The sequence below is a fragment of the Vibrio sp. 779(2023) genome, assembly GCF_033344285.1.
Taxonomy (GTDB): Bacteria; Pseudomonadota; Gammaproteobacteria; order Enterobacterales; family Vibrionaceae; genus Vibrio; species Vibrio alginolyticus.
Map to the genome: position 1 here is coordinate 57672 of NZ_JAWPOM010000014.1, position 55666 is coordinate 113337.

Below are 55666 nucleotides of genomic sequence, written 5' to 3' on the forward strand. Positions count from 1 at the left end.
AGTTCGCTACTTGGCTCAAGAATTAACTGATGCAAAGTCGCATCTTGCTTAATAAGTAGCGTGCCGTTTTCTCCAGTTGGAGTTGCGATAGTCGTTAACCCAGGATTGCGCCCAAAATCTTTTTGCTGATAACCTGGTTTGGTTCCAAATGCGTTTGGTTGAATCCAAATCTGTAGAAACCGCAGCGTATCTTGGTTCGACGCATTGTACTCACTGTGGTAAATCCCTTTCCCTGCCGACATGAGTTGGAATTCACCTGCAGGTAGTGTTTTGACGTTACCTTCACTGTCTTTGTGTGCGATAACACCTTCCAACACATAGCTGATGATCTCCATATCACGGTGGCCATGTGTATCAAAACCCGCGCCAGGCTTGACTACATCGTCATTAATGACTCTCAGCTCAGAAAAGCCCATATGTTGAGGATCGTAGTAGCTACCAAAAGAAAACGTATGTTTGCTATCAAGCCAGCCAAAGTTTGCTCGACCTCGGTCTGCTGCATGTCTTACCGTAATCATAAGGCCTCCTTAAGAGAGCTTTTTGTTTAAGAAGTTATCTAACGCTGCTTTACCTGCGCCAGAGAACGCCAGAGAAACGCTTGCTGCCAGTAATGCTAAGCCAAACTCGTAACCGTTGTTTGCCATGAACAGGCCATTTTCAAAGTGGACAGAGAATATCGCTACCACCATCGTGAACGCCAAAGCAACCGCTGCTGGTCGAGTTAGCAGACCAAGTAAAATGAACAAGCCGCCAAAGAACTCTGCGCTGCCCGCAAGTAACGCCATGAGCAAGCCAGGACCTAAACCGATAGATGCCATCCACTGACCTGTGCCTTCTAGCCCGTAGCCACCAAACCAGCCAAATAGTTTTTGTGCGCCGTGCGCCATAAAGATAATGCCGATTGGAACGCGAAGTGATAGTGCGCTGTAACCTGCGTTTGATGTGGTAATTTTCTGTAATAGTGCTTTCATGATTCTGTCCTCTGACTCTTTTCAATGAGTGGGAAGCGTGTGCTCCCGTGCTGTTGAGAACAGTTTAGGTAGAGGCGAACATAAAAATAACGGGAGGATTTTGATAAACTCATTCTAAAAAATTGAATAAGTGGTTTTTATTATTTTAAATCAATATCTTGTAAAGTTTTTTTTGGGTTTATATTTGCCTATTATGTTCTGTTTAAAATCAAGGTCTGTCATTATTTTCGATAAACATTTTTGCTGTTAAACAAAAAAAGAGCACATGTACTGTGCTCTATTGCTTTCGCTTTTAACAAGGGAGAAAGGTGTGTTAAAGAAAACCGTCAGAGGTTCATTAAGCTCTCTAATGACTCCTCTACATTGTTGTAGTGATAAGTTCGAATATTACGTCCATCCGTCGCATTAATCTGAATTTCTGAGATCTCGTTATCTGAGTCTCGTTCGATAATTCCAATAGAATGATCTACGGATTTACTGGTAATAACCTTTTGGTTTCTTAATACAATTACGCAAGTATGTAAGTCCATGCCAATTCCCTTTAGCCGACGTTGTTGTGATGTTCTGGATCTAACTTTAGTGTACAAAAGCGCTAATGCCAATAAATCTCAATATTGAGTTCCGAAAATGGCTAATTGTGGGCACTTAAGCAAGCTACAATAACACTATATTGAACGATGCCTATGAACAATAAATGACAAAAGGCATGAGCAAGGAAAGCACTATGTTTATTCACCCTCATACCTCACTGACCTTCGAGCAGTGTCACAAGGCGCGAGTCGCGCGAGACAGCCGTTTTGATGGGCGATTTTATGTGGCGGTAAAAACAACGGGAATCTTTTGTCGTCCGATTTGCCCGGCAAATTTGCCTAAAGAAGAAAATGTTGAGTATTTCGCTGATAAGACGCAAGCCCTTCAAGCAGGGTACCGTCCGTGTTTACGTTGTCGACCTGACAGCGCGCCTGGATCTTGGGCATGGAAAGGTGTCGAGACGACCTTTCAACGAGCGATTTCGTTAATTGATAGAGGGGAGTTGCATCACCATTCGGTGTCTGAGTTGGCTGAGCGTGTTGGGATTTCTGACCGTTACTTACGTATGTTGTTTGAGCAGTATCTAGGTATGTCACCCAAGCAGTATGCGCAATATCAGCAACTAATGTTCGCCAAACAGTTGCTTCACTCCAGCTCTATGTCGGTCACCGACGTGGGGTTTGCATCAGGTTTTAACAGTACGCGCCGCTTTAACGATGCTTTTCAAAAGTTTCTCAAACTAACGCCTTCTCAAGTACGCCGTAAAGAGTTTGATGGTGCGGGTTGCAATCGAATTGCCTTACCTTATCGAGGTGAGTTGAATTGGTCGCACATGTTGGGCTTCTATCGTTTGCGAGCGGTTGAGGGGGTTGAGCTAGTGAGTGATGAGAGTTATCAGCGCAACGTTTTTTTGGATGACAGCAAAGCCTGGTTTAAAGCGACAAAAGGTGAAGGATACTTAGAACTGGCGTTTGAAATTGAAGACGTAACGAAGCTGCAAAACTTGGTGTCTGACATTCGTCGTATGTTCGATCTTGACGCTGATATTTGTACTGTTGAGCAGCATTTGGAGTATGTCGCGCCTGGACTCGTGTCGAGTAAAGGTATTCGTATTCCTGGTGTATGGAATGCATGGGAAGCAGGGGTTAGAGCGATTTTAGGCCAGCAAGTGTCGGTTAAAGCGGCGATTGGTCAACTTAACTTATTGGTGGCCACACTTAGTGGAGAGTCAGAAAAACGTTGTTTCCCGACTCCCAGTGATATTGCGAACGCCGACGTGAGCTTTTTGCGCATGCCGCAAAGCCGTAAAGAGACGCTAGTGCGCTTCGCCCAGTTTATGCAGGACAACTCAGAAGCTGACCCCCAGCAGTGGCTAGCTTTGAAAGGCATTGGACCTTGGACCGTCAGTTATGCTCAACTGCGAGGGCAATCTCAACCCGATTGCTTTCTAGATAAAGACTTAGTGGTGAAAAAGGCGATGCAGCGTTACCCATCACTGAATACGCACACTGCGGCCCCTTGGGGAAGCTACGCGACGTTTCACTTATGGAATCAATCATGAAAACATTTTATACCGAAATGCCGAGTCCACTAGGAACGGTGACTATCCAATCGAACGCTGAGGGCTTACTTGGCATTTGGTTTGAAACATGCACCACTAAGCCGATTGAGCTGGGGGTGCGAGACGAGCAGCATCCGGTCTTGCGCCAAGCTGTCACCCAACTGGATGAATACTTTGCTGGTCTGCGCAACGAATTCGACTTGCCCCTTGCAGCGACAGGCACTGATTTTCAAAATCAAGTTTGGCAGGCACTAACGACCATTCCATATGGGGAAACGTGGAGCTATCAAGATCTCGCGAATGCGATAGGTAACCCTAAAGCTGTGCGTGCTGTTGGGTTAGCAAATGGGAAGAATCCGATTTCTATCGTGGTGCCTTGTCATCGCGTTATTGGCAAAAGCGGAAAACTGACTGGGTATGCAGGTGGAGTGGAGCGCAAGCAACGTTTGCTCGCGTTGGAGCAAGGTACACCGCTTTAAGTGAGGCGATTCTCATATTGGGATTAAGCGTGCTACACAGGGGGAACGATAGTGTAGAGTTTCATATTCGTTATACGAACAGAAAAAGGACAATAAGGACATGCCTTTCAAAACGGATTTTGATGCCTTCATGAGTGAGTGTTGGCAGCATCACGAGGAAAATCCCGAACAAATTTATGCTCAGTTAGAAACGGCTCTGAGCGAGGTGGAAGATGTTACCCAAATCGAGCGAATATTCGCATTGATGCTGCATACCGCTATTGGGCATCTCCAGTGCCCAGAACAGTTTCTTACTTGTTTAGAGCACTTTGATGAACGCAAGGTTGCCGAGAGTTTGGCATTTCAACGCAGTATTGCCGTTGCGCGCTATTTCGTAGATGGCACTGACAATATGGAATTATTGGAAGAGCAAGAGCAACGCCGAGTTTACGCTTTGATTTCGAATGAACTTTCTGCACTTGTTCAGCTTGAACTGGCGAGTCAATGGTTGGTGAAGGCAGCGTTAGGAATGACGCCGAACGATGCAGAAGGGCCATTAGCGCGCGCTATCGCGATCACTGCAAACAACTTAGCATGTCAGTACGAAGCGCTGGCTGAGCGCACGTGCATGGAAAAATCGAAGATGTTAGAAGCAGCAACACTCGCGCTAGACTATTGGAAAGTGGCAGGGGGTTGGATGCAAGAAGAGCGCGCAGAGTATCGCTTAGCGATGAGCTTGCTTAAAGCGGATAAACCGCAAGAAGCCAAAGTGCATGCTGAGCGCTGTGAGGCTATTTGTCAGCAAAATGGTAGCGACGCGTTTGAGCTGTTCCACGCACATGACTTGTTGATGCAAGTACACTTCCATCTTAGCCAGAAATATAAAGCTAAATTGGATGAAGAGATGCAGCAGCACTGCAAAACGAGCTCGTTGACGTGATCTTAGCGTTGAATGAAAAAAGCCCCGAGCGACTGGCTGGGGGCTTTAAGGTTGTTGACTATGCAGCGATGATTATGCTGCTTGCGCTTTTGCTTGGTATCGTCCTGGTTTATGGTTCATCGCCAAAATCAAGTTCGTTGCGATGGCACCTAGAACAGATAGAGCGATAAGGTGCACATCTACAATGAACAGTGACATCACCACGATGGCACAATCTAACGCCATTTGAACTTTACCCGCTCGAACTCCAAAACGTTCCTGAAGGTACAACGCTAGAATGTTAAAGCCACCCAAACTCATTTTGTGACGGAAAATTACCAACATGCCGATTCCAATCAGCCCACCACCCAAAAGTGCCGCATAGAAAGGTTCGATTCGTGAAATCTCAATCACATGATGCAGATGATCGACCGCAAAAGAGACAATCGAAACCGCAATAAAGGTATTGATAGTGAAGCGCCAACCCATGCGCATCACAGATAAAATATAAAAAGGGAGGTTAAGAGCGAAAAATATCTGACCAAAACTGAAGTCACTCACTTTGGTTAGGAAGATCGCCAAACCAGCCGTACCGCCAGTGAGCAATCCTACTTTGCTAAAAAATATCACCCCAAGTGACACCAACGCACTGCCGAGCGTCAGAGCCAAGAGGTTCTCTCTTAGGCTATGATCTTTGTCCATAAATTAATTTCCTTGGTTTAAAAACCGCGCCGGAGACAACACGTCTCACGGACGCGATAGACAGTCGCCAAAATAGCAACTAACAAATCGGCCAATAAAATGTCGCGAAAAGTGATGGATGTCGAGTTTTTGGACGAGATTATGATGATATTAACCTGTTTAACATAATGTACACAGATAGAAAAACAACAAGGAAAAGTTATGATTAAGAAAGTTGGCAACACCCAAATCAGCACATTACATCGACTGAGTTGTCACTGTGGAAAAGTTGAGCTGGAACTGGCGTTACCCAATGGTATTGAGAAGCCGAGACGGTGTGACTGTTCTATGTGTCGACGTCGTGGCGCGATTGTCGCGTCTGTACCTTTGAACGGTATTCGTATTGTGCAAGGCGAAGAAGTCTTGAAGCAGTATCAATTTAATACACACACTGCGAAGCACTTTTTCTGTGGCGAGTGCGGTATTTATACGCACCATCAGCGTCGTTCTGACCCGAGTGAGTATGGCTATAATGTCGGCTGCTTAGAGGGCGTCAACCCATATGAGTTGGGAGCGATTGAAGTGATGGATGGCGTTAACCATCCATCTGACCGCTAGGTTATATTGCGATTTAAGTGCCTGATTATCGGTGCTTTTAAGTAAATAAGCCGCTATTCATCCACAAGTGTACCGCAATACTGGCGGCATAACCCAAGGCGATGACGGGAGCCCACTTTAGGTGGCCAAAGAAGGTGTATTGTCCACGCGCGGCTCCCATTAAAGCGACGCCTGCCGCGGAGCCAATGGAAAGCAAACTGCCCCCGACACCTGCGGTTAATGTGACCAGTAGCCAGTTGCCCATCGACATGCTTGGTTCCATGGTCAGTACAGCAAACATAACCGGAATGTTATCGACGATTGCAGATAGCACACCAACCATTACGTTTGCCCAGACTGGGTTACATTGCGTGTACATGACGTTTGAAACCAGTTCGAGGTAGCCAAGTAAACTTAAACCGCCAACACACATTACAACACCGTAGAAGAACAACAAGGTGTCCCATTCGGCTCGAGACACACGATGAAACACATCAAACGGAACCACTGAGCCTAAGCGCTTCAATGCCTGATCATCGCCATTGGCAATTGCCATAGCTGCTTTTTTTGCGAGTGAGTGTTTAAGAGTTTGACGCAAAAAATATCCGAAAAACTGTAAGTACGCCAAGCCCATCATCATGCCCATAACGGGTGGGAAGTGCAGCAAGGCGTGGAAAGAGACCGCAGTGGCAATAGTCAGAATGAATAATGCGACAATACGCCTTGCCCCGCGTTTTAGCTCAACGTGTTGGTGAATCGTATTCGGTTTTGTGTTTGGAACAAACAGTGACATCAAAAACGCGGGAACCAAGTAGTTCACCAATGACGGTACAAACAACGGAATGAACTCAGCAAAGCTGACATGACCGGCTTGCCACACCATCAGGGTTGTAATATCCCCAAATGGGCTGAATGCACCGCCAGCGTTGGCTGCGATAACAATGTTGATACAAGCAAGATTGACGAACTTAGGATTATCACCAGAGACTTTCATCACTACAGCGCACATCAAAAGGGCCGTAGTTAAGTTATCGGCAATCGGTGAAATGACAAAAGCGAGAAACCCCGTCAGCCAGAACAACTTTTTGAATCCAAAACCTTTACCGACCATCCACGCTTGTAAGGCATCGAAGAGTTTGCGTTCTTCCATTGCGTTGATGTAAGTCATCGCCACGAGCAAAAACAGCAGCAACTCGGCATATTCCAACAAGTTGTGTTCTAGTGCGGATTTGGCGATTTCAGGCTGGTTGTGCTGAGCAAAGGTGTAGCCAATCAGAATCCAAATTAACCCTGCAGCGAGCAGCACTGGCTTGGATTTTCTCATTTTCAGATACTCTTCCAACATAACCAGTATGTAAGCGATCGAAAAGATAATCAGAGCCGCGTAACCGACACCAGAATTAACAAGATTCAGTTCATTGGTTGATGCAGCAAAGGTGGCGCTAGAGAACAACAAACAGCAGAAAGCCACAATTGGATAGATTGGCATAGACATTTCTCCTTTGTCTGGTTGGAGAAATATTAGCCACAAATGAATGAGTTAGTTGTGAGAGAGCTCGAATTAACAGTAGGAGTTAGGAAATGATAGTGTGCGCCACTATTTTCTGAGTGACGCAATGCTTGCTGCGCCGAATAAAACCGCAGCGGCATATAAACCGTAAGTTAACCAGTGACTAATCTCTAAAAAAGGAACGAGCCCTTGACCTGCCCACATACAGCCTCCGTTTAATGAGCAATGTTGTAATAGTCGAGCCAATTTAAAGGAAATGAACAATGTTTTTTGTGAGTGAAAGCAAATTCTGAAGGATTAGAAAGTCAAAAATTGGTCAGTGAGAGAGAAATCTCATTTTTAACTGGCTAGCTCTAACCCTTTTGAGTTAAAGCTAGCTATATCTAGAGCTGAATGCATTTAGCGTAGGAGCCATTTTTTCAACGGTGAAGCGTCAATTGCTTTCACAAGCAGTATGGTTGCAACAATCGTTGCAGGATAAATAAACACATCTTTCGCGAGGTGTTGCAGCCCGATAAATCCAGCGACATTCATCATGACAATTATGATAAGCAGATGGCTAACATATATTCCTAACACGCTAGGAGATAGTTTGAAGACCCAAGGCATGTCGCCAAAATGAGGGTGAGCCAAAAGCCACATAAAGACACCTACAGCCCAGATAACGGTACCGAATAGGAAGTCGTGCGAGTTGAAAGCGATGTCATGTTGCATCAGCCAGTAAGCTTCACCAAAATGCAGTGCTATGCCAAGAATAATGCATCGAACCGTATTGTTTCGCGACCACCGCCACTGCGCTTCTCGTGCGAAATAACCCAGAACAACTAGCAACGTGCTGAAAAAAGGCCCGTTACGAGTAAAGAAAGGCGCTGGCAGGTCGGTAATGGTCGCGTAACTGCCAGCAAAGACCCCGTATATGTATAACAATACTGCAGTTGGCAGTATCAGTTGCACCATATTGATATGCACGAGAAAGGCAATTAACGCTACGGCAATGACCAGAGCCGGAATAAACCACAGATGAACGAGTCCGCCTTCGATGAGTGAATTGATCGGGGTTGACATTAAGTACCCCCAATAACCTTGCCTTTCGGCGAGATACCCAGCCTCAGCGACCGTCTGCCATTGGAATGGCATCAGTAAACAGATCATGCTCCAAATGAGCCAAACCTTCATTAACGGTTTGGCGTAGTTCTTAAGAGTATCGATAGGTGAGTGACTCAACTTCGGCTGGATTAGATAACCCGAGATGAGAAAGAACAGCGGAACAGCAAAACGAGCCAGTTGGTTGAGCATATAGCCAACCCATGGTATCCCATTCCACTGCCAGTACGTCAGTGCCATCTGGCAATGCAAACCCACAATCGCAAGCATCGCAATGATACGTGCAAACTCTAAGCTGGCTATTTTTTGTTTCTTTGCCATTACATTGTTTACCTAAATAAAAAACTTAGGTGAAAATAGCAGGTTGTTGTTGAAGTAATACGTGAAAAAGTCAACAGACTTGCGCTTACATTGAAGCTGTTTCGAAAATTAAGACTTACTTCAAACTTCTTAATTATTAACCTATTAACGCAATCAATACCTGATTCGTGAGTCGAAAATAGCACTGAATAATGGTTAGACCAGTTAACTCTAGATTGCAAAAAAGAACGATCGTGCTAAAAATAAGATTATGCAAAAAGGAAAAGTGACAAAAGAGTTTATTCTGCAGCGGGCTTTTGAGATCGCCAGCGAAGACGGATTAGAAAGTCTTACGATTGGAGAGTTAGCCAAGCAATGCGGTATGTCGAAAAGTGGTCTGTTTGCCCACTTTAATTCGAAGTTGAATTTACAGCTATCGGTGCTTGATCACGCCAATAAAGTGTTCGCTGATCGGGTTATTGAGCCTGCTCGAGAACTCGGGGATGGCAATATCGAGCGTAAAATTCGAGGGTTGCTCGACTCTTGGATGACTTGGAATCACGCATTCCAAGGAAGTTGTATGTTTCTTGACGCTTGGAATGATACGGCAGATAAAGATTGCCCGCTTCAGGCCGGACTGCGTAAATCCATAGACACTTGGCTGAGTTATTTGGAGATCCAAATAGCGAAAGGCAAAGAGAAGCAAGAATTTGCAGCAGACTTAGATACACGCCAAGCAACGTTTGATTTGTACGGTCTCTATTTGAGTGCGCATGTTTTTTACTCAATTAAAGGTGAGCAAGAAAGCTTGCGTCTGTTTTGGCAAGGGATCGACAACTTATTTTCTCGCTGGAAAGACTAATATCGGTTAATCGCTTCCCAGATTCGTAGACATAAAATCACAAGAGCGGCTGAGTTCGCTCTTTCTTATCAGCATAAAAAGCACGACCGTTCTATTTTGTGCAAAGCTGATAGTTAAGGACATGATTATGAGTGAAAAAATTTACTTTAATACATCGCAACGTTTCAGTATTAAGCGCAGTTTGGTGAACATTAGTACTCGGTTACACCATACACTGGCCCCGTCACATGCAAAGAAGACCGCGCGCAAGCTTCTTCTGACACCTGCTCGTACGCAACCTAAAAATATTGAACCTCAAGGGCTTATCAAAGGTGAAATTAAAGGGCATGCAGGCATCATCAAAACCTATACTTTGGGCTCTGGACCTATTTGGGTGCTAACTCATGGTTGGTCTGGAACGGCAAGTCAGTTTTATCCACTGATGGAACATATTGCGTCGAAAGGGTTTACTGCTTTGGCGTACGATCATCCGGCACATGGTGAGAGTGAGGGGCAGTATGGGCACATTCCGGGGTTTGTCAGAGGATTAGAAGATGTGTTGGATACGGTCGAGGATATTGTTGGCCTAGTTGGGCACAGCATGGGCACCGCTTCTGCTCTTGAGTGTAGGCACAGTAAATTAGAAAACAAGCCTTTGCTGCTTATTGCTCCGGTATTAAATTACGTAGAGAACTTATTCGGTAGCATTGCACGTTCCGGTTACTCGATGAAGCTTTTTAATGCTGTGGTTTCAGAAGTTGAAGACCAATTTGGTTATCCGTTACAGTCCATTGATCCGATGAAGCGTTTGTCTGAGCGTCCGTCTCACACCATTATTATTCACGATGAGCAAGACAAGTTCACCAAATACAGTGTCTCGGCAAAAGCGGCTGAAGAGATTAAAAACGTTGAGTTAGTGACAACACAAGGTCAGGGGCATGGTCGAGTGATGAAGTGTGGGCAAGTCTTCAGTAGTTTTGACCGTTTGCTCGATAGTGCTTGGTAACCCTTACTTTTACTGATTGATTCGCTCCGTTTTGCGCTAATTCGGTTTGAAAGTAACACCTCAGACTTTTTCGTCTCTGGTGTTGCTCTCCTCGTTAAGAGGTTAAATCCAAAAAGGACAGCCGAAGCTGTCCTTTGTTTATTTAGCAGAACGTCTGCAAGGCTGAAATTAGTTACAGTTAGCTACGCCAACTTCTTTCCAAACGCCCCATTCGCCAGATTGGCTAGGATCGTCACCCTGAGTCCACCATTTCGCTTCCCACGTTTTACCTGCGTGAGTCACTTGGTTACCACCTGTGTACACTGCGCTCGCATCCCATGCGTTGTCACAAGTACCAGGGTTCGGATCGGTTGTGTGCTGTGCAACAACCACTGTCGCGCTTGCCGATGAAGACGCTTTACCGTCGCTCACACTTACAGTGAAGCTTAAGCTTGTGTCTTGCGGGTATTCCGCAGCAGTGAACGTGACTTTAGAGCCTTCAACCGTTGCATTCAGACCTTGAGGTAGAGTCCAGTTGAATGTCAGGGTATCGTTGTCTGCATCGCTAGACGCAGATGCATCTACAACCACAACGTCACCAGCGTTTGCTGTTGCTGGAGCAACAACTTGCGCTACTGGCGCGTTGTTCACTGGGTCAACCACACCTGCTGGCTTCACAGTTACTACAACAAGGTCAGATGCCGTTGCACCTTCATTGTCAGACACCGTCAGCTTGAAAGTTAATTGCTCTTCAACAGTAACTTCTGCTGCATCAAAGCTTGCTTTCGCTGTGTTTGCACCTGTTAGTACCACTGCTGTGCCAGATACTTGTTCCCAAGCGTAGCTTGCGATGGTGCCGTCAGAGTCTTTTGACAGGCTGCCATCTAGAACCACATTTGCAGGACCTGTTACCGATTGATCTGCGCCAGCGGCTGCGGTTGGTTTACGGTTTGGTTGAGGAACCACACCACCAGCCATACCTTCGTGCATCGCGTTTAGAATGTCACCGTTATCCGCGTCAATTTCCCAAGAGAATAGACCAGCAAGACCAAGAGACTTCGCGTAGCTACCTTTTGCTAGCACTGAACGGTGGTCATCAAATGTGATCAACTCGCCCGTAGTACGGTTCCATACCCATGGTGCTTCTGCTTGTGCATCGTAGCCGTACTCGAAGCCGTTAATGCCAGTGTTGTTTGCACCTAACATGAATGACTTAATGCCTTTGTAGTCAATTACGCCATCTTCCCAAACACCTTGTGCTGTGCTGCCCTTCAGTTTACCTGTAGCAGTACCTGTCATTGGGTCGTTTGGATCGGTTAGCGTATCTGGAGTTACGCCTTCCCAGCCACGACCGTACATTGCTGTACCAAGTACTAGCTTGTTCGCAGGAACGCCTTGAGCAAGAAGAAGTTGGATGCCGTTATCTGCTGTGTAAGCAGGACCTTTGTACGGTTCGCCGTTCTCATCAACGCCACTACCGTCACACTGACCAGGACGCATGAATGAACCACAGTAAAGCGCAGTCTGGTGACCAGGAACGTTATTCCAACCGCCGTAGAAGTCGTAAGTCATTGCGAAGATGTAATCCATGTACTGAACTGCATCTGCGTAGTCTACGTCTTCAATCTTGTCGTAACCGACACCGATAGCGGACGTTAGCTCGTAAGTACGGCCTGTCTCAGCTTCTAATTCATCAAGCATTACGCGCAGTTCACGCATCAGTGCGATGTATGCTGGGCCATCGTTTACAGGGTCGCCCTTATCGGCTGCTGCACCGCCGCCGCCAGGGAATTCCCAGTCGATATCAACACCGTCGTAGAATTTCCAAGTTTTCAGGAACTTCTTAACTGATGCGACGAATGTGTCTCGGTTTTTCTTGTCCACGAAATCGAAGAATGGGTCAGACAGTGTCCAACCACCGATCGATGGGATGATTTTTAGATCAGGGTTACGTTGTTTCAATGCCATTAGCATTGCGTAGTTACCCTTGATAGGCGTGCTGTATTCATGACCAGCTTGTGGGAAGCTCTTCTGATAAGCAGCCCAAGGGTCATGGATAACGACTTCATAATCAGGCACACCTGTACAAGCAGTTTGTAGCGCGTTGAAACTGTTGCCGCCAACAGACTTCACAGACTCATTTGGGCCACAAATTGGGATAAAACCGTAAAGGATGTGAGTCAAGTTGTCGACCGGCATATTATCGACGGTGTAGTCACGGCCATAGATGCCCCATTCAACAAAATACGTACCCATCACGACGCTTGGATCGGTATTGTAGGTTTTGTTGTTTGGATCAACATTCATCGTTAGTGGCTTCAGGTGAGAACCATCGGTATCTGCAATCGTGATTTCAGCTGGTGCGCTTTTCGCACAACCTGTCGCATCACATGCTTCGATTTCCATTTGGTATAAGCCACCTTGGCCGTATTCAAACGAAGCTGTCGTTTGGCTACCAGTGATAGGGCCGCTTGCTACTTTTACACCATCAAAATAGACGTTGTAAGTGTCACCAGGTGTGCCACTCCACTGGTTAAATTTAACAGTAATCTTCGCTTGCTCATGGTATTTCACCATGTCGTAGTAGCCTGACGTGGTTTCCATCGCGAGTTCAATTTTAGAAAACTGAAGGTTGTTGGAACCGTACATATCGATACTTGGTGCGGTTGGAGCCGCAACTGCAGCGCCTGATAGCGCTAAAGCAACTCCAGCTGCACATAGGTTAAATCGAATCATAACTTCTCTCTCAATCCTTGGATTCATGTTCTACCTAGAACATAGGCTGCTCTTGCACCAGATAAGATGATTCACGTGCAAAAGCATCACACTCAGCATTTCAGAGAGTTTTTTTTCGTCAAAAAAAATTAAGACGGTTTTCGAGGCACTTGAGAGAACTTAACTAAAACTCGCACTCTGTTACACAGAAAGTGTCAGACTGAGTCAATAATTTATAAAATCTCAGCAGAAACTAAAATTATTGTTTACTCAGTAACGAGTTAGTTAAATGCGATGAAGGCCTTATTTTGTTGTTTATTAAGGTTTTGTTTCATTGATATAGAAAGAGAATTGAAAGGAAAAATAGCCGTGAAGACGTATTAGTCACGGCTGAAGTGTTCACTCAACGCGGCGCGACGTTTAGAGGCTGCGCCGGTTTCTGAGCCCTGAACGGTATGCTCAAATCCTTTACGAATGAATCGCTGATCTGGAATAAGAGGCTCAATACGGCGTATTTGAGGTGAAAGATGAGAGCCTGAGATCTGATACGCGGTCTTTCCTAATCCGGTATTCAACGTGATGACCTTGCCATCGAATTCAAATTCCGTCGTAATAAGTCGATGGTTTCGGTATACCCCATCTTCAGTGAAAACGAGACGTTCTGTTTGGTAGGGTGGCGCGCCAATCTCAATCCATTCGCCGTACACCTTTTTCGGATCAATGTGGTCTTGATAGGATAGGTGGATTTGATAGCCAAAAAACGTCAACAGACCCATCCCGAAGCAGACAAATGTACTCTTGAAGATTTTGGGTTGGTGGCGAGCCAAAAATGAAAGTTTTGGTTCTTGTCGTGCTTTTCGCCTTCGGCGAGTCGAGTCCGTCATAGATCTAATTTTCTCCACTTTTTTAACATGGTGGAAACCTTCCTTTTTAAAAACAAACAATCCCGCCATTGAGACGACGAAACTATGATCTAATGTCCACTTTTACATTCAGATACACATCTTATTGATGATTTTGTTGTTTGCTCACATTCATTACTTCGCAGTTTTTCTTGCTCGGTTTAGGTCGCCTGATTAATCCTCGTGAAAAGAGGTTCTCGCTCAGTAGCAAAGGATGTGCGTTATTACGTTGAGTTTAATGGCTTTCAAAGCTTGAGTAACGGAAAGAAACAAGGTAAAAAAGAGCGGACTTTTGATAAGGAAACCAATAATGAATATTAAGGAAAATAGCTATTTTGCTGGTAGTGTAAAATCACTGGGCTTTAACCAGAAAGATCAGGATGTTAGCGTTGGTGTGATGCTTCCTGGTGAGTACACGTTTGGTACTCAAGCACCAGAGCGTATGACGGTTGTAAAAGGTGCGCTTGTGGTCAAGCGTGTTGGCGAGAGCGATTGGACGACTTATCAAAGTGGTGAGTTTTTTGAAGTGGAAGGTAATTCTTCATTTGAGCTTCAAGTGAAAGAAGCGACTGCGTATTTATGTGAGTACTTCTAGCGTTCATTTGTTGCTCGTCATAAAACCACCTTCGGGTGGTTTTTTCGTCTATGTGCTTCACTTATAACGCATCTTTTTGGTTATTTGGGTATATACTTAATAAAAATGTACCCATCGACCAGGGAGGAAGTGATGGCAGTACAACGCAAGCATTCTGATCTCCCTCCTCGTTACGAGGACAAAGATCTCACCAATGAGCAAAGACAGCGCTTTACCGAAGTTGCCAATGCCGCTCATAAGAGACGTGAATTTTATCGACGTGCTCTAGGAAAGAGCTTAATGGGCAAAATGAAGGGCCGTGCGTTTAAAGATCACCCCACTCGTCAGCAAGACAAGCCGAACAGAACGTTGCAAGTAGTGTGGTTAATCGTATTCCTCGTTGTGGGGCTTTGGGTGATGCATGTGTTCGCTTAGTCATTAGCAAGCTTCTGGTACCGCTGGTGCATCAGATGTTGACTGTTCTTCCGTATTGCAGTGCTCATAAAAGGCGTACTGGTTTTTACCAGTATGTTTAGCTGCGTACATTGCTTTATCTGCACATCGAGTCAATTCAGACAAATCCTTTGCATCTTGCTTATAGATAGCAGCACCTACACTCATCGTTAACTCGTTAATCATATCGTAGCTTCGGTAACCTGTCGGAAACAGATTCACGATCCGTTTTAGGATGCTGTCGAGGTCATCTTTACTTTTTACATCGTAAAGCATGATTACAAACTCGTCGCCCGCAAATCGAGCGATGGAGTAGTCATGTTTATCGGTTTTTCTGTCTTTGTTGCGAATGTTATTTTTTAATCGAGTGGCGAAGGCTTGAAGTACTTGGTCACCAATATCGTGCCCGTAGGTGTCGTTGATGTGCTTGAAGTTATCGATATCGAGAAAGACCAATGCGGTGATGCTGTCATCAGATGAGTGCTTGATTTCATCGAGCTTTGCGCGCGCCCAAGTCTCAAAGCTCCAGCGATTGGCAAGCCCAGTGAGCTGGTCAAAATATGCTAACTCCTCAATCCCTTCACGATACAGTGTTTGAATGTAATTGAGGACTTTCGTGTAGTAATACGAGAACGTGTGACACACAAACGCGGTCGCTATCAGGGTCAGCATCAACCTCCGCTCTATGATTTCTGTGGCTGTTGGCAGTCGATCTAAAAAAGCGACCCCAAAAAAGATCAGTAAAATGTAGGTGCCACTGAACAACAGACCGACCTTAAACTCATTAATTAATACCAGAGTGGCGACAATAGGATATAGCCATAACATTTTGCCTGACGGAGCGTCGTTATACAGAAGTAACAATAACCCTTCGAACATTAAGACAGCACTTAGCCATAAGTCGGCGTATTGATGGTGCCGCTGGACTTTTATTACATAACTGATTGCTAAGCATGCCAAGGCACACAAAGCATGGAAAAAGCTTAAGCCCCAGTTATTCTCAAGTGATTGAGCAATGGAACCATAAGTTAAACAGGCAGCGGCGATACTGGAGCATAAAAAGACAATTTTCTTTTTTCTTGTTGAGCGGATGTCCGCCATTTCTTCTAAGCGCGCCCCAGCCAATGTCGACATTACGTATCCTTGCTTAATTAACGTGTACGCTTATTCTAGGCGGTATTTTCGCGATAAATAGAACAACAAAGTTTCCAAATGTGATATCAGTCATTTTTAGTGCAAAGCCATCAGTGTGATTTGGTGCGAGTGTTCAAAGAGGAATGGTGGCGCATGCAGGTTTTCATGACGGTTCTTCATGGCTCTATATGGTTGGACTGATAATTCAAAGTAATGTATCTAGTTAGACGCATTTCTATTGATTATCCTGATTCTGTTCGGTGCTCGTTGATTGAGAGTATTGTTCACCAATCTCTGCTCTACGTATCGTCAAGGCATATGTCGTTTCGAAAATGCATTAGAAATATTTTTCCGAAACAGGGCGAAATATTGTTGTCGTTATGACCAATATGCGACTAGAATCCGCGCTAAATCACAACCTCATATCGAGCTTCGTTCGAGTCACTATTTTTAAACTGCTTCACAAATATTGTGAGGCAGTTTTTAGTTGTAGGAAAGGTTACAAGCATGCCTAAAAGCCAAAACATCAACCAACGAATGTCCATCGTGGCATTAGCTTGGCCAATTCTTGTCGAAATTTTGCTACGGACGGCTTTAGGAACCAGTGACGTGTTCATGCTGAGTGGCTACTCAGACAAAGCCGTATCCGCTGTTGGTGTGATCACGCAGATTACCTTCTTTTTAATCATCGTTTCGACGTTTGTCAGTAGCGGTACGGGGATTTTGATTGCCCAATACAATGGCGCTGGACGCGAGCAAGAGTCAGTGAGCGTTGGTGTTGCGAGTATTGCGCTGTCTGTGCTCGTCGGTGTGCTATTGAGTGTGATTGCCGTACTTGGTGCGATATACCTACTCCCGTATTACGGCTTGGAAGCGCAAGTTGAGCAGTACGCTCATGAATATCTGCTGATAAGCGGTGCGATGACGTTTAACGTTACGATTGGCGTTGTTTTTACAACTATTCTGCGTAGTCATGGTTATTCACGTTCCCCAATGGTGGTGAATTTGATCTCGGGTGTGTTCAACATCATTGGTAACTATATTGCGCTTTACCAGCCATTCGGTTTACCTGTGTATGGTGTGCAAGGTGTAGCAATAGCAACCGTCGTCAGCCAAGTCATCGGTACGTTAATGTTATGGTTTATTCTCGCTCGCAGCAGCATTGAACTACCGATGTCGACCATGAAACAAGTGCCCGCAGAGATTTACAAAAAGATCTTAAAAATCGGCGGCATGAACGCGGGTGAAGTGCTGTCTTACAACGTGGCGCAAATCTGCATTGTGTATTTTGTGGTGCAAATGGGGACGGCATCGTTGGCGGCTTTCACTTATGCACAAAACATTGCCCGTTTCTCGTTTGCTTTCGCGTTGGCAATTGGTCAGGCAGCGCAAATTCAGACTGGTTACTACATCGGTAAAGGTTGGGTGAGCAGCATTTTAAAACGCGTACAAATCTACTTCTTAGTGGGATTTGTGGCATCAACGGCGGCAACCACACTGATTTACCTGTTTAGAGAAGAGATTCTGCGCGTATTTACCGATCAACCAGAGATACTCGCATTGGCAGGTTCGTTAGTCATGGGCTCAATTTTGCTCGAGGCCGGACGTGTGTTTAACCTGATTTTTATCGCGGGGCTCAAAGGCGCGGGTGACATCAAGTTCCCAGTGCAAATGGGGATTTTGAGTATGTGGGGACTAGGCGTGCTTTTCTCTTACATCTTTGGCATCCACTTGGGTTATGGCGTTTTAGGGGCTTGGATGGCAATCGCACTCGATGAATGGGTACGTGGTATCATCATGGCAAGACGTTGGCGCTCTCAGGTGTGGACCAAGTTTAAGGTGAGCTAACGGTTTTCGGTATTGCGCATCACGCCTATTCTGTTGTTAGAAACCAAAAAAGGCACTGTTAGTCAGTGCCTTTTTGTTATTTAAAATCGGGAAGACGTTAGAATTCGCACTCAGCTTTGAACACCATGCGCTCTTTGCTGTATGGATGATCCAGCTCTAGCATTTCAGCATGCAGGTGTAAGCGGTTGGCTTTTTCGCCGTATAAACCATCACCAACCATCGGCATGTTTAACCCCATGTGATGAGCACTGTGTACACGTAGTTGGTGAGTACGCCCGGTTTTCGGATACATGTATACCTTGCTGCGCCCATCTTTGACTTCAATCAGTTGCCAGTAGGTTTCTGCATGTTTCCCGTGTTCAAAACACACCAGTTGACGTGGGCGGTCGTCAGGGTCACCACGCATTGGCAGTGAGATTTCCCCTTCAGGCTCGTTTAATACGCCTTCGAGCATTGCCATATAACGTTTTTTTACGCCGCGAGCCATAAACTGTTTTTGCAGACTTTTGTTCGCGCGCTTGGTTAAGGCAAACACCAAAATGCCAGAGGTCGCCATGTCGAGGCGATGAATCACAAACGGCCCTTCCACATCAGGGTACATCGCTTGTAGGCGCGTATAAGCAGAGTCCTTGATAGTTTTACCAGGCACTGAAAGTAAGCCCGAGGGCTTGTTGACGACGACCATAGCGTCGTCTTGGTAGATTATCTCCAGCTCTTTGTCTTCTGCCCAATTCTCCGCTAATGGGTTGGGTTCGACGTCCAGCCCTTGCATCATATGGCCTAAAATCGGCTGACATTTGCTGTTGCACGATGGGTAGAATTTTTTGTGTTGGCGAACTTCAGACTTTGGCGACACACCCCACCAAAATTCTGCCAGCGCCAGCGGTTTGAATTCGTGTTTAAACGCGTATTGAAGCAGTTTTGGCGCAGCACATTCCCCCGCACCTGCTGGTGGGACTGGGTTTGTGGTGTCCGCAAAAATGTCCACCAAGTCGCGTGCTTCGCCATGGTTGTTTAGAAAGCGGTATTGTTTATGCAGTTTGTGCTGCAAAGCGTTGGAGAGTGTCTTGCGCTGCTCTTTCAGATGAGCAAGTTGCTGCTCTAACTCGGCCAATCGCGCTTCTTTGATTGCAAGCTTTTCATCCCACGCTTGCTTTAAGTATTTGAGAACGTTTTTCTCGGCGACACTTTGTTTACCCAACTCATCCAACAAGATTTTGAGGTCATCGGCATTGAGCGTTTGCTCGCCCTGTTGGCGCTGTCGCTTGCGTGCTGCTCGGCCATCAATCATCACTTGGCGCTGTGTTTGCTCCTCTTGCTGATAAGCGGCTCGGTCGGCTTGGATTTGCGCTTTAAGATCCGCTAATTCCGGATTCGCGGCACAGGTTTTGTACTCCGCATTGGCGGCGTTGATGGCATCCGTTTCTGCGCGGAAGAAGCCTTCATCGGTCAGCATGTCGTACACAGGAGGGACAAATCCTGGAATCAAGTTTTGGTCAGCAATTTTGCCAGAAAACGCACTTAAAAAGCCGAGATCGCCTTGAGGGCTTTCTACTAGTAATACGCCAAACATTTTGCCTCGCCCCGTTTCTTCATTAACCAAACCAAAATCGTGTTCGAAGTCGGTTTGCGCTAATAAGTGCTGTTGCAATTGCTTTGCGGCCATAACGCAAAGAGGATGCGGCGTGTAGTAGAACGGAAACGTAAACTGCGTTGGCAATTCATAGCCAGAAATATCAGCAGTAAAACGAGTAAAACAATGTTCAGGCGAGTGCATGGTGGGTATCCGCGAGAGTAAAAAATCGAGCGAGGATTGTACCTGTTTGAGTCAGGATTGCCATGTCGGTGTTGGCACTCGCTCTTGGATTAAGAACAAGAGCGAGTGGAGAAGAGCTTATCGCAGTTTTTGTAATGCAAGCTTCCACTGTGCCGGTTTGTCGTAGTAGGCCGAGTGCGGTAAGGTCAAGTACTCGCCATTTACTTCTGCAATCAGGGTTGGATAACCACCAACGTGTAACTGTCGCATCAATTGTCGGCTAGAGCGAATTCTCTCATCTAGTTCGGCTTCGCTTAACGCCATGTTTTGCTCCCACGCATCACTTGCTAAACCTAGCGATTCTGCAATGGCTTTGAGCGTCGATGCTTCATTCACTTTTAACCCGAGCTGATAATGCGCAGATTGGATGGCCTTTAGCATGTGCCATGGATTCAGCCCCATTTTTTCCGCACTCAAGATCGCTTGTGTTGGTAGATAAGAATCAAGAACAAACGCATCTTCGCTTTTCACGCGTTGCAGATATGCTTCACCAAACGTCGCTCCGGTTTCGGTTGCAATACGAGCGTCACTGTTGATGATGTGCTGACGAAATTCAGGTTCAATCGCGCGTTTCTCAATCATACCGCCGGGATGAAGCTCTACCTTAAATTGAGAGGTGTCCATCAAGGCTTCGATGAGTGGTGATGCCCCGTAGCACCAACCACACATGGGATCGAAGAAGTAATGCACGGTTACCATGACATTTCACCAGTATGCACTTTCGCACCGATTTCTAGCGCGATTGGCAATTGAGCTTCTGGGTATTTCGCAGACATGGTGTCAATGAGTTGAACGCTGTTATTGCTGTGTTTTTTCGCTTGCTGAAAATCCTGCAAGTATTGTTGCGAGTAGCGAATGGTGTCTGCGTTCAGCTTTGTGCCTGCTTTCATGTGACCAGGAATGACCACTTGAGGTTTAAGCGCAAGCATCTCGCTAAGTTGCTGCTCCCAAGCATTGATGGCGGTCTGGTCAGCGGCATCTGCCATCCACAAATGTACGTTTGAGTACACGGCTACGTTACCTAGAATCGCTTTGTTATCTGGAATCCATAGGTAAGGGCGGTGTGCTGATGTGCCATGGTTACCACGAATTTCAATCTTATGACCTTCTAGCTCCAATGATGCTTTATCGTACGCGACAGGGATCACTGGTTTTACCGGTGCGTTTGCGCCAAGCTTTGGTCCCCAGTACGCCAGCTTTCCAGCCAATTTCTCTTTAATAATTTTTTGAACCGCAGGCGTTGTGATGATCTGCGCATCAGGGAACTGTTGGTGTAAGGCCTCTGCGCCAAAGTAGTAGTCTGGGTCCGCTTGGCTGATAAAAATGGTTTTAAGCGTTTTGCCTGAGTCCAGCACTTTAGCGGCAATGCGCATCGCGTCAGCTTTGGTGAAGCCAGTGTCGATAACCATGGCGTCAGTCTCACCGTATACCAAGGTTGAGTTTACGTGGAAGCTGTTACCGTCGGCGTTGTAAACCTCAAGAGTAAGGGGAGAGGCTAGGACAGGGCTTGCCATTAAAATGGATGCAGCAATCAAAGTTAATTTTTTCATAATAAGCTCCTAAAGAATTTGGGGCCAAGCGACCATGGCTTGGGAACGGGAGCTATATTAGGAAATTGATACGCTCGGAAAAATACACAATAATGTGCATCACTATTTCTTATTTCGATCAAATGTATGGATAGAGTAACGGCAGCAAAAGTGTTTGTGGATGTGGTGTATTCTGGCAGTTTTACCGCGACCGCAGAGCGGTTAGACATGTCTCGGCCAATGGTGACTCGTTATGTAGAGGCGATGGAGAACTGGCTGCAAACTCGTTTGTTACACCGCACCACGCGCAAGGTGTCCCTCACCACCGCAGGGGAGCGCAGCTTGCCTCAGATTGAGCGCTGGTTAAAACAGGCCGATACATTAACGTCGAACATTGCCGTTGATGGTGAGCTGTCCGGAAAAATCCGTCTTGCGTCTAGTACTTCATTTGGATTCTCACAGTTGATCCCCGTAGTAAACAGTTTTATGCAAAAGCACCCCAAAGTGTATATCGACATAGATCTGCAAGATTCAGTGAGTGATCTAACCGAACAACGCATCGATCTGGCGATCCGAATTGCGTCAGATCCCGATCCTTCTTTGATTGGTAAGCCGATTGCGGTGTGCGAATCGGTGTTGGTAGCATCACCGCAATATTTACAAACTCACCACGCGATCGCGCATCCGCGAGATTTATCTTCACACGACTGTTTGGGATACAAAAACTTTGAGCGTCACGTGTGGCATTTGTCTCAGGGCGACCAGTTCGAATCGGTGGGAATTGAGTGTCGCCTAACCAGCAATGAGGCCACGGCGTTATTGCATGGCGCTTTACAAGGCATGGGTATTTCGATGTTGCCAACTTACTTGAGCAATATCTATCTCAAATCGGGTCAGCTTGAGTCGGTGTTGCCGGATTGGAAGCCAAATGATCTCAACATTTACGCGCTGTATTCATCACGTAAACACTTGTCTCCTGCGGTGAGAGCTTTCATCGATCACAGTGAAGATTACTTTAAACAGCACCCTTGGTGAATGCGAAAAGCGTCGTCATCCCGACTTGAGATTCATACAAGATCCTGTACCTTACATGGATATATTTTCGCAGCATCATTTAGAGTTTTCGTTAATGTCACAAGTTTGCATCAAATTTATTGCTTCCGATATGGATGGCACATTGCTTGACCAGTACGGTCGTTTGGATCCAGAGTTTTTCGATCTGTTTTTGCAACTGGAAGAGCAAGGCATTTTGTTCTCCGCTGCGTCTGGTCGTCAGTATTACAGCCTGCGAGACACGTTCGCGCCAATCAAAGACAGACTGTTGTATGTGGCTGAAAACGGCACCTTGGTGATGTACCAAGACAAAGAGCTCTACAGTTGTACCATTCCTAAAGCGGAAGTGTTGGAGATTGTGAAAGCGGCTCGTGAGATTGACGGGGCGAACATCGTATTGTGTGGCAAGCGCTCGGCGTACATCGAAACGCATGATCAGCAATCGCTGGAAGAATTTCAAAAGTACTACCACCGCTGTGAATATGTGCCGGATTTGCTTGAGGTCGAAGACGAGTTTATTAAGGTAGCAATTTGTCACTTTGACGGTTCGGAAGAGCTCCTGTTCCCGACCATGAACGCAAAGTTTGGCGCAACGCATAAAGTCGTGGTGAGTGCAAAAATCTGGCTGGATGTGATGAATGCCGAGGCCTCTAAAGGTGCGGCCATTCAGCATCTTCAAGAGACGATGAATTTTACTCCGGCAGAAACCATGACGTTTGGTGACTACCTCAATGACCTCGAAATGCTGCAAGTCAGTGAGCATTCGTACGCGGTTGCCAACGCGCACGAAGAGATTAAGAAAATTGCTCGTTATTCTGCGCCAAGCAACCAAGAGGCTGGGGTACTCAAAGTGATTAAAGAGAAAGTATTAGCGAAGTAACGCTCATTCTTTCGATGTTATTTTCTTCTTCACGTAAAAAGCCCCGCAGTGTATGCGGGGCTTTGTTTTTTTTGTGTGTGTGGTGGGAGGGGGTAGTAATGTTCCCGTTTTAGCGTACGTACTTGGCGGTTGCACTGACTAAAAAGTGTTGCAATTTCCCGTCTGATTTTGGCACCCACAAGTCGTTATGATAATGGTAAATACGGCCATTGACGGTCACAGACAAGGTATTATCACCCGTTTTCTCCATGCGAATAAACTGATCCGAAGTGACCAAAAACGGCTCTTGCTCTTCAATGCTCTGGCCCGTTGCCAATACGAAGTAGCCGAATCGGTTGCCAGCATCCGGATCGGTTGAGTAGATTCGATGTCCAACTAGGCTGTAGTCGTCGTTGAGTGCCTGCTCAAGCGTTTTTTGCCCGATGGTTTCGTGCGATGGAATAAATACCCAAGCCAACACACCTGCCGCAATGACTGCCAGTAGAAGCAGTACTTGCATGAACTTTCTCATCATATATACCGTTTAACGTTGAAATTTCATTTTGTACATGCGCTTATCCGCTATGCTGATAAGAAAGTCAACATTGTCACTGTCTTTAGGGTATTGCGCTAAGCCCATGCTTGTTGAAAGTGTTGAGACTTTATCGGAGTTTAATATTTGTGCATCAAAGACGGTATTTATCTGCTCACGTACGTTCTCTTCATTGAGATGTTCACCTTCAAGGATAACCGCGAACTCATCTCCTCCCATGCGATAAACAGTAAAATCATTGAGTGCCATAGAATTAAGTCGCCTAGCGATTTCCCGCAGTACAGTGTCGCCAACTTGGTGTCCGTGTGTGTCGTTGACTTCTTTAAAACCATTTAAATCTAGAATCCAGAGAGAAAAGGGCCTTTTTTCTTGAGTAAATTTGTTTAGGGTTATGAATAGTGCATTGCGGTTCCCTAGGTTCGTCAAAGGGTCGCTGAGCGCCAATTTTCTATGAAAATGGGATTCACGATAAAAGAAATAAGTTAGAGAGATAATCGACAAAACGAACGTCGCAAACAACATATATTGTGCTTGCATTAAGCGCTGGGTTTGACCTTTTTGTGCTTCATAAGCTTTACTGCTTAGACGGAAGTTTTGATTAACGAAGTCTATTAAGCCTAAATATAGTGTTTGAGTTGAACGATAAAATGCAGCAGCAGCTTGGCTATCACCTGTTCTAGCTTCTACTAGTTGTTTTTCTAGCTCTTTGAACTCTTCAAAAAGGTTAATGAAGTAAAGGTGCATGTTGTTCCGAGAAAAGAACTTATTGGCTTTCGTGCTACTGGTCAATAAGTCAAAGCGACTCCACGCTAACTCGTATTGAAGCTCTGCACCATCAATATTCAATACGTTTTCATCTAACCGTCTGGCCTCGCCGACAAGTTCTGATAGTTCTTTGGAGAGTTGGAATAAAAACCAAGTCGCTTGTTTTTGTTCGTTATTAAAATTCTGTGAGAGTGAACGTGTTTGCTGTAAAAGCACGACATTCGCGAGAAGCAAAGAAACGGCAAACACCACCAGCAGCATTTTGCTGGTGGTAGAATATTGCAATATTCTTTGTTTCTTAGAATAGGGTTCTGATAACTTCATTCTTATTATTTTTCTTTTATTTCATTTACTTGCCATACCATTTGCGCATGATATTTATTGTAGTTTAGCTCTGGATAGAGATTGAGTGGATATATCACCCAGAAAGGGCCTTTATTCCTGACTTTTATGTAATTCTGATCTTGTTGATAAGCCAGTATTGGTTGATATCGAAGAATATCTTGTCGGGACAATGTCGAGTGATAGTCGTTTAAGCTGCTGATATCAACCTGCTCTGGTACCTTTCCGTAGACGTGTGTAAGAAGCGTGCTGAGTTTAACGCCTAAAAACTCTGACGAGGCAGGAAGCCAAGGCAATGTCATCGTGTAGCTAGTGGTAGGTAAAGCTTGGATCTCTTCCAGTTCCAGTATGACACTAGGCTGCTGGCTACTACTAAATACGATCGTATTTGCAGACAAGAATGGCGCAACAAAAAACAGACCTAGCGCGACTATCTTTTTCATCATATGCCCTTTTGAGTTTTATTCTTTTTTCTTAGCTAGGACAAAGGTGCTAGCGGTAATTTATTTATAATTATAGAGCCAACCGGATGAGATTTTATAATACGTTATGTTTCAAAAATAACTGTCGGTTTACGTCACGTCAAGGTTATTAAGTTGCTTCTTAATTAAAAGCTCAGAGTATTGGGATGATGGTAGAGTTTCGTAATGATTTCGCGGTATTTAATTGGTTTTTAGTGCAACTTTGTGTCATTTTTAATAAAGATACTGTGTCGGAAATGAGAATTTAATAAGGCGAGAAATGGGATGTCGAATTTGTTCTTAAGTTACATTATTTTACATATTTAAATCATCGATATTCAGATATGTATTTGTTAGTACGTAAAGAAAATAAAGTCACCTAGTTTTGGTGACTTTATTTTTTATTTCATGAGCTTACTTAATTTAACTATGCAAACAAATATTTTGCATGGAAGTTGAGGTGCTCTTCAATAAAGCTTGAGATGAAGTAATAGCTATGGTCATAGCCTGGTTGCATTCTCAAGGTTAGGTTTGAATCGTGTATTTTTGCCGCAGCAATCAGCGCTTCCGGTCTAAGCTGCTCATTTAAGAAGCCATCAGCATCACCTTGATCAACCAAAATTGGTAATGGTGATTGTTGTTGTTTTAGAAGTTCACTTGCATCGTATTGCTTCCAGCTTTCAAGCTCCTTGCCTAAGTAAGCAGTAAAGGCTTTTTGTCCCCAAGGGCATTGCATTGGGTTACTGATTGGACTGAACGCTGAAATAGAACGGTACTGTTCTGAATTTTTCAGACCAATGGTGAGCGCTCCGTGGCCGCCCATGCTGTGACCGGAAATTGACTTCACGTCAGAGACAGGGAAGTTACTTTCGATGATCGCAGGTAACTCCTCGGTCACATAGTCGTACATGCAGTAATGCAGTGACCAAGGTGCTTGCGTCGCATTAAGGTAAAAGCCAGCTCCTTTTCCTAGGTCATAGCTTTCGTCGTCAGCGATACCTTCGCCTCTCGGACTTGTGTCTGGTGCAATGATCGCAATGCCAAGCTCGGCCGCCATACGAAATGCGCCCGCTTTCTGCATAAAGTTCTCATCGGTACACGTTAAACCAGAGAGCCAGTATAGCGCGGGTACGGGATTTGATTTCGTTGCGTTAGGTGGCAAGAATATCGCGAAGCGCATGGTGCAGTTTAGGGCATTGGATTCGTGTGTATATTGCTTGTGCCAACCGCCAAACACTTTGGCTTGGCTTACATTTTCAATGGTCATGAATAAACTCTCTAATTAGCAGAAGGAATTCAGGCTCCCCAAAAGGAGAGCCTGAGGCAGCATTATTGATCCATATGGATAACTGTTCGGATGCTCTTACCTTCATGCATCAGATCAAACGCTTTGTTGACGTCTGCTAATCCCATTGTGTGGGTAATGAACTCCTGTAAGCCGAATTCACCAGCCATGTAACGGTTTACGATTTCTGGAAGCTCAGAGCGACCTTTAACGCCACCGAAAGCGCTGCCACGCCATACACGACCAGTTACCAGTTGGAATGGACGAGTTGAGATCTCTTGACCTGCACCAGCAACACCAATGATGACTGACTCACCCCAACCTTTGTGACAGCACTCAAGTGCTTGGCGCATCACGTTTACGTTACCGATACATTCGAATGAGTAGTCAACACCACCGTCTGTCATTTCAACAATCACTTCTTGAATTGGCTTGTCGAATTTTTGTGGGTTGATGCAATCAGTTGCACCAAGTTGTTTCGCTAGGTCGAATTTGCTTTCGTTGATGTCTACACCGATGATGCGGCTGGCACCAGCCATGCGAGCACCGATGATTGCAGAAAGACCGATACCGCCGAGACCAAAGATTGCCACTGTGTCGCCTTTTTCAACTTTAGCTGTGTTTAATACCGCACCCATACCAGTGGTTACGCCACAACCGAGAAGACAAACTTCTTCAAGTGGTGCTTCTTTGTTTACTTTCGCTAGTGAGATTTCTGGAAGAACCGTGTACTCAGAGAAAGTAGAACAACCCATGTAGTGGAAGATAGTTTCGCCGTTGATAGAGAATCGGCTTGTGCCATCTGGCATTAGGCCTTTACCTTGAGTTTCACGAACGGCCTGACATAGGTTCGTTTTGCCAGATTTACAGAACTTACACTCACCACATTCAGCAGTGTAAAGTGGGATAACGTGGTCGCCAACTTCAACGCTTGTTACGCCTTCGCCAACCATTTCAACGATACCACCACCTTCGTGACCAAGGATTGAAGGGAAGATACCTTCTGGATCGTCACCTGATAGTGTGAATGCGTCAGTGTGACAAACACCAGTTGCTACGATGCGTACTAGCACTTCGCCGGCTTTTGGAAGTTGTACATCCACTTCTTCCATTTTAAGCGGCTCACCTGCAGCCCAAGCGACCATTGCTTTTGATTTTATGTGAGTTTGACCAGGTTTGATTTCAAGCGACATTGGATGTTTCCTTTATATTTTCAGTATATGGAGTGACGTAATAAGCGTAGTTAAGGTTTGCTTACCGCGCTTCGTCGTTTTGTTGGTGCTCATTTTAGGTGTTTCAGTAAAAATGATAATCCGTCCATTTTGAAAATGATTTTTACATATGCGTAATAATGATAAGGTGAGCGTGTAAAAAGAGTGCGATGCCTCCTTAAAGCGGAAGGGAAATGGAAAAGGTGATTGACCTGAAGTTAGATAGAGGGGCTAAAGTAGAAAACTGTCAAACCATCAGCTAAGTAAGAGTGATTATGAATAAGACGGATCTGAGTGCCTATTTAACCAAGCTAGGCTTGCCTAGTGAATTGCCCGCCGATTTGGAGTCATTGCACAGAATTCACGTGGCGCAGCATCGTTGCCTGCCGTTTGAGAATTTTGACATCGCATTGCAGCGAGGCGTCTCTGTTGAGATTGAAGATATTATTCAAAAAACCGTGTACCACTCTCGCGGTGGTTACTGCTTTGAATTAAATGGTTTAATGCTTGATGTGCTCAACACTCTTGGGTTTGAAGCGCGAAGTTTGCTAGGGCGTGTACATGTGTCTGGTACACCAACAGGTCGTAGTCATCAAATCACGTTAGTGACGTTAGAGGAACAAACATGGATTGTCGATGTGGGTTTTGGCTCCAATACCCCTCGAGCGCCATTGCCATTTATCCTTGACCAAGTGATTCAGACGGATTTACAAACCTTCCGTTTTGTCAAAGATGCTCAGTTTGGTTATTTCCTCCAAGTGCTTTCAACCGATGGAACGGACACGTGGAACAATCTATACAGCTTTGACCTAGAGTTTGTGTTTGCTGGTGACATTGCATGTAGCAACTTCTTTACCTCGACTTCGCCTAATTCGCGTTTTACTAGCGCAAGAGTCGCTGCTAGAGCGACAGAAAGTGGGTTGGTGACGCTGCTTAACTACACACTCAGATGCACCAATCATGAAGAGCTAACAGAAATAGAGCTAGAGCCAGGTCAAACCTACCTGGATGCGTTGAAAGAATATTTTGGCATTGAGCTTGATGCGCAATACGACGATCTTCGTCCGTTACCTGACGCGTAAAGTTTTCCAGTTTTCAAAGCGTAGCGCGACGAGAACAATGTAATCACTATTTGTCTAGAAGAGGTCGACAGGAATACAGCATGGCGAATTGGGAAGGAGTCAGCGAGTTTGTTGCCGTAGCGGAAACTAACAGCTTTACAGCTGCCGCGGCTAAACTGAAAACGTCAGTGGCACAAATCAGTCGCCGCGTATCGGCACTTGAAGAGCGTCTTGCGGTCAAGTTACTGCATCGCACGACGCGAAAAGTTTCTCTGTCTGAAGCTGGACAGCTTTATTATCAGCAGTGCAAACATTTGGTCGAAGGGCTAGAACTGGCCGAGCTTGCTGTAACACAAATGCAGACCGAACCGCGAGGTTTGCTGCGTGTGACAGCGCCTGTGACCTATGGGGAAATGAACCTCGCGCCGCTCTTGCATCAGTTTTTGGAGAAGTACCCGCGTGTGGACCTCGATTTAGTTCTGACCAATCAAAAACTGGATTTGATAGAGCAAGGGGTAGACGTGGCGATTCGTCTTGGCCGCCTGCAAGATTCCAGCATGATCGCAAAGCGTCTTTCGTCGCGTCAAAATTACGTGTGTGCTAGCCCTATGTATTTGGAGCGATTTGGCGAGCCTCACACATTATCCGAACTGGCTCGACATCAGTGCTTGGTTGGTTCGGTCGATTATTGGCATTTTAAGGAAAATAAACGCGATAAGTCTTTGCGCGTGTCGGGGAGGATTAAATGCAATAGTGGTTTTGCGCTAATGGGCGCCGCCAAACGTGGTTTGGGTTTAGTGCAGTTGCCGGACTATTACGTTCAAGAAGCCCTAGATAACGGTGAGCTAGTCGAGGTGCTGACCGATTACCGAGACGACCGTGAAGGCATTTGGGCACTGTATCCACAAAGCCGAAATTTATCGCCCAAAGTGAGGTTGTTGATCGACTTTTTAGCGCAGGAACTAGCGGATTAGAGTTTTCATGAACTTTAATACAACTGAAGTTGCTAAAACGCCCGGTGATGCCGGGCGTTTTTATTAGGATGAGAGCTGGAATCGAAAAGACATGAATCACTATTGGTTGGATTCCGCGTCTTCACGTTTAATCACTTTGTGCCCATCTTCAGACACGCCTTGCTTCCAATAGCTGCTGATGTAGATATTCTCGCGATCGACTTCTTTCTCGTTGCGGAAATATTGGCGCAGCGCGCGCATTGAATCGAACTCACAGGCACACCATACCGAAGCGTTACCGTCTAACCATTCCAGTTCGCGAACGCTATCAGCCAAGGTTTGCTGTTCAGTTAGCCAAATCAACTCCATACCGGCTGGCGCGTGTAGGGGTTGAATGTCGGCTGGAGACATCACGCTGATCACAGCGTAGCCTTTGGCCTCTTCTGGCAGCGTACGAATTTTCGCAGAAAGTGCTGGAAGTGCTGTCATATCGGCAGCCATGAAGAACCAATCCGCCTCAGTATTTAAGTTGGAGATGCTACCTGGCCCAACAATGCTGATCGTGTCGCCTTTTTGCGCGGCCATTGCCCAACGCGCTGCAAATCCGCATTGCAGATCTTGCGTTACGTGTCGGACGAAATCCACTTCGATTGAACTGGTTTCTGGATGAAAGCGTCGGATAGTGTAGGTGCGCATGATTGGTCGGTCGTCTTCTGGCAGGATGCTCAGATCCGCGCCGCCCATATCGTTAAACAGTAATTTGATGTAACTGCCTTCGCAGTCACGAGGAAAGTGGCTCAGCGCCTCACCTTGCAAGGTAATGCGCTGCATGTTTGGAGTGATGGTTTCTGTGTCTGTGACAACAAGCGTTTTAGGTTGAGGCTTCTTTTTCATTGTTACTTTACTCGATAATTATTCTCTTTCTCATTTAAAGATTATCAAGTTCCCTAACAAGAGGGTAGCGTCTTTAAACAAATTTACACTGTGAATTAACGCCAAAGCCTCAAGAAAAATATTACCTCTATCCTTTCTCTAACCACGTAAAGTGAGTCGTTTTTTAACCATAAATGGACTTATATCATTGGAATCGTAGACAAAAGCAACAGCGCAGCCATGCTGTAGTTGAACCCCTTAACGCGTTTATCGGTGGTCAACCAACGCTGCAATTGCATACCTGCCGCCGTCCAAAATGTCACCGATGGCAAGTTGGCTAAACAGAAGATACCGGCGATAAAAGTCAGTTCGAGCCAAGAACCGCCACTGCTGTATACCGTAATGGCCGTCAACGCCATCGACCAACCTTTTGGGTTCACCCATTGGAATGCGACAGCCCCTAAAAAAGACATTGGGCGAAAATCGTGTTTTGCTTCGGTTTTGTCGCTGGTGGCGATTTTGTACGTCAAGTACAGCAAATAACTCAAGCTCAACACTTTCAAAATGGAGTGTGTAATTGGATATGCGTGGAACAGGCTCATCAAGCCAATACCCACCAAAATTAGCATGGCACCAAAGCCGAAGGTAATGCCCAACATGTGTGGGATAGTGCGTTTAAAGCCGACATTTGCCCCTGAGGTCATCAACATAATGTTATTGGGACCCGGCGTAAAAGTGGAGACAAAAGCGAACAACGCCAAAGCGCCCAGTTGATGATATTCCATAGATTGTTCCTTGAATCAGTTCTCGATAAGTTGAGAACAACTATAAGTAGAACTGAGGTCAATATTGTGCTTTTATTTGATGATTAGAAACTAAATAAGCAATGAAACATCATCATGGATAGATTTGACGAAAGAATATTGCAAGTGCTCAAACGAGATGGAAGAATCTCCAATGTGGAGCTGTCGGAACGCGTTGGTTTATCTCCGTCTGCAACCTTACGCCGAGTGCAAGATTTAGAGCGTAAAGGCGTGATCAAAGGCTACCGAGCAGTACTGGATAATCAGCAACTTGGCGTGGGCTTTGTCGCTTATGTGTCGATTGGTTTGGCCTCGCACTCTAAGCAGGCACAGCTGGGTTTCGAAGAGCATGTGCGTTTTGTAAACGAGGTGGTGGAATGTCACAACATTACGGGATCTAACGAATATCTCATACGCGTAGAGACGCAAAATCTCGCCGCTTATAAAGCGTTCCATGCTGATGTGTTGGGTGAGTGCGAACACGTCAAGTCGATCACAACGATGGTGGTGATGGACACACCAAAAGACGAGCGATAGCCAAACGAGAGTGACAGTTTTTGTGGCACATGAATTTGAAGTGACTCGAAAGAGTCAGTCGAGTATGAGAATGGTTCACAACAAATGCTGGAAAGCAGATGGCACTCTTACAATTTCCATATTTATTCTTACCTTCTAAATAATCCCATCCTGCTAGTTTTGCTTAAACCGCTTGTGTTTCAGAGCGGCGAGTCAGCAAAATTAAGGATGAACGATGAAATCACATGTAACACTTCCTCTTTTGAGCTTAAGCGCTGTTGCCGCATTGAGCTCATTTAACGTCAACGCCCACGGCTGGGTAGAGTTTCCAAGTGCTCGTCAAAATACGTGTTATTTAGACGGTGGCTTTTGGACCAACGAGATCCCTAACCAAGCGTGTAAAGCGGCTTTTGATGAATCTGGCGCGTATCCGTTTGTGCAGCGTAGCGAAATTGCAGCAAACGTACCAAATTACCGAGATATGGAGCATGTGAAAGCCGTGGTTCGCGACGGTGAGCTATGTTCTGCTGGCGATACAGCTAAGAAAGGCTTGAACATTCCTTCTCCAAACTGGCAGCGCACCAATGTTACGCCAGATGCAAATAACCAGATTGAATTGGTGTTTTACGGCAAAGCGCCGCACAACCCATCGTACTGGGAATTCTATCTCACCAAGCCAACTTATGATGATTCAAAACCTCTTACTTGGAGTGATTTAGAGCTGATCGACACCGCAGGTGATGTGTATGTTGATGCGGAAAAACGCTACCGTATTCAGGTGACTTTCCCTGCTGATCGTTCGGGCGATGCGGTACTTTACACTCGTTGGCAGCGTATTGATGTCGCTGGGGAAGGTTTCTACAACTGTAGTGACATTACGTTAAACGGAACAGGCACGACGCCACCGACTGACCCTGTTGATCCAACCGAACCGGGCAATAATCTGACATCTCTAGGCTACTTTGTTCAGCAAGGTTTCGGACCAGTAGAAGCGGGTGACACCATCCGTTTTCGTACGTTTAATGCGACAGGCAATGAAATTGTCGATATTTCACTACCAATCAGTGCGAACAATACGGCGACTTGGGCGGCAGAAATAGCAGATCAATTTAACGCGCAGCAAACGGGCGATTGGTATGTGGGCATTTGGCATCAAGAGATGAGCCACTACATGTTCGATAGTAACAACGTGAATGCGAACCAAGTATTAGCGCCAAGCGCAGACTTCAGTTATGCGTTGTCACTGATCAAAGCGGATGTACCGCCACCAGTTGAACCAACCAACTTGTGGGACAAGACGGCTGTTTACGACCAAGGTGATGTGGTGACGCACAACGGTAAAGAATGGACCGCTCAGTGGTGGACGTCTGGTGAGGAACCAGGCACAACGGGTCAATGGGGGGTATGGCGTTAAGCCAGTTATTCGGGCCCTGATCAATAAAACCCTTCTCATGTGAGAAGGGTTTGTTTTTTTAGCCTAAAACGATCACTTTGGTCGAGTGGTTGTCTTGAAAATCAGAGCACATATCGTTATTCGCTTGCTCTCCACTCGCTCCAGTTGAGCATCGCGTAGTCTGCCAGTTTGAGCATCGGAATGTCTTCGTGTGTATCACCGTAGGCATAAACAGACGCAAATTCGTCGAGCGAAAACGTGGCCCTAACGCGCGAGACTTTTTTTTCTAAACTACAATCACCTTGCTGGTAAAAGCCACTCAGTTTTGGCTGTTCTGAGATCAGTTCACTGCACTGCACAGCAAGTGGTAACCGTTCGCTTCACACCAAGGCTTGAGATACGCATTGAGTGATGCCGACACCACCACAATGGTATCGCCTCTGTGCTGATGCCACGCCAACCTTTCCATCGCTTCTGGCCGTAAGTACAGCGGGATCACTTCATGGGCAAACTGAGTGCCAATCGCTTCAATTTTCTGCGTTTCTTTCCCTGAAAATGCAATAAAACTGCTGAGAGGGCGCATAACACGAGCGGGTAACACTCCGAGTTTGTACAGCGCATAAAATGGCATGATAGCGACCTTTCCTATTCGTTTGCGCAGGCCATAAGCAGAATAGTGGAGGAAAAGGCTAAACATATCCTCTCGGGTGATGGTGCCATCAAAATCAAACAGTGCCAGTGACGGCTTAGTAGTATCGAGCAAATTCAGCGCCTATTTTTTGGTTTAAGATGGTTTTGTGTTTATTGATAAAACACCGCCAACCAGATGGTTTCTTGCGTTGGGTCAGTCCAGCTCACTTTGTGTTTGGTATGAGCTGGAATCGTAACGTGATCGCCTGCCTCAAGTCGTTGCACGACACCTGATTCAAAAGTCAGCTCTCCTGCTCCTTTAAGAACCAAGACCCATTCATGTTCTTCTTGATCGTACCAGCCACTTTCGGGCGAGGTTTGCCCCGTTGAGACAATGCGTTCTATACGCAGGTTTTTGTGGGTCAGCAGGTCTTCGAACACTTCCTCGTCGAGGTTATTCGGTAAGTCTTTAAACAGGTTCATGGCCTTTCCTTAGAGAATGATCAGTCCAAAAGGCGCAAGCAATTGCTCTTGTTGCCAATCACAAATTTTAACACCAAACAGAGAAACGCGGCGAACATCCAGCCCGTCTAGTTCGACATGAGTCAGATCACACTGCTCAACGTTAAAGGTTCCCCATTGTTCTGGCGAGAATTCGCAGCGAGATAAATCCGAGCCTTTGAGAGTTGCCCCTGCGAGGTTCGCACCGTTCCAACGGTTTTCAAAGAGGTCACATTTTTCTAGTAACACTCGCTCGAAGTTACAGTAGGTGAGGTTGCAGCCAGTAATAAAAGCAGAACAGAAAAACATGGTGTTACTGACGCGATTAGCAAAGTTCGCACCTTGGAAGTTTGCCCCTTTGAGATCGCACTTACGTAGCTCCAAGCCCATACAATTTGCGCCGTTAAACAGGCTCATCGCCAACATGCAGTTCGTAAAGCTAGCGTCTTTTAAGTTCGCGAAGCGAAAACTACACCCTTCTAGCGCTTTGGATTCGATAAAGCGACAGTCGATGAACTTAGCATCGCGCAGATCGGCATGGTCGAAACAGCACATATAAAAGTGGCAGTTTTTAAAGGTAGCATTCTGAAAATCGTGATGAGAAAAGTTTTCTCGTTCAAAAATGAGATCGGTTTTTAACATGTCTTCTCCTTAGCTGCGAGCAGACTAGCACTCCAAGTGACTGATTTTCCATAAAAATAACTTCTTGTATTTCAGTGCTTTACAAACCCCTCAAATCGCGATTTTAAGGGGGCAAACGAGCGTTTTAAGTGGGTTGTTTTTTGAAAATAGAAGACGTAGAGGACGAAAAAAGTTTTTGCTGGCTACGAGCCTTAACGAGAGGATTCGCATTTATGGGTATGCATGGCAACTCACACGCACAGTTTGCATTACAGAATTGTATCCTATTTGCATAATTTGTTGATCAATATGGCGTTTCTCCATACAAAAAACCTATATTTTTCACAAATTGATTTCCATCAAAATAGTAGGGTTTCTATGTGCTAGATTGCGCACAGCTCAAAAAGATATAGATACCCGTGTGCTTCAAGGCGCTGAGTTTACTTGAAATCTCAGATCAGTTAGTAGGCACCCCTTTGGGTACGACATAACGAAGCCCTACGAAAGGAAATAAAAATGAAAAAAACAATCTGCAGTCTAGCAGTGGTTGCTGCACTCGTGTCACCAAGTGTTTTCGCTCATAAACAAGGTGACTTCGTTCTTCGTGTTGGTGCGGCGTCTGTCGTTCCAAACGACAGCAGCGATAAGATTCTTGGTTCTCAAGAAGAGTTAGAAGTTGACTCAAATACGCAGCTTGGTTTGACGTTTGGCTACATGTTTACAGACAACATCAGTTTAGAGCTTCTAGCAGCAACACCATTCAGCCACGATATTTCAACAGACTTGTTAGGTCTTGGTGATATCGCGGACACCAAACACCTTCCACCAACGCTTATGGTGCAGTACTACTTTGGCGAGCCACAAAGTAAGTTCCGTCCATACGTGGGTGCAGGTCTCAACTACACCATGTTCTTTGATGAGGGCTTCAATAGTACGGGTAAAGGCGCTGGTCTTTCAGATCTTAAGTTGGATGACTCATTCGGTCTAGCAGCGAATATTGGTGTGGACTACATGATCAACGATCAATGGTTCTTCAACGCTGCTGCGTGGTACGCAAACATTGAAACAGAAGCAACTTACAAAGCAGGTGGAGTGAAGCAAAAAACCGACGTCAAAATTAACCCTTGGGTATTTATGATCAGCGGCGGTTACAAGTTCTAAGAAAAACCAGTAGTTACACGCACATTACTATTATTGGCATGACTTTGGGGGCGGTTACGGGGACTGCCCCTCTTTTTTATCCTCGTTTTGATTGCACATCATTTACTCCACTTAGCAACATGCAAAATTGGATCTTTACCTTGCAGATCATTTTATTGTCGGAAGATCGAAAAGTCCTACACTGATCACATAATTGAACAAGTGGACAATATAAATGAGCGACGACATCGCAAAGCATTCCTCCTCCAGATCTAAGCTGGTAAAAACTCTTTTCTTTACTCTCTGTGTTATCGCATTTGGTGCGATGTATTGGTCTTGGCAGTATTCAGACAGTCACCCAAGCACGGAAGATGCCTACGTTAGGGCAAAAATTTTGTCGGTAGCGCCTCAGGTAAAAGGCCAAGTGGTTTCTGTGGATGTTAAAGATTTCCAATCTGTTAACAAAGGTGACCTACTGTTGAAGATAGATTCACGCCCATATTTGTTGGCAGTGAAGCAAGCAAAAGCGGCATACCAATTGGCGGTCCAGCAACATGACGTTGCCGATAAGCAGGTAACTGAAGCTGTTGCGGGCTTAGATGCGGCGCGCTCTAACCTGACAGAAGCGCAAGTAGAGTACAAACGTGCGGATTCCCTAGTGAAACGCAAACTGGCGTCGGACCAAGATTTAGATACGGCAAAAAACAAACTAGCCAATGCCCAAGCGAGCCTGGAGCAAGCGCGCGCGACGGTAGAAAAAGCCATTGCGAACCGTGGTGAAGAAGGCGCAGAGGCTGCGGTTGTTCAACAAGCGGCAGCACAGTTAGCGCAAGCAGAGCTGAACTTGAGCTACACCGACATTACGTCACCAGTGGATGGCATTGCCGGTGAGATCAATACGCACGTAGGCTCGGTTGTTAGCGTGGGTCAAACGCTGTTCCCTGTGATTTTAAAAGACAGCTATTGGGTACGCGCGAACTTTAAAGAAACCGATCTTACTCACATCAAACCTGGTATGCATGCGTATGTGGTGATTGATATGTACCCAGACGTGGTGTGGAAAGCAACGGTAGAGCAGCTGTCGCCTGCGAGTGGTACATCGTTCTCCTTGATGCCACCAGAAAACGCAACGGGTAACTGGGTTAAAATCAAACAGCGTTTCCCTGTACGTTTGGCATTAGAAGTACCGGCCGATGCGCCGCAACTTCGCGTGGGTGCGAGCTCAGAAGTCACCATTGATTTGCAAAGTCGCGTGCAATGAGCCACCAAATTACGGCAGACAAACGGGGGATTGCCACCGTCGCCGTGATGCTTTCTGCCATCATGGTGTTAATCGATATGACCGTTGCGAACGTGTCGCTATCACACATGATGGGCGCGCTGGGCGCAACGGCAGACCAAATTACTTGGGTGCTGACGGGTTACAGCATGGCGGAAGCGATCTTCATTCCGATGACCAGTTTCTGGGTGTCGCGCTTTGGTGAACGCAAAGTCATGCTGGTTGCCGTGGTCGGTTTTGTGATTGCCAGTGCGCTTTGTGGGCAAGCACAGTCTCTTGAAGAGATGGTGCTATTTCGCATTATCCAAGGCGCTTTCGGCGCGTCGGTGATTCCATTGGCGCAGTCGACGTTAGTGCAGATTTATCCGTATGAGCAAAAAGGCAAAGCGATGGCGATTTTCTCCATCGGCATTTTGCTTGGTCCTATTTTGGGCCCAGTTGTAGGTGGTGTGATCACCGACAACATTAACTGGCGCTGGATTTTTTACATCAACTTGCCATTCGGTTTGATCTGTACCTCTTTGATTTATCGCTATATCCATATCGACAACAAATCCAAACCTAACTTTGACTGGTGGATCATCGGTTACATGGCGTTAGGTGTGGGCGCGTTGCAGTTTGTGTTGGATAAAGGGAACGAAGAAGACTGGCTCAACTCACGCATGATCCAGACGGCGATATTGCTCGCAGTAATGGGATTGGTGATGTGGATCTATCGCAGTTGGAAAACCAAAAGTCCAATAGCGCCATTATGGCTACTGAAAGACCGAAACCTTATGGTCTCGTCATTGATGATTGCCGTGGTGTCGATGGCGATGTTTGGTCTGACGACTCAACAACCAATGCTGTTGGAAAGCTTGCTGGATTATCCGGTCTCAACCACTGGCTTATTAATGGCACCTCGTGGGTTGGCGTCAGCGGCGATGTTGATTTTGGTGATTAAGCTCAATCCGCAATTCGATCCCAGAATCAAAATAGTCTTTGGCTTGAGCTGCATCGGGATTGGTAGCTATTTGATGACGCAGTACTCACTGCAGATCGATACATTTTGGATTGTGATGCCGAGTATGATTCAGGGGATGGGGCTTGGTTTAACCTTCTCGACGCTATCCACCTTGGCGTATTTAACGATTCCGAAAGAGCAATCTGTTGCGGCGGCGAGTATTTACAATCTGTTCCGTACCATTGGTAGCTCGTTTGGTATTTCTATCGCCACCACGTTCCAATATCGTGATAGTCAGCAGCAATGGCATGCGCTGGGAGAGGGTATTAATCCTTATAATCCTAACTTGCATGACTGGGCGGCCAATCAGGGGCTTTCCATTACCGACCCGGTTGCGTTAGACCAATACCAACAGATGTTGCAGCAGCAATCGCAAATGGTCGCGTTTGTGCACACCTTCCAGCTTGTGGGAGTGATGTTCGTGATCATGATGCCGATGTTGGTTTTCATCCGGTCGCGTGAATAACAACAAGTTCCGGTGAACCGTGTAAGAGAACGCCTCTCAAGTTGTGTCAGCTTGAGAGGCGTTTTTTATTGGACGGTGTCAGTGAAAGAAGGACGTTTACTCAAACGTCACTTCGTCAAAATGCGGATTGGCTTTGAGCGCGCGCATTGCGACTAATTGTTCAGTCGGGAAGGCGGTGTGCTCACCATCCATATCTAAAAACAAGCACTCTTGTCGCTGCATGTCGTAGCCTGTGTCGAACGCGTTGCCCTGATGAGTTTCACCATTTTTTAGCGTGATCTCGATAGGGAGCTTAAACATACAGGCGATTTCAATAAAATCGTATTGGTTGCAAGTCACCATAGTTTTCTCCTTTCAAACCGACGCAGTATTCAGAAGGTTTGAGAACCGTATCCTTAAATAGAAGACGTTTGATTGAAACTGAATCTTCATCTTACACCTCATTCTGGTCACGAAATAGACATACACGCACGTTTTAATAAACCTACTGTTGAGCGTTCGCAAGTGAGACAAAACTACGATATGTCTGAGACGATACTTAAGCGCACATACCTAACGAGTGAACAAAAGACACAAAAGCCAAGTTCACTGATTCCGCCTCAAACCTACCATGCGCAGTTGGCGCACCGTGTTCACCACTCGCCTCAATTTGAAAACGGCCGCGTTAAAAACGAGATGCCAAATGTGCCTAGTCCGCAATCATTCTGGCAGGTGTGTTGGAGTTATCTTGGTGGTAGAACGCCGTTGAGTCCTAACGAACATCTGCCACATTCCCCAATTCAACCCACGCAGTTTGCGCAGCGAAGTGAATCGATGCGCGTTACTTGGCTGGGCCATTCCACCATGCTGGTGGAGGTCGATGGCATTCGAATTCTGACCGATCCGGTATTTGATTACGCTTCTCCGTTCATCGCAAAAGCGTGGTTTGAACGCAATATTCCCAATACTTACGCCAGAGATTGTTTGCCGATTCCTGAAATTATCGTGATTTCGCACGATCATTACGACCATTTAGAAGCATCGACCATACGTTTCTACGCTGATAAATCCGTGACGTTTTATGTGCCCTTAGGGGTTGGCAAGCATCTGATAAAGTGGGGCGTTTGCGCAGACAACATCGTGGAATTCGATTGGTGGGATAGCGTGCACTATGCCGGAATCGAACTGATTTGTACGCCTGCTAACCATAATTCGGGTCGTACTTATTTCGATAAAAACTCGACCTTGTGGGCTTCTTGGGTCATCAAAGGTAAAGAAGAGACGCTCTATTTTAGTGGCGATTCAGCTTACGATTCGCACTTTTCCGAGATAGCACAGCGATGTGGACCAATCGACATTGCCTGTTTGGAAGTGGCTGCTGATGTGAAAGGCCAAGGTTATCCGGTCGAAAACTGGGGGCACATGCAGGCTCATCATACCGTGCAAGCGTTTTGCGATTTAAATGCGAAAAAACTGCTGCCAGTACATTGGGCTACATACGAGCTGTTTACTCACCGCTGGGACGAACCGATTTTAGATTTGCTTGCCCATTGTCAAAAAGAACATATAACGCTGCTGACGCCAATGCCGGGGGAGAGTTTTTACGTTCATAAAAAACAGATAAATAAACAATGGTGGCGAGAAAAAGAAACAGGTGAGCCAGCTAGAATTGTGACTTAATAATATGTTCTTACTTCAATAATTATTTTAGAAGTTAACCTTGTTATTTTCAGAATATAACAAGGTTTTTTACTCGCTTACTCATCAATCACTTGAGGTTTTAACTCGACGACATTTCCTTCCGGATCATGAATATAGAGTGAGCGACCGAATCCTTGTGCGCCGTAGCGTTTCGCAAACTCTTCGGTTTCAATGCCGTTCGAACGCAGATATTCCAGTAATTCATCCTCGGAAAAAGGCGCCAATTGCAGGCAAAAATGATCAATATTACGACCATTTTGAACAGGTGGCTTTCCGCCGAGTTGGCCTAATTCGCTGTCTACCGTCACAACATCAATCAATGCGTTACCTGCCCTAAGTTGAGTTAAACCAAGTTCCGTTACTTCGCGTTCGACAGGGCAGCCCAAAATGTCTCGATAGAAATGCAACATAGCATCGAGGTTACAGGTCCTTAAAACAACATGATCAAGCGCTTTGATGGCGATTGGATTTTTGGTGGGCATACTTCACTCCTTTTTGCATTGTGTTGAGGTAAGTATAAAGTGACCTTAAAAGTGGTGAGAGAAATGATCAAATTCCAGATGTTTTTTTGCTAGAGCGAGTGCAGAAACACTGCAACTCAAAGCAAACAAAAAAAGCTAGCGTATTGCTAGCCTTTTGGAATATGGATGGGGCTATTACTCGTAATCAGAAGCGTAAGTTTCTTCGTAAGTGTGTGAGTAAAGCTCGAATAGGTTGCCGAATGGGTCTTCTAGGTAAACCATTTTCGCAGGCTTATTATCGTCTTCTGGGTGGTAACGCATGATGTCCATGCGAACTTTGCCACCTAGTGCTTCGGTGCGTTTGATAGCACCTTCAAAATCGTCTGTCTGCAAACAGAAATGGAAGATACCGATGCGAGAAAAATCCACTTCATGGCGCTCTTGACGCTCTTTCATTTCGAATAACTCAAGGCCGATGCCATCACTTGTCACAAGGTGCGCAATGTTGAAGCCTTTAAAGCCTTCCCCAAAGACCGCAATACACATTCTGCCAATTGCCGTTTCGCGTTCTTCAATTACTTTCGTGTTGCCCATAACGACTTTTAGACCTAGCGCTTGCGTGTAAAACTCAACCGCTTTGTCCATATCTCCGACCATAATACCGACATGATTCATTTTCATTTGTTTGCTCCCAACATGTGTGTTTGAACGTTGTCTTGTTTCGATGTGGGAGAGTATATGGTGTGATGTTGATTATATGAAATTATCATAAATTATAAAAATGATAATTTTATTTAATGATTTGCATGTTGGGATTGAGTTAGTGAGCTAAGGCCTCAACAGCTTGCCTCACCGAGGTGAAATGAATCTTGATAATGCACCGTTGCGCGAGGCTGAATTCATGCGATTGGATTAATGACGTAACCTCTTCTACGGACAGCGTTCGTTCTTTTGGGTGTAAAAGAGTGGTGTTCGAACCATTGTTTTTCAATTCGAACGTGTTGCCATTTGAGTCAATAACGTAATCATCTTGCCCAAAAATGAGGGCTTCGCATTCAGAGTCTAAGTCGGACTGGGAATGCGTATAGATCAGCTCATCGTCGCCGTCTAGTTTTAGCAAGCATGGCCAGCATACTGCGTGGTCTCTCATGGTTAACTCATTATTCATTGTTATTTAGAAACTTGACCCAGGTTGTTGCAAAAATGCTAACTCTTCAGGTGTGCTTTCTCTACCCAAGATGGCGTTGCGATGTGGGTAACGTCCAAACTGGTCGATGATGGCTTTGTGTTTTAGCTCAAAATCGTAGTTATTTTCAAGCCCTGATGCGCGAAACAATTTTTCAGCTTGGACATGAATGAGGCGAGATTCGCTGTGCATAAACGGCATGTACAAAAAGCTTAGCTGCTCAGGCGCTAATTCTTTGTCGTAACCTAACCGAATTGCCTCTTGAGCCAATGCTAATGCGAGTAGGTCTTGTGCAAACGCTTTTGGGGTGTTGCGATACACATTACGTGAAAACTGGTCGAGGACGATGATTTCGGCCAATCGTCCTTGTGCGCTGTTACGCCAATTAAACAGTTCACAACGAGCGGCTTGTTCTAATACCGAGGCAAATCGCGATGCAATACACTTGTCCAGTTCTGGGTTGTTTTCAAACCAATTTTGGGGCGATAGCTCCTCGAACCAAAATTTGATGACTTCTTGGTACATGGATCTTCCTTCTTATTGCATATTAGCTAAAGAATAAAAAGCCAGAAGGCGAGCTCCTGGCTTTCTGCGTGTTATCGACCGTAAGTCTCTACGATGTAACGTTCAAAATCGTCACACATTTGTTCGTCAGAGATGGCGTTGCTTGCCAGCTCTTTACTGCCGTCGACGACTTTAATCGCGGCGTTCAGTGAAGCGACTGATGCTCGCTCTCGCGTCGCAAGTGAGTCGATTTTCTTCTGCTGCACTTCCCATGCCTGTTCTGGCGACAGGTTACACACGTCTGCAAGGTATTTGGCATTGAAGCCTTCGCCAGTCAGGCTGACAATGGTTTCGTTGTGCGACAAGTGATTGCCTGCGTGCCAGTAGTGTTTTGCCAGCAGTGGGCCAATTTCTGGGTTATCCGTCAGGTAACCAAACTTCTCAAGGAAGTATGCACGGGTCTGATACACCGCCATGTGCGCGAGTAGATAACCTTGATACGCACAAGCCGCTTCGTCGGATAGCAAATGTGGAATCGCCATCAGTGGGCGAGGGCTGCATTCCAAACCAAGGATCTGTTTTTCACAATCGCGAGCGAGCTTAGTGATGCGCTCTGGCGTTAACTCGTCATCGCTCAATTGATACAACGCGCGCTCAAAATATGGTACAACCAAGATGCTACGTTCTTCATAAGCTTTGAATGGCTGACGGCTGTTGATCATTGCTTGAATAATCTCATCAGGCACAGAATTCCCTTCATCATCCAGTGCGTACTGTTTTAGCCAATCGGCATCGGTTAACAGGCTATCACAGAACATCGACTGAGTTTCTGCATAAGCCATTGACGTCGGCGCAAACTCCTGCGAGAAACAAGGCGCGTTCATTTTTACGTTCGCAAAGTGTGCTGCGTGGCCACCTTCGTGGAACAGCGTGTTAATGCCATCGTAGCCGCTGCCCACTTGGTCTGGTTTGGCATTACTGGTGAAGTTCACCTGCGCTGCGACCCATTCGCCTTGATTATAGAAAGAAGGGATAGGGCCGTGGCAGAACCCATTCGGGTACTTACCTTTGCGATCTAGTAAATCCAGCGTTAGCGTCGCGCCAGAGTAATCAATATTTAGGCGACCAAATGATTCTACCCAGCGTCTCAGAGATTTTGAGAACGGCACGTATGGGTCAAGGTCACGCATAACGTTACCCGCGAATGAGTAAACAAAGTTGTAGCCTGCTAGTGCGCTTGCGCCTTTCTCTTTCGCCAAGTTTTCTAAGCTGTTTAGGTGCGCATCTCGCGTGCGTTGTTCGAAATCTTCCAAAATCTCGAATAGCTGCTCAGTGCTCATCTTTTCCGTTTTTTGCACGGAGTAATCAAAGAAAGTCGCATAACCCAGTGAGCGAGCGAACTGGTTGCGCAGTTTGATCAGTTCAATAAAGCCGTTTTGCAGTAGCCATTGTTCAAGGTTCAGCAACGCTTGATGAGCCGATTGGCGAACTTCTTCATGATTGCTGGTGCGAATGGTTGAGCTTAATACTGGAAGTGAACCTTCTACTTGCTCGCCGTTCTCATCGGTAAATGTTTGTACGTGGTTCTGTTTTTTCTCGAAGAGCTCAGCTTCAAAGGCAATGAGCTGATTTTTCAACGCTTGTGCTTTTTCGCCCTCGATAGCGTGAGATTCAAACATCGCCAGCCAACCAGATAGACCCGTAATGGTTTGTTGTTTCTCTTGTGGGTCGGTAATTGAGTCCGCGGCTTCAAGCTGTTGTTTGATGGCAGTAATTTGCTCGGCGTTGCTTAAAAAGCTTGTCCATGCCGTTTGTGCTTGCGTCGAGCCATCATGGTCATCGCTGATCCCCATGTAAGTTTCCCAAAAGAAATCTTCTTTGGTGCGGTGAATCGCAAGGTAACGTTGATTGAGGTCGTTGAGGTAATCCGTTGCGGTCATTTTGATCCTTCAAATGGTTTCGTTATGTAGACAGTTGATTATTGCACGCTTGGTCGCGAGAAAGGAACGCTAATCTCATTTGTCGATTTTGCATCGCGTAAAGGTGATTTTACTATTTGTTTACATTTGGGTGAGTTAATAGGAGTTATGAGCTTGCAGTGTTAAGACTGGTATGGAGTTTACAGTTTATTAAGTAATTAATCTGCGGTGCGCTATCGATGATCCTTATCAGGTGTAATAAGATTTCCATATCGTGGCGATACAGTTGGAAACGATATGATAAATAAGACAAAAGTTACGTTATTGGCGGTAGGTACGATTTTAGTTGGATGTTCCACAGTCGTGCCACCAAGAAATGATGCGGTTGAAAGCATTCAACAAAAGTGTTCTGTGATTTTAAGCAATGATGTTGCGGGCGATCAGCGCTGGCAGACGTACAACGGCTTGCTTGTAGAATATGCCGTGCATGGCGTTAAGAGTCAGGCACAACTGGAACGTTTTGAAGCGTTTGTGCAGAGAGTGCAAGATGATGAGTCTGGACAGTTAGTTACTGAGTTGATTGAGGTCACCGACTGGGGATGCTCAAACGGCAATTATCTTGAAGAGATCAGCTTGTTTATTCAAGAAGTTCAGAAGTAAAAAACCGAGCGTTAAGTCGCTCGGCTTTTCTGTTTGTGGAACGCTTTTGTACGCTGGTTAGTCAGGACGTTTACTCCTCTGGATACTCGCCCATACCTTGCGTTTTACCTTCCGCTTTCCAATGCTCTCCAGGGGCAAATGCTTCATCGCATAAATCTACGGTGTAGCCCATTTCTGTGATTTCCTTCAAAGTGAGGTTATCAGCAATATTTGCAACTTCCCCCGATTTATTCCGTAACTCCATGTTGATCTCTCCTCTGTAGGTAGACGAGTGGCATCAATGCACAGTGAAGAATGCATTGGTAACCTTTGTTCTAAGTATATAACCCTCTGCTAAAAATGAAGGTTTAATCCACTTTTTAAATATGGTTAATTGGATAATGCTTTGAGCTGCTTCCGTTATTTAGAACCGCAGCATCGCGATAGTTCGCCATTTGTGATTTATTGAGTGATTAAACGGTCAATTTGGAAACTCGAAATGGTGATTCTCGACCACGCTTTAGCACAACAAATTGTTGATCGAACCATGTCCATCATTGGTCACAATGTGAATGTGATGAACTCGGCAGGCATCATCATTGGCAGTGGCGACCCTAAACGTGTTGGGCAAGTGCATGATGGCGCGGTATTGGCGCTGAATCATGGCGATTCGCTAGAGCTTAATGAGCAGCAATGTTTGACGTTGCAGGGTGTCAAACCCGGTATCAATATGTTGTTGAAATTACATGGCGACGTGGTCGGTATTGTTGGCGTCACAGGCGAGCCGGAGAAAATCCGAGATTTTGCAAAACTGGTTAAAATGACCGCTGAACTGACAATCGAGCAAGCCGCGCTGGTGGAAAAATTTCAGTGGGACAGACGTCATCGCGAAGAGTTTATTCTGGCTTGGATCAATGGCAACTTGACCGATGAAGAGCTGAAAGATTGGGCGATGCGTCTTTCTATCGATGTTACTCAACCACGGGTGGCAACGGTGATTGAAGTCTCGACGCCGTCCGCCTCGAAAAGCATGAAGAGTGTGCGCAATATTGTTGAGCTGCTTGAATACCCAGAGCGTAACAACCTAGTTGCGATTGTCTCGGTGAATGAAATTGTGGTGTTGAAACCGTGTCATTCCGCCAAGCAGTGGGATAGCCAAGTTGAAAGTGAGCGCATTGATAAGTTGATGTCGCGTTTAAGCGATCACGATTCGCATACGTTTCACATTGCGCTAGGGCAGCTGTTTAATGAGCCTAAAGATGTCGCGTTGTCATACCAAAGCGCGAAGCAGGTATTAGCTATTGGCAAGCAGTTCTACCCAGAGAAACGTAAGTACCTGTTCGATGAACTTCGTTTGCCTGTTTTGTTAGCACCGTTGGCGGATATTTGGCAAGGTGAACAAATTATTGATGGTGTGAAACGGTTGAAAGAGAAAGACAAATCTGGGCAATTATTGAAAACCCTAGATGCACTGTTTGAATGCAATGGCAATGTAACAGAATGCTCTAAAATGCTGTTTATTCACCGGAACACTCTGCGCTATCGGTTAGAGAAAATCACCGAGATAACAGGGCTACCAACCACCAATTTTGTGGGGTTAGCGGAGCTTTATATTGCGACTCGGCTCTCAAAAATGTCGTGATGTTGTGCATTTGCACAATACGCGTTATTTTTTGACCACATCATTTGTCACTCCGCCTAAAGGAATTCGAAAGCAAACGATTAATAATTCATGCGTCCCTACATGTTGAGTGAGCCAACACTGACTCGCTCAGCAAAATAAGAATAAATGGAGTTATCATGAACCTTATATTAATCCTGCTTGGGGTGATCGCATTTATTGTGCTCACGACCACCAAATTCAAATTACATCCCTTTTTAGCGCTGATCATCGCGGCGTTCCTTGCGGCATTTGCTTACGGCTTACCGGCAGATAGCATTGCCAAAACCATTGCTTCTGGCTTTGGCGGCATCCTTGGTTACATTGGTTTGGTTATCGTTTTAGGTACCATCATCGGTGTTATTTTGGAAAAAAGTGGTGCAGCGATCACTATGGCCGATACGGTCATCAAAGTGTTGGGTGAGCGTTTCCCAACATTGACCATGAGCATCATCGGTTACATCGTTTCTGTTCCGGTATTTTGTGATTCAGGCTTTGTCATTCTGAACTCGCTCAAAGAATCACTCGCGAAGCGTTTAAAAACTTCAAGCGTTGCGATGAGTGTGGCGTTGGCAACTGGCCTATACGCAACGCACACGTTTGTGCCGCCAACTCCTGGACCGATTGCCGCTGCGGGTAACTTAGGCCTGGAATCTAACCTTGGTTTAGTGATTGGTGTGGGTGTGTTTGTTGCAGCGGTTGCGGCGTTAGCGGGGATGTTGTGGGCGAACCGATTCCAACATGTTGAACCAGATGGCATTGAAGCCGCAGAAGAAATTCAGCAAGACTGGCAAGCACTCAAAGCGTCTTACGGCAAATTGCCAACGGCGAGCCAAGCATTCGCTCCTATTTTTGTTCCTATCTTATTGATCTGTTTTGGCTCTATCGCGAAATTCCCAAGCCTACCGCTGGGCGAAGGTTTTGTGTTTGATGTTCTGACTTTCTTAGGGCAGCCACTAACGGCATTGGTGATTGGCCTGTTCCTTTCTGTTCGCCTACTCAAATCAGACAACAAGATTGAAGAATTTGGCGAGCGAATCAGCCAAGGTATTACGGCTGCTGCGCCTATTCTTTTGATTACCGGTGCGGGTGGCGCATTTGGCGCGGTATTAAAAGCCACGCCGCTAGGTGAATACTTAGGTACGACGCTATCGGCGCTGGGCGTGGGTATTTTCATGCCATTTATCGTTGCGGCTGCGCTAAAGTCGGCGCAAGGTTCATCAACGGTTGCATTGGTGACCACATCGGCTTTGGTTGCGCCTATGCTTACGCAATTGGGGCTCGATTCAGAAATGGGCCGCGTATTAACGGTGATGGCGATCGGTGCTGGTGCGATGACGGTTTCTCATGCAAACGACAGTTTCTTCTGGGTAGTTTCGCAGTTTAGCCGCATGTCGGTGGGCTTAGCGTACCGCGCGCAAACCATGGCTACGCTCGTTCAAGGTGTCACGGCAATGGCATTGGTGTACATTTTGAGCCTCGTTCTCTTATAAGTCTCTGGAAATACGTATGAAAGTGGTAATTGCACCTGATTCATTTAAAGAAAGCTTAACCGCCAAACAAGTGAGCGAGGCGATCAAGACGGGGCTTGCTCGCGTATGGCATGATGCTGAGTTTGTTACGGTTCCGGTCGCAGACGGTGGCGAAGGCACGGTTCAATCTTTGATAGATGCAACTCAAGGCGAACAAGTCTTCACAACAGTGACTGCGCCATTAGGGAATGATGTTGAAGCGTTTTATGGCATCCTCGGCGACGGCGAAACTGCGGTTATTGAAATGGCGGAGGCCAGTGGGCTACACCTTGTGCCGAGTGACGCTCGCGACCCAAAACTGACCAGTAGCATTGGTACCGGACAGCTGATCAAACACGCGCTAGACAGAGGCATTCAACGTTTAATCATTGGTTTGGGCGGCAGCGCTACCAATGATGGTGGCGTGGGCATGTTGACCGCGTTGGGGGTGGCGTTTCTTGATGAATCTGGTCATGCAATTACCCCAAATGGAGGCGGGTTAGCGGCGCTTGCGTCCATCGATATTTCTGGTCTTGACCCTCGTTTAGCAACTTGCGAAGTGTTGGTAGCGTGCGATGTTGATAACCCACTCTGTGGTGACAAAGGCGCGTCGGCTATCTTTGGCCCGCAAAAGGGAGCGACCGTATCAGACGTTACTCTGCTCGATAACGCATTGCGCAAGTTTGGCGAGTTGACGGAACAAGCGACGGGTAAGCATGTACTGACTCGTGAAGGGGCGGGTGCTGCTGGTGGTATGGGTGCGGCCTTGCTCGGGTACACGCCAGCACGTTTGCAACCGGGAATTGAGATTGTGCTTGAAACGGTCAAACTTGCTCAGCATGTTGCGGATGCGGATATCGTATTTACAGGCGAGGGTCGAATCGATCATCAAACCGCACATGGCAAAACGCCGATGGGCGTTGCTCAGGTCGCCAAGCAGTGTAATTTACCAGTCATTGCATTAGCAGGCTGTGTGGGCGACAACTATCAGGCGGTTTATGAGTGCGGCATTGATGCGGTGTTTGCTTGTGTACCAAGGGCGATGAGCTTACCTGAGGCCATGAAAGAGGCCGACGTCAACGTTGCTAACTTAGCCGAAAACGTCGCGAGAATGTGGCAAATTAAGTCGCACTGAAGGCGATGACGATACGAAAAACTCCACCTTTGCGTGGAGTTTTTTGTTGTTACGTGTTTGCGTGTGTAGGCATAAGTTCATTTAGCAAGAGCGAGTTAACAGGCATGCTTTGCTATCAATTTTGCCAGTGTTTGCATCGCTTGACTCCAATCGGTTTCATGACCAAAGTTTGCCACGCTGAGGCGTACGCAATGCCGATATTGCCCTTGAGTGCCAAATACGGTGCCGGGAAGTAGGCTGATTCTGTGCTTATTGCATGCTTGATACAACGCATAGCTGTCCGTGTCTTCGGGCAGTCGCAACCAAAGTAAGAACGAGCCTTGTACGGCGTTGATCTGGTATCGATTTTTTAGAGGTTCGTATTCATCCAAGTATTGATGAAGCATCTGGATAAATCGTCGCATGTTGTTTTGATAAACCCGACCCATTCGCGCAGTATGCGTTCGATACTTGCCTGACGTTAGAAACGTTGCCACGGCGGATTGCATCAGGTTCAAACTGCCCATGTTCTCACACAGTAGATATTGTTCAATTTGATCTCGATATCGCCCCGCCAACATCCAACCAATTCTCAAACGCGAATCGAGCGTTTTGGATAACGAATTCACGTAAATTACGCGTTGCTTGTCATCGAGCAATCTCAAGCTTGGCAACGGCTTATCATAACTTAACCCGCCAAACACATCGTCTTCGATAATAGGAATATTGCCGGACGCCAATAGTAATTGTTGACGCTTTTCTAGCGGCATCATGGCACCAGTTGGATTGGTGAAGTTTGGCGTTACGATGATCGCTTTTATGTCCCATGTCGCCATTGCTTTTGCTAAGGCTTCGGGGCACATACCGTCGCGCGGGCAACTCGGAATTTCCACCACTTTGAGGCCGAGTGATTCTAGCATCAATAAGTTGCCAAAATAGCAAGGGGACTCCACCGCGACGATATCGCCTTTTTGTGTCGTTGCGCGCAGCGCTAGGCTAATGGCTTGTTGCGCGCCGTGCGTCACCATGATCTCATCCAACTTGGCTGGCGTGCCCAAATCTTGTGTGATTTTCGCCAGTTGTTTGATTAAGAGGTGATCACCGGGTGGTAATTGGTAATGGCTCGGTACATGCGTTTGCTGGCGGCTGTGGCGGCCGATCTCGGCGTACAAGCTTTTGATCGCGGGGGAGTCAATGTTTGGGTGGGCAGAACCGGTAGGCAAACGCTCTTGGTATTCAGGATAAGTAAGGATTTCTTTGCAGATCGAGAGCAAATCTACACGAGTCGGATCCGGAATTGAGCGAGAGGTCGGCAAGGCGATTTTCACTCGATAACCCGATTTGGGAACCGAGTACACCAAGTTTTGCGCTTCCAACTCTTGATACGCACGAATCACGGTGTTTTTGCTGACGCTTAATTCTTGGCTCAACGAGCGAATGGAGGGCAGTCGATCATCCGCCTGATAAACGCCATCATTAATGGCTTGTTTGAGGTGTTTTTCCACCACGAGGTACTTATTCCCTTCACTGCTTCTCAATAAATCTGTACCCATAAAAACACTTCCATCTGTCACTTTTTGAAAACACTGTACCTAATTACATTAGCAGTATCTCAAAACATAAAACAAGCGTGAGTGAGGCGAACATGTTAATCCGAGCCATCCCTTTTGTATTTGTCATCCTTTGGGCTTCTGGATTTGTTGGTGCGCGTTTTGGTTTGCAATATGCCGAGCCAGCGACACTACTTTCTATCCGTATGGCATTCAATGTCTTACTGTTTTTGGTTCTTGTGGCGGTATTGCGTAGAAGGTTGCCGACAGGAACAGATTTTTGGCACAGCTGCGTGGTTGGGGCGTTGATACACGGTTTCTATCTGGGCGGTACTTATTTCGCTATCGCCTTGGGTATGCCTGCTGGGTTGAGTTCGTTGCTGGTGGGTATTCAACCGATTTTAACCGCGGCTTTGCTGGTGGCGTTTGTTCGTGAGGAATTTAAACCCTCGCAATGGTTGGGTTTGGCTCTTGGTTTTGTCGGTATTGCTATGGTGTTGATGGGCAAAATGGAGTGGCAATCCGAGCAGCATAAAGTGTTGGCCATTGGTTTGTGTTTGTTGGCTTTGGTTGGTATCACGCTAGGGACGCTTTATCAGAAAAAACATTGCCAACAAGTGGATATGGTGGGTGGTGCGACGGTGCAATATTTGGCCGCGCTCGTCATGTTTCTGCCCGTTGCGATGCAGTTTGAAACCATGCAAGTGCAGTGGGAACTGGAGTTTATTTTGACCGTGTTGTGGTTGGTCGTCGTGCTCTCTTGTGTAGCTATTCTACTGCTGCTGTACATGGTTAAGAACGGTGCTGCATCGAGCGTAGCTTCTGTATTCTACCTGGTGCCGCCAACGACGGCGATTCAGGCTTGGCTCGCGTTTGGAGAGTCATTTGATTGGATGGGGATTTCTGGTTTCGTACTGGCAGCTACGGCGGTGTATTTGGTGGTTAAAAAGCCGGATCTGACGATAAAGAAATCGATTCAAACAGAATATACCTAAATTGGGTAGGGACATTTGCGTATCAGTGGGTACAATCTGCTTCATCTTAATCCGTGGAGCAGAATGATGAAGGTAAAGCCAGATCGAATGACCGCCATGCGTAGCATCATCGAGCAAGTAAAAGCGGAACTACCAATTTATGAACCAGAAACGTTTGTATGTGGACCAGAAGGGCAGTGCATTGGCTGTCCGAAGAAATTGTTGGAAATGGTCGATTCAGAAGTCACTTATTGGGAGTCAGCCATGGAGCGCGGCATTGTTCCGCAGTTCGATGAGATTCGTCGTTTTGGCAAAATGTGCACGAATGTTCGTCGTGGTCTGGTGCGAAATAATGTGCCTTTACTCAGTAACTAGAGAGTAAAAACCGTCTAATATCTGACACATAGCGTCGTTTTGTTACACTGCTCTTTGGCTGCTGTTCTCAAGTTTGAGTGGTGTTTGTCTCTTCTTACCCCTTAAGCCTTTAATCGTAAGAAATTGGCGATATATTGGCTCGGTCTCACATGGATGTGGGGCTATTGTCTTGGGCTAGTTGAGATAAGAAACGTGAAATCAAAGGGATTTACGCTGATGGAAATCACCATAGTGCTTACCACTTTGGCTTTCATCGCATTAGCTGCTTTACCAGTATTACTCGATATTCATCGCCAAGCATACGCTGCGATGCTGCACAGTTCTCAGTCTTCTTTGGGTACGGCTCTCAAATTCTTTCATGCTCAATCAGTGATTGATAACGCTTACGGCCAAGAGCACGTTCACTACATTGACCGACATGTCAAAACACGCAAAGGCATGCCAGAAGCGAGTGCCGATAGTATTCGAGCTTTGTTAGAAATCGATCTACCAGCCAGAGGTTATTCGAAAATTGACGTGCCGTGCAAAGGCAGTGATTTTTGCATCATCGGTCAGCAGCACCCAAACAGTGCTCATTTTGTCGCTATTCCTGATTATCAGTTCTTAGATAAATCGGGTGTTGATCGCGTGGTGTACATTTGGCCGCAAGGTTACACACTGGCAGAAGAGGCATGCTATTTCTACTACGTGAATCAAGCCTCTAACGATTCAATTGTTCGAGGGCATGTGACGCAAGGGTGTTAACCCCGAATAAGTGTTGCGAACAACGGTTATCGTGACTCTACAAATCTGGGCTTTTCGAACGGCTTTGCGCTTTATACAATATCATTTTTTGACTCATCAAGACTTTACCATTTGGCAAGGTCACTTCCCCAAGTTCCCCCTGATGTTCAAATCCAAACCGTTCATACAAAGCAATCGCTGGTGTGTTGGTTGTGTATACGTAGAGTGCGATTTGGTCGTAACCAAATTCCCAACCACGTGCGATCGCGACAGCCAACAGTTTTCGCCCCAATCCTTTGCCTCGGTAGTTTTTGTCGATGTGAATACCAAGAATACCGACGCGAAGGCGTTGCTCTCTTTCGTAACCGCACATCTCAGCTGGGTAGATTTCAACACTACCGATAAGTTTTTGGCGGTCAAACGCGACAAACTGAGGGATGGACTCGTTTTCCACACGTTGCAGGATTCTGCGAAGCGTTGCGTTATCGGGTGCTGGAGAAATCAAAAATTCCCCTTCGGAGTACACTCGATTCCACAGCGCGGTGAAGCGCGCGATATCGCTCACCTTGATGGATCTGATTTGCATTCATCTTCCTTGATTAGTGCAGGTTAGTAACGGTTAGGGGATAAGCTCAGATAAACAACGAATTTGGTTAGGAATGGCTTCGGCTGGTGCATCAGCGCCCGTTGGGTTAAACCAAATTGTGTGTACGCCCGCTTTCATCGCAGGGTAAATATCTTTGTGAGGTAAATCGCCAACCATGGTTATTCCACTCACGTTAACCCCTAACTGTTTTGCAATGGCGAGATAAAACTCAGGTTGGTTTTTAGCGATGCCGAGGTTGGCAAAACAAAAATAGCCATTTAAGTATTGGTCTAAGTCGACGCGAACAAATGCACGCTGAACCTCTTCCATGTTGGAATCAGATGCACTGGTCGCAATGTAGATGGGATGATTTTGGGAAAGTATTGCCAGTGTTTCTCTGGCTTGAGGAACTGCTTCTACGTGTTCCCAATCGCACATTTTTCCTTGTGCCTCAGGGAAATCTACCATCAAGGTGTTCCCCCAATCGAAAAGATAAATCATGTTCGAATCTCCTTATCCGCACATCATATCGTCTTTTTCTAAAATTAGGGGGTAAATTGCTTCGATAAATACGATTTAGGTGGGTTTAGTCGTGAAAAGCGCTTAATTGTCGTTATCGTTACAAATGTTTCAGCATAATGCGTGAGTTAGTTTTAAAACCTTGATTATCGTAAAAGCGCTGTGCTGGCTGATTGAATTCCATCACTTCCAATCGAATTTGTGTGGCATTGGCGTCGCGCGCCCATTGCTCACAGGCTAGGAGCAGTTGGCGGCCGATTCCTTGCTGCTTTTGCGCTTCATCGACAACAATTGTTCCCACGCGACAAATTGGGTCTTTGATCAGAAAACTGACGGTGTCGTTTTGGGTGATCATCGCGGTTAAGAAGCCGAGAATTTGCTGTTCGCGTTCGGCAATCAAAAAGAGTCGCTCTTTGTTCTCTAGTGCTTGTGCAAGAAATTCTCGATCAGCTTCTGATGGCGCAACAAAGGCTTCTGGCGCATTCGCAAAATGCAGTGAGTTAATTTGAAAATTAAGCTGAAAAATTTCGTCTAAATCATCGGGAATCGCTTGTCGGATATGGACTTGCATTCTATCTACCCCCTGCAATATCGATAAATGATCCTGTGACATAAGAGGCTTCGTCACTTAATAGCCAAGCGATCGCATTTGCTACTTCTTCTACCGTGCCACCGCGTTTAAGAGGAATTTGAGGGCTGAGTCTATCTACTCGGTTTGGTTCTCCGCCGTCGGCATGCATATCAGTGTAAATGAAACCAGGTCGAACGCCATTGACGCGAATATTGCGCTCTGCCAACTCTAGCGAGAGTCCTTTAGTTAAGGTATCCATCGCGCCTTTTGATGTGGCGTAATCGACATACTCAAATGGCGCGCCTGAGCGCGACGCTCCAGAGGAGACATTCACAATTGCACCGCCTGCACTGAATCGCCTCGCCGCTTCTCGACAGCAGAGAAAACAGCTATTCACATTGGTGTTCATTACTTTCTGAAAGCGTTCCAAGCTAATTTCTGACAAAGGCGATTGAGTAAATAGGATGCCAACGTTGTTGACCAAGTGCGTCACTGCA

At 46.0% G+C, this 55666-nt stretch carries 59 protein-coding genes and 1 pseudogene (2 of these 60 only partly in view); 26 read left to right on the forward strand and 34 right to left on the reverse strand.

All coding sequences use genetic code 11. From position 1 onward, the window contains the following. The 3 genes from R8O70_RS17055 to R8O70_RS17065 form a co-directional block, all read right to left on the reverse strand. Nucleotides 1–518, reverse strand: the 5' portion of a protein-coding gene (locus R8O70_RS17055; RefSeq protein WP_213905599.1) for a pirin family protein. The gene continues 178 nt to the left of window position 1, outside the view; 518 of the gene's 696 nt are visible here — the first part of the coding sequence; its start codon is at nt 516–518; its stop codon lies beyond the left edge, outside the window. 9 nt (nt 519–527) lie between these two features. Further along, nucleotides 528–971: a DoxX family protein gene (locus tag R8O70_RS17060; protein WP_064369535.1), complete on the reverse strand. Its 444-nt coding sequence runs from the start codon at nt 969–971 to the stop codon at nt 528–530. 326 nt (nt 972–1297) lie between these two features. Further along, nucleotides 1298–1501 carry a hypothetical protein gene (locus R8O70_RS17065; RefSeq protein ID WP_017633816.1) on the reverse strand — a complete coding sequence of 68 codons (204 nt, stop codon included), beginning with the start codon at nt 1499–1501 and terminating at the stop codon, nt 1298–1300. Between the two features lie 194 nt (nt 1502–1695). On the opposite strand from R8O70_RS17065, the gene R8O70_RS17070 reads away from it, so the two are divergent. The 3 genes from R8O70_RS17070 to R8O70_RS17080 all read left to right on the forward strand — a co-directional run bounded on the left by R8O70_RS17070 (nt 1696) and on the right by R8O70_RS17080 (nt 4461). After that, nucleotides 1696–3063 carry an AlkA N-terminal domain-containing protein gene (locus R8O70_RS17070; protein WP_258625323.1) on the forward strand — a complete coding sequence of 456 codons (1368 nt, stop codon included), beginning with the start codon at nt 1696–1698 and terminating at the stop codon, nt 3061–3063. Then, nucleotides 3060–3542, forward strand: a complete 483-nt coding sequence (locus R8O70_RS17075; protein WP_025768736.1) for a methylated-DNA--[protein]-cysteine S-methyltransferase — start codon at nt 3060–3062, stop codon at nt 3540–3542. Before R8O70_RS17070 ends, R8O70_RS17075 begins: the two co-directional genes overlap by 4 nt. Nucleotides 3543–3642: 100 nt before the next feature. Then, nucleotides 3643–4461, forward strand: coding sequence for a hypothetical protein (locus R8O70_RS17080; protein WP_025768737.1), 819 nt, complete (start codon nt 3643–3645; stop codon nt 4459–4461). 72 nt (nt 4462–4533) lie between these two features. Here R8O70_RS17080 and R8O70_RS17085 read toward each other — a convergent pair whose 3' ends face one another. Continuing rightward, nucleotides 4534–5142, reverse strand: a complete 609-nt coding sequence (locus tag R8O70_RS17085; RefSeq protein WP_005374427.1) for a YitT family protein — start codon at nt 5140–5142, stop codon at nt 4534–4536. A 201-nt stretch (nt 5143–5343) separates the two neighbouring features. Between R8O70_RS17085 and R8O70_RS17090 the strand changes: the two genes are divergently transcribed. Beyond that, nucleotides 5344–5739: a GFA family protein gene (locus R8O70_RS17090; protein WP_033907219.1), complete on the forward strand. Its 396-nt coding sequence runs from the start codon at nt 5344–5346 to the stop codon at nt 5737–5739. A 37-nt stretch (nt 5740–5776) separates the two neighbouring features. On the opposite strand, the gene nhaD is transcribed toward R8O70_RS17090, so the two are convergent. After that, a complete protein-coding gene (gene nhaD / locus R8O70_RS17095; protein WP_318184278.1) occupies nt 5777–7207 on the reverse strand; it encodes a sodium:proton antiporter NhaD in 1431 nt (476 codons plus the stop codon). Between the two features lie 420 nt (nt 7208–7627). Next, nucleotides 7628–8653: an acyltransferase gene (locus tag R8O70_RS17100; RefSeq protein WP_149191664.1), complete on the reverse strand. Its 1026-nt coding sequence runs from the start codon at nt 8651–8653 to the stop codon at nt 7628–7630. 250 nt (nt 8654–8903) lie between these two features. On the opposite strand from R8O70_RS17100, the gene R8O70_RS17105 reads away from it, so the two are divergent. Next, nucleotides 8904–9494 carry a TetR/AcrR family transcriptional regulator gene (locus tag R8O70_RS17105; protein WP_086047588.1) on the forward strand — a complete coding sequence of 197 codons (591 nt, stop codon included), beginning with the start codon at nt 8904–8906 and terminating at the stop codon, nt 9492–9494. A gap of 127 nt (nt 9495–9621) precedes the next feature. After that, entirely contained in the window at nt 9622–10479 is an 858-nt protein-coding gene (locus tag R8O70_RS17110; protein ID WP_086047587.1) for an alpha/beta hydrolase, read from the forward strand. Nucleotides 10480–10647: 168 nt separating this feature from the next. On the opposite strand, the gene R8O70_RS17115 is transcribed toward R8O70_RS17110, so the two are convergent. Beyond that, nucleotides 10648–13194, reverse strand: a complete 2547-nt coding sequence (locus tag R8O70_RS17115; RefSeq protein ID WP_258625319.1) for a glycosyl hydrolase family 18 protein — start codon at nt 13192–13194, stop codon at nt 10648–10650. Nucleotides 13195–13553: 359 nt separating this feature from the next. Further along, nucleotides 13554–14057, reverse strand: a complete 504-nt coding sequence (locus R8O70_RS17120) for a DUF2850 domain-containing protein (protein WP_258625317.1) — start codon at nt 14055–14057, stop codon at nt 13554–13556. A gap of 328 nt (nt 14058–14385) precedes the next feature. On the opposite strand from R8O70_RS17120, the gene R8O70_RS17125 reads away from it, so the two are divergent. Together R8O70_RS17125 and R8O70_RS17130 are read left to right on the forward strand one after the other, a co-directional pair. Continuing rightward, on the forward strand, nt 14386–14670 hold the full coding sequence (locus tag R8O70_RS17125; protein ID WP_005383244.1) for a pyrimidine/purine nucleoside phosphorylase: 285 nt from the start codon (nt 14386–14388) through the stop codon (nt 14668–14670). A 132-nt stretch (nt 14671–14802) separates the two neighbouring features. Next, nucleotides 14803–15084: a hypothetical protein gene (locus tag R8O70_RS17130; RefSeq protein ID WP_005374405.1), complete on the forward strand. Its 282-nt coding sequence runs from the start codon at nt 14803–14805 to the stop codon at nt 15082–15084. A gap of 3 nt (nt 15085–15087) precedes the next feature. Here the strand turns inward: R8O70_RS17130 and R8O70_RS17135 are convergent, their stop codons facing one another. Further along, nucleotides 15088–16236 (reverse strand): GGDEF domain-containing protein, encoded by a 1149-nt coding sequence (locus R8O70_RS17135; RefSeq protein WP_025768745.1) that lies wholly within the window; start codon nt 16234–16236, stop codon nt 15088–15090. A gap of 507 nt (nt 16237–16743) precedes the next feature. On the opposite strand from R8O70_RS17135, the gene R8O70_RS17140 reads away from it, so the two are divergent. Next, a complete protein-coding gene (locus R8O70_RS17140; RefSeq protein WP_025768746.1) occupies nt 16744–18084 on the forward strand; it encodes an MATE family efflux transporter in 1341 nt (446 codons plus the stop codon). A 97-nt stretch (nt 18085–18181) separates the two neighbouring features. Here the strand turns inward: R8O70_RS17140 and R8O70_RS17145 are convergent, their stop codons facing one another. The 3 genes from R8O70_RS17145 to R8O70_RS17155 all read right to left on the reverse strand — a co-directional run bounded on the left by R8O70_RS17145 (nt 18182) and on the right by R8O70_RS17155 (nt 21450). Continuing rightward, complete coding sequence (locus R8O70_RS17145) at nt 18182–19861, reverse strand: RluA family pseudouridine synthase (RefSeq protein WP_215810138.1); 1680 nt, start codon at nt 19859–19861, stop codon at nt 18182–18184. 117 nt (nt 19862–19978) lie between these two features. Then, nucleotides 19979–20599, reverse strand: coding sequence for a DsbA family protein (locus R8O70_RS17150; RefSeq protein WP_017633828.1), 621 nt, complete (start codon nt 20597–20599; stop codon nt 19979–19981). Then, a complete protein-coding gene (locus R8O70_RS17155) occupies nt 20593–21450 on the reverse strand; it encodes an MBL fold metallo-hydrolase (protein ID WP_169628496.1) in 858 nt (285 codons plus the stop codon). Before R8O70_RS17155 ends, R8O70_RS17150 begins: the two co-directional genes overlap by 7 nt. Nucleotides 21451–21576: 126 nt before the next feature. On the opposite strand from R8O70_RS17155, the gene R8O70_RS17160 reads away from it, so the two are divergent. Further along, nucleotides 21577–22464: a LysR family transcriptional regulator gene (locus R8O70_RS17160; protein WP_017633830.1), complete on the forward strand. Its 888-nt coding sequence runs from the start codon at nt 21577–21579 to the stop codon at nt 22462–22464. A gap of 94 nt (nt 22465–22558) precedes the next feature. Beyond that, complete coding sequence (locus R8O70_RS17165; protein WP_042522338.1) at nt 22559–23362, forward strand: Cof-type HAD-IIB family hydrolase; 804 nt, start codon at nt 22559–22561, stop codon at nt 23360–23362. 109 nt (nt 23363–23471) lie between these two features. Here the strand turns inward: R8O70_RS17165 and R8O70_RS17170 are convergent, their stop codons facing one another. The 5 genes from R8O70_RS17170 to R8O70_RS17190 form a co-directional block, all read right to left on the reverse strand. After that, complete coding sequence (locus R8O70_RS17170) at nt 23472–23861, reverse strand: hypothetical protein (RefSeq protein ID WP_005374387.1); 390 nt, start codon at nt 23859–23861, stop codon at nt 23472–23474. 24 nt (nt 23862–23885) lie between these two features. Next, a complete protein-coding gene (locus R8O70_RS17175) occupies nt 23886–24983 on the reverse strand; it encodes a GGDEF domain-containing protein (protein WP_005383270.1) in 1098 nt (365 codons plus the stop codon). A gap of 5 nt (nt 24984–24988) precedes the next feature. Then, nucleotides 24989–25444, reverse strand: a complete 456-nt coding sequence (locus R8O70_RS17180; RefSeq protein WP_005374384.1) for a hypothetical protein — start codon at nt 25442–25444, stop codon at nt 24989–24991. 445 nt (nt 25445–25889) lie between these two features. Beyond that, the gene (fghA, locus tag R8O70_RS17185; RefSeq protein ID WP_005374382.1) at nt 25890–26729 is read right to left on the reverse strand and encodes an S-formylglutathione hydrolase; all 840 of its coding nucleotides are present in this window, start codon (nt 26727–26729) and stop codon (nt 25890–25892) included. A gap of 62 nt (nt 26730–26791) precedes the next feature. Then, a complete protein-coding gene (locus R8O70_RS17190) occupies nt 26792–27940 on the reverse strand; it encodes an S-(hydroxymethyl)glutathione dehydrogenase/class III alcohol dehydrogenase (RefSeq protein WP_017821027.1) in 1149 nt (382 codons plus the stop codon). Between the two features lie 293 nt (nt 27941–28233). Here R8O70_RS17190 and R8O70_RS17195 point away from each other — a divergent pair, with 293 nt between their 5' ends. Further along, nucleotides 28234–29040: an arylamine N-acetyltransferase family protein gene (locus R8O70_RS17195; RefSeq protein WP_017633835.1), complete on the forward strand. Its 807-nt coding sequence runs from the start codon at nt 28234–28236 to the stop codon at nt 29038–29040. An 80-nt stretch (nt 29041–29120) separates the two neighbouring features. Next, nucleotides 29121–29993, forward strand: coding sequence for a LysR family transcriptional regulator (locus tag R8O70_RS17200; protein WP_017633836.1), 873 nt, complete (start codon nt 29121–29123; stop codon nt 29991–29993). A gap of 99 nt (nt 29994–30092) precedes the next feature. On the opposite strand, the gene R8O70_RS17205 is transcribed toward R8O70_RS17200, so the two are convergent. Further along, nucleotides 30093–30866, reverse strand: coding sequence for a siderophore-interacting protein (locus R8O70_RS17205; RefSeq protein ID WP_062730859.1), 774 nt, complete (start codon nt 30864–30866; stop codon nt 30093–30095). Nucleotides 30867–31045: 179 nt separating this feature from the next. Continuing rightward, a complete protein-coding gene (locus R8O70_RS17210) occupies nt 31046–31630 on the reverse strand; it encodes a LysE family translocator (RefSeq protein ID WP_064369529.1) in 585 nt (194 codons plus the stop codon). 114 nt (nt 31631–31744) lie between these two features. Between R8O70_RS17210 and R8O70_RS17215 the strand changes: the two genes are divergently transcribed. Both R8O70_RS17215 and R8O70_RS17220 read left to right on the forward strand, forming a co-directional pair. Then, nucleotides 31745–32185: an Lrp/AsnC family transcriptional regulator gene (locus R8O70_RS17215; RefSeq protein WP_031780811.1), complete on the forward strand. Its 441-nt coding sequence runs from the start codon at nt 31745–31747 to the stop codon at nt 32183–32185. Nucleotides 32186–32399: 214 nt separating this feature from the next. Continuing rightward, entirely contained in the window at nt 32400–33578 is a 1179-nt protein-coding gene (locus tag R8O70_RS17220; RefSeq protein WP_149191659.1) for a lytic polysaccharide monooxygenase, read from the forward strand. A gap of 116 nt (nt 33579–33694) precedes the next feature. On the opposite strand, the pseudogene R8O70_RS17225 reads toward R8O70_RS17220, so the two are convergent. The 3 genes and pseudogenes from R8O70_RS17225 to R8O70_RS17235 all read right to left on the reverse strand — a co-directional run bounded on the left by R8O70_RS17225 (nt 33695) and on the right by R8O70_RS17235 (nt 35330). Then, nucleotides 33695–34320: pseudogene (locus R8O70_RS17225) on the reverse strand (HAD-IB family hydrolase). A 38-nt stretch (nt 34321–34358) separates the two neighbouring features. After that, complete coding sequence (locus R8O70_RS17230; RefSeq protein WP_005383281.1) at nt 34359–34670, reverse strand: cupin domain-containing protein; 312 nt, start codon at nt 34668–34670, stop codon at nt 34359–34361. A 9-nt stretch (nt 34671–34679) separates the two neighbouring features. Continuing rightward, nucleotides 34680–35330 (reverse strand): Qnr family pentapeptide repeat protein, encoded by a 651-nt coding sequence (locus R8O70_RS17235; protein ID WP_005374358.1) that lies wholly within the window; start codon nt 35328–35330, stop codon nt 34680–34682. Nucleotides 35331–35825: 495 nt separating this feature from the next. Here R8O70_RS17235 and ompW point away from each other — a divergent pair, with 495 nt between their 5' ends. The 3 genes from ompW (at nt 35826) to R8O70_RS17250 (ending at nt 39197) form a co-directional block, all read left to right on the forward strand. After that, entirely contained in the window at nt 35826–36470 is a 645-nt protein-coding gene (gene ompW / locus R8O70_RS17240; RefSeq protein WP_213961331.1) for an outer membrane protein OmpW, read from the forward strand. Between the two features lie 214 nt (nt 36471–36684). Continuing rightward, nucleotides 36685–37710: an HlyD family secretion protein gene (locus R8O70_RS17245; RefSeq protein ID WP_318184279.1), complete on the forward strand. Its 1026-nt coding sequence runs from the start codon at nt 36685–36687 to the stop codon at nt 37708–37710. Then, nucleotides 37707–39197, forward strand: coding sequence for an MDR family MFS transporter (locus R8O70_RS17250; protein ID WP_006740970.1), 1491 nt, complete (start codon nt 37707–37709; stop codon nt 39195–39197). Before R8O70_RS17245 ends, R8O70_RS17250 begins: the two co-directional genes overlap by 4 nt. Before the next feature lie 96 nt (nt 39198–39293). Here R8O70_RS17250 and R8O70_RS17255 read toward each other — a convergent pair whose 3' ends face one another. Next, entirely contained in the window at nt 39294–39539 is a 246-nt protein-coding gene (locus tag R8O70_RS17255) for a Rho-binding antiterminator (RefSeq protein WP_025553211.1), read from the reverse strand. Nucleotides 39540–39719: 180 nt separating this feature from the next. Between R8O70_RS17255 and R8O70_RS17260 the strand changes: the two genes are divergently transcribed. Next, nucleotides 39720–40856, forward strand: coding sequence for an MBL fold metallo-hydrolase (locus R8O70_RS17260; RefSeq protein ID WP_258625430.1), 1137 nt, complete (start codon nt 39720–39722; stop codon nt 40854–40856). Between the two features lie 77 nt (nt 40857–40933). On the opposite strand, the gene R8O70_RS17265 is transcribed toward R8O70_RS17260, so the two are convergent. The 5 genes from R8O70_RS17265 to R8O70_RS17285 all read right to left on the reverse strand — a co-directional run bounded on the left by R8O70_RS17265 (nt 40934) and on the right by R8O70_RS17285 (nt 44968). Continuing rightward, a complete protein-coding gene (locus tag R8O70_RS17265) occupies nt 40934–41359 on the reverse strand; it encodes a VOC family protein (RefSeq protein ID WP_017821017.1) in 426 nt (141 codons plus the stop codon). Between the two features lie 174 nt (nt 41360–41533). Continuing rightward, nucleotides 41534–42019, reverse strand: a complete 486-nt coding sequence (locus tag R8O70_RS17270; protein ID WP_005374344.1) for a VOC family protein — start codon at nt 42017–42019, stop codon at nt 41534–41536. A 139-nt stretch (nt 42020–42158) separates the two neighbouring features. Then, nucleotides 42159–42488, reverse strand: a complete 330-nt coding sequence (locus R8O70_RS17275) for a DUF4144 domain-containing protein (RefSeq protein ID WP_033907198.1) — start codon at nt 42486–42488, stop codon at nt 42159–42161. Nucleotides 42489–42512: 24 nt separating this feature from the next. Beyond that, nucleotides 42513–43049 carry a DUF924 family protein gene (locus R8O70_RS17280; protein ID WP_115386904.1) on the reverse strand — a complete coding sequence of 179 codons (537 nt, stop codon included), beginning with the start codon at nt 43047–43049 and terminating at the stop codon, nt 42513–42515. Nucleotides 43050–43120: 71 nt separating this feature from the next. Continuing rightward, a complete protein-coding gene (locus tag R8O70_RS17285; protein ID WP_225473553.1) occupies nt 43121–44968 on the reverse strand; it encodes a M3 family metallopeptidase in 1848 nt (615 codons plus the stop codon). A 276-nt stretch (nt 44969–45244) separates the two neighbouring features. Between R8O70_RS17285 and R8O70_RS17290 the strand changes: the two genes are divergently transcribed. After that, the gene (locus R8O70_RS17290) at nt 45245–45607 is read left to right on the forward strand and encodes a hypothetical protein (protein WP_258625306.1); all 363 of its coding nucleotides are present in this window, start codon (nt 45245–45247) and stop codon (nt 45605–45607) included. Between the two features lie 70 nt (nt 45608–45677). Here the strand turns inward: R8O70_RS17290 and R8O70_RS17295 are convergent, their stop codons facing one another. Further along, on the reverse strand, nt 45678–45851 hold the full coding sequence (locus tag R8O70_RS17295) for a hypothetical protein (protein WP_005374332.1): 174 nt from the start codon (nt 45849–45851) through the stop codon (nt 45678–45680). A gap of 234 nt (nt 45852–46085) precedes the next feature. On the opposite strand from R8O70_RS17295, the gene R8O70_RS17300 reads away from it, so the two are divergent. The 3 genes from R8O70_RS17300 to R8O70_RS17310 all read left to right on the forward strand — a co-directional run bounded on the left by R8O70_RS17300 (nt 46086) and on the right by R8O70_RS17310 (nt 49892). Then, nucleotides 46086–47228, forward strand: a complete 1143-nt coding sequence (locus R8O70_RS17300; protein WP_258480366.1) for a sugar diacid recognition domain-containing protein — start codon at nt 46086–46088, stop codon at nt 47226–47228. A 158-nt stretch (nt 47229–47386) separates the two neighbouring features. Next, nucleotides 47387–48739 carry a GntP family permease gene (locus tag R8O70_RS17305; RefSeq protein WP_017634362.1) on the forward strand — a complete coding sequence of 451 codons (1353 nt, stop codon included), beginning with the start codon at nt 47387–47389 and terminating at the stop codon, nt 48737–48739. A gap of 16 nt (nt 48740–48755) precedes the next feature. Continuing rightward, nucleotides 48756–49892: a glycerate kinase gene (locus tag R8O70_RS17310; protein ID WP_042522351.1), complete on the forward strand. Its 1137-nt coding sequence runs from the start codon at nt 48756–48758 to the stop codon at nt 49890–49892. 95 nt (nt 49893–49987) lie between these two features. Here R8O70_RS17310 and R8O70_RS17315 read toward each other — a convergent pair whose 3' ends face one another. Beyond that, nucleotides 49988–51424, reverse strand: a complete 1437-nt coding sequence (locus R8O70_RS17315) for a PLP-dependent aminotransferase family protein (RefSeq protein WP_258480619.1) — start codon at nt 51422–51424, stop codon at nt 49988–49990. Between the two features lie 92 nt (nt 51425–51516). On the opposite strand from R8O70_RS17315, the gene R8O70_RS17320 reads away from it, so the two are divergent. From R8O70_RS17320 to R8O70_RS17330, 3 genes are all read left to right on the forward strand, one after another. After that, on the forward strand, nt 51517–52416 hold the full coding sequence (locus R8O70_RS17320; RefSeq protein ID WP_213873622.1) for a DMT family transporter: 900 nt from the start codon (nt 51517–51519) through the stop codon (nt 52414–52416). A 66-nt stretch (nt 52417–52482) separates the two neighbouring features. Next, entirely contained in the window at nt 52483–52770 is a 288-nt protein-coding gene (locus tag R8O70_RS17325) for a hypothetical protein (protein ID WP_005374318.1), read from the forward strand. 153 nt (nt 52771–52923) lie between these two features. Then, nucleotides 52924–53514, forward strand: a complete 591-nt coding sequence (locus R8O70_RS17330) for a type II secretion system protein (protein WP_225455765.1) — start codon at nt 52924–52926, stop codon at nt 53512–53514. A 37-nt stretch (nt 53515–53551) separates the two neighbouring features. Here the strand turns inward: R8O70_RS17330 and R8O70_RS17335 are convergent, their stop codons facing one another. From R8O70_RS17335 to R8O70_RS17350, 4 genes are all read right to left on the reverse strand, one after another. Further along, nucleotides 53552–54079 carry a GNAT family N-acetyltransferase gene (locus tag R8O70_RS17335; protein ID WP_064369517.1) on the reverse strand — a complete coding sequence of 176 codons (528 nt, stop codon included), beginning with the start codon at nt 54077–54079 and terminating at the stop codon, nt 53552–53554. 33 nt (nt 54080–54112) lie between these two features. Continuing rightward, complete coding sequence (locus R8O70_RS17340) at nt 54113–54580, reverse strand: HAD family hydrolase (protein ID WP_258480627.1); 468 nt, start codon at nt 54578–54580, stop codon at nt 54113–54115. A 118-nt stretch (nt 54581–54698) separates the two neighbouring features. Continuing rightward, nucleotides 54699–55169 (reverse strand): GNAT family N-acetyltransferase, encoded by a 471-nt coding sequence (locus R8O70_RS17345; RefSeq protein WP_025768770.1) that lies wholly within the window; start codon nt 55167–55169, stop codon nt 54699–54701. A 1-nt stretch (nt 55170) separates the two neighbouring features. Beyond that, nucleotides 55171–55666, reverse strand: the 3' portion of a protein-coding gene (locus R8O70_RS17350; RefSeq protein WP_104980318.1) for a glucose 1-dehydrogenase. The gene runs 236 nt beyond the window's last position; only the last 496 of its 732 coding nucleotides appear in the window; the start codon falls outside the window, past its right edge — the gene reads right to left on this strand; its stop codon occupies nt 55171–55173.

Bases quoted from the DNA above. Each gene is read 5' to 3' on its own strand.
- R8O70_RS17060 (WP_064369535.1), bottom strand. From the start codon at position 971: ATGAAAGCACTATTACAGAAAATTACCACATCAAACGCAGGTTACAGC.
- R8O70_RS17065 (WP_017633816.1), bottom strand. From the start codon at position 1,501: ATGGACTTACATACTTGCGTAATTGTATTAAGAAACCAAAAGGTTATT.
- R8O70_RS17070 (WP_258625323.1), top strand. From the start codon at position 1,696: ATGTTTATTCACCCTCATACCTCACTGACCTTCGAGCAGTGTCACAAG.
- R8O70_RS17075 (WP_025768736.1), top strand. From the start codon at position 3,060: ATGAAAACATTTTATACCGAAATGCCGAGTCCACTAGGAACGGTGACT.
- R8O70_RS17080 (WP_025768737.1), top strand. From the start codon at position 3,643: ATGCCTTTCAAAACGGATTTTGATGCCTTCATGAGTGAGTGTTGGCAG.
- R8O70_RS17085 (WP_005374427.1), bottom strand. From the start codon at position 5,142: ATGGACAAAGATCATAGCCTAAGAGAGAACCTCTTGGCTCTGACGCTC.
- R8O70_RS17090 (WP_033907219.1), top strand. From the start codon at position 5,344: ATGATTAAGAAAGTTGGCAACACCCAAATCAGCACATTACATCGACTG.
- nhaD (WP_318184278.1), bottom strand. From the start codon at position 7,207: ATGCCAATCTATCCAATTGTGGCTTTCTGCTGTTTGTTGTTCTCTAGC.
- R8O70_RS17100 (WP_149191664.1), bottom strand. From the start codon at position 8,653: ATGGCAAAGAAACAAAAAATAGCCAGCTTAGAGTTTGCACGTATCATT.
- R8O70_RS17105 (WP_086047588.1), top strand. From the start codon at position 8,904: ATGCAAAAAGGAAAAGTGACAAAAGAGTTTATTCTGCAGCGGGCTTTT.
- R8O70_RS17110 (WP_086047587.1), top strand. From the start codon at position 9,622: ATGAGTGAAAAAATTTACTTTAATACATCGCAACGTTTCAGTATTAAG.
- R8O70_RS17115 (WP_258625319.1), bottom strand. From the start codon at position 13,194: ATGATTCGATTTAACCTATGTGCAGCTGGAGTTGCTTTAGCGCTATCA.
- R8O70_RS17120 (WP_258625317.1), bottom strand. From the start codon at position 14,057: ATGACGGACTCGACTCGCCGAAGGCGAAAAGCACGACAAGAACCAAAA.
- R8O70_RS17125 (WP_005383244.1), top strand. From the start codon at position 14,386: ATGAATATTAAGGAAAATAGCTATTTTGCTGGTAGTGTAAAATCACTG.
- R8O70_RS17130 (WP_005374405.1), top strand. From the start codon at position 14,803: ATGGCAGTACAACGCAAGCATTCTGATCTCCCTCCTCGTTACGAGGAC.
- R8O70_RS17135 (WP_025768745.1), bottom strand. From the start codon at position 16,236: ATGTCGACATTGGCTGGGGCGCGCTTAGAAGAAATGGCGGACATCCGC.
- R8O70_RS17140 (WP_025768746.1), top strand. From the start codon at position 16,744: ATGCCTAAAAGCCAAAACATCAACCAACGAATGTCCATCGTGGCATTA.
- R8O70_RS17145 (WP_215810138.1), bottom strand. From the start codon at position 19,861: ATGCACTCGCCTGAACATTGTTTTACTCGTTTTACTGCTGATATTTCT.
- R8O70_RS17150 (WP_017633828.1), bottom strand. From the start codon at position 20,599: ATGGTAACCGTGCATTACTTCTTCGATCCCATGTGTGGTTGGTGCTAC.
- R8O70_RS17155 (WP_169628496.1), bottom strand. From the start codon at position 21,450: ATGAAAAAATTAACTTTGATTGCTGCATCCATTTTAATGGCAAGCCCT.
- R8O70_RS17160 (WP_017633830.1), top strand. From the start codon at position 21,577: ATGGATAGAGTAACGGCAGCAAAAGTGTTTGTGGATGTGGTGTATTCT.
- R8O70_RS17165 (WP_042522338.1), top strand. From the start codon at position 22,559: ATGTCACAAGTTTGCATCAAATTTATTGCTTCCGATATGGATGGCACA.
- R8O70_RS17170 (WP_005374387.1), bottom strand. From the start codon at position 23,861: ATGCAAGTACTGCTTCTACTGGCAGTCATTGCGGCAGGTGTGTTGGCT.
- R8O70_RS17175 (WP_005383270.1), bottom strand. From the start codon at position 24,983: ATGAAGTTATCAGAACCCTATTCTAAGAAACAAAGAATATTGCAATAT.
- R8O70_RS17180 (WP_005374384.1), bottom strand. From the start codon at position 25,444: ATGAAAAAGATAGTCGCGCTAGGTCTGTTTTTTGTTGCGCCATTCTTG.
- fghA (WP_005374382.1), bottom strand. From the start codon at position 26,729: ATGACCATTGAAAATGTAAGCCAAGCCAAAGTGTTTGGCGGTTGGCAC.
- R8O70_RS17190 (WP_017821027.1), bottom strand. From the start codon at position 27,940: ATGTCGCTTGAAATCAAACCTGGTCAAACTCACATAAAATCAAAAGCA.
- R8O70_RS17195 (WP_017633835.1), top strand. From the start codon at position 28,234: ATGAATAAGACGGATCTGAGTGCCTATTTAACCAAGCTAGGCTTGCCT.
- R8O70_RS17200 (WP_017633836.1), top strand. From the start codon at position 29,121: ATGGCGAATTGGGAAGGAGTCAGCGAGTTTGTTGCCGTAGCGGAAACT.
- R8O70_RS17205 (WP_062730859.1), bottom strand. From the start codon at position 30,866: ATGAAAAAGAAGCCTCAACCTAAAACGCTTGTTGTCACAGACACAGAA.
- R8O70_RS17210 (WP_064369529.1), bottom strand. From the start codon at position 31,630: ATGGAATATCATCAACTGGGCGCTTTGGCGTTGTTCGCTTTTGTCTCC.
- R8O70_RS17215 (WP_031780811.1), top strand. From the start codon at position 31,745: ATGGATAGATTTGACGAAAGAATATTGCAAGTGCTCAAACGAGATGGA.
- R8O70_RS17220 (WP_149191659.1), top strand. From the start codon at position 32,400: ATGAAATCACATGTAACACTTCCTCTTTTGAGCTTAAGCGCTGTTGCC.
- R8O70_RS17230 (WP_005383281.1), bottom strand. From the start codon at position 34,670: ATGAACCTGTTTAAAGACTTACCGAATAACCTCGACGAGGAAGTGTTC.
- R8O70_RS17235 (WP_005374358.1), bottom strand. From the start codon at position 35,330: ATGTTAAAAACCGATCTCATTTTTGAACGAGAAAACTTTTCTCATCAC.
- ompW (WP_213961331.1), top strand. From the start codon at position 35,826: ATGAAAAAAACAATCTGCAGTCTAGCAGTGGTTGCTGCACTCGTGTCA.
- R8O70_RS17245 (WP_318184279.1), top strand. From the start codon at position 36,685: ATGAGCGACGACATCGCAAAGCATTCCTCCTCCAGATCTAAGCTGGTA.
- R8O70_RS17250 (WP_006740970.1), top strand. From the start codon at position 37,707: ATGAGCCACCAAATTACGGCAGACAAACGGGGGATTGCCACCGTCGCC.
- R8O70_RS17255 (WP_025553211.1), bottom strand. From the start codon at position 39,539: ATGGTGACTTGCAACCAATACGATTTTATTGAAATCGCCTGTATGTTT.
- R8O70_RS17260 (WP_258625430.1), top strand. From the start codon at position 39,720: ATGTCTGAGACGATACTTAAGCGCACATACCTAACGAGTGAACAAAAG.
- R8O70_RS17265 (WP_017821017.1), bottom strand. From the start codon at position 41,359: ATGCCCACCAAAAATCCAATCGCCATCAAAGCGCTTGATCATGTTGTT.
- R8O70_RS17270 (WP_005374344.1), bottom strand. From the start codon at position 42,019: ATGAAAATGAATCATGTCGGTATTATGGTCGGAGATATGGACAAAGCG.
- R8O70_RS17275 (WP_033907198.1), bottom strand. From the start codon at position 42,488: ATGAGAGACCACGCAGTATGCTGGCCATGCTTGCTAAAACTAGACGGC.
- R8O70_RS17280 (WP_115386904.1), bottom strand. From the start codon at position 43,049: ATGTACCAAGAAGTCATCAAATTTTGGTTCGAGGAGCTATCGCCCCAA.
- R8O70_RS17285 (WP_225473553.1), bottom strand. From the start codon at position 44,968: ATGACCGCAACGGATTACCTCAACGACCTCAATCAACGTTACCTTGCG.
- R8O70_RS17290 (WP_258625306.1), top strand. From the start codon at position 45,245: ATGATAAATAAGACAAAAGTTACGTTATTGGCGGTAGGTACGATTTTA.
- R8O70_RS17295 (WP_005374332.1), bottom strand. From the start codon at position 45,851: ATGGAGTTACGGAATAAATCGGGGGAAGTTGCAAATATTGCTGATAAC.
- R8O70_RS17300 (WP_258480366.1), top strand. From the start codon at position 46,086: ATGGTGATTCTCGACCACGCTTTAGCACAACAAATTGTTGATCGAACC.
- R8O70_RS17305 (WP_017634362.1), top strand. From the start codon at position 47,387: ATGAACCTTATATTAATCCTGCTTGGGGTGATCGCATTTATTGTGCTC.
- R8O70_RS17310 (WP_042522351.1), top strand. From the start codon at position 48,756: ATGAAAGTGGTAATTGCACCTGATTCATTTAAAGAAAGCTTAACCGCC.
- R8O70_RS17315 (WP_258480619.1), bottom strand. From the start codon at position 51,424: ATGGGTACAGATTTATTGAGAAGCAGTGAAGGGAATAAGTACCTCGTG.
- R8O70_RS17320 (WP_213873622.1), top strand. From the start codon at position 51,517: ATGTTAATCCGAGCCATCCCTTTTGTATTTGTCATCCTTTGGGCTTCT.
- R8O70_RS17325 (WP_005374318.1), top strand. From the start codon at position 52,483: ATGAAGGTAAAGCCAGATCGAATGACCGCCATGCGTAGCATCATCGAG.
- R8O70_RS17330 (WP_225455765.1), top strand. From the start codon at position 52,924: ATGTGGGGCTATTGTCTTGGGCTAGTTGAGATAAGAAACGTGAAATCA.
- R8O70_RS17335 (WP_064369517.1), bottom strand. From the start codon at position 54,079: ATGCAAATCAGATCCATCAAGGTGAGCGATATCGCGCGCTTCACCGCG.
- R8O70_RS17340 (WP_258480627.1), bottom strand. From the start codon at position 54,580: ATGATTTATCTTTTCGATTGGGGGAACACCTTGATGGTAGATTTCCCT.
- R8O70_RS17345 (WP_025768770.1), bottom strand. From the start codon at position 55,169: ATGCAAGTCCATATCCGACAAGCGATTCCCGATGATTTAGACGAAATT.